The organism is Acinetobacter sp. TG2027 (assembly GCF_000302435.1).
In the GTDB taxonomy this organism is placed as follows: domain Bacteria; phylum Pseudomonadota; class Gammaproteobacteria; order Pseudomonadales; family Moraxellaceae; genus Acinetobacter; species Acinetobacter pittii.
The window spans coordinates 403,700-461,370 of the sequence record NZ_AMJN01000040.1; the positions used below are offsets into that span (position 1 = coordinate 403,700).

At 37.2% G+C, this 57,671-nt stretch carries 58 protein-coding genes (2 of these 58 running past the window's edge); 26 read left to right on the forward strand and 32 right to left on the reverse strand.

Annotated features, from left to right (window positions below; all coding sequences use genetic code 11):
* Window positions 1-182, forward strand: partial view of a glucose/sorbosone family PQQ-dependent dehydrogenase gene (locus tag B806_RS0111535; protein ID WP_017403038.1) — the final stretch only. Its footprint begins 1,258 nt before the window's first position; the window shows 182 of its 1,440 coding nt (coding positions 1,259-1,440); its start codon lies off the left edge, out of view; its stop codon occupies window positions 180-182.
* A 54-nt stretch (window positions 183-236) separates the two neighbouring features.
* Here the strand turns inward: B806_RS0111535 and B806_RS0111540 are convergent, their stop codons facing one another.
* The 8 genes from B806_RS0111540 to B806_RS0111575 all read right to left on the reverse strand — a co-directional run bounded on the left by B806_RS0111540 (window position 237) and on the right by B806_RS0111575 (window position 11,914).
* On the reverse strand, window positions 237-680 hold the full coding sequence (locus B806_RS0111540) for a universal stress protein (protein WP_002120966.1): 444 nt from the start codon (window positions 678-680) through the stop codon (window positions 237-239).
* A 147-nt stretch (window positions 681-827) separates the two neighbouring features.
* Window positions 828-2,918, reverse strand: a complete 2,091-nt coding sequence (locus tag B806_RS0111545; RefSeq protein WP_017386011.1) for an EAL domain-containing protein — start codon at window positions 2,916-2,918, stop codon at window positions 828-830.
* Between the two features lie 579 nt (window positions 2,919-3,497).
* Entirely contained in the window at window positions 3,498-3,713 is a 216-nt protein-coding gene (locus tag B806_RS0111550; RefSeq protein WP_002120955.1) for a hypothetical protein, read from the reverse strand.
* A 194-nt stretch (window positions 3,714-3,907) separates the two neighbouring features.
* On the reverse strand, window positions 3,908-4,372 hold the full coding sequence (locus B806_RS0111555; protein WP_002121027.1) for a MarR family transcriptional regulator: 465 nt from the start codon (window positions 4,370-4,372) through the stop codon (window positions 3,908-3,910).
* Window positions 4,373-5,216: 844 nt separating this feature from the next.
* The gene (locus B806_RS0111560; RefSeq protein WP_017403039.1) at window positions 5,217-6,935 is read right to left on the reverse strand and encodes a fructose-specific PTS transporter subunit EIIC; all 1,719 of its coding nucleotides are present in this window, start codon (window positions 6,933-6,935) and stop codon (window positions 5,217-5,219) included.
* Entirely contained in the window at window positions 6,922-7,869 is a 948-nt protein-coding gene (pfkB, locus tag B806_RS0111565) for a 1-phosphofructokinase (RefSeq protein WP_017386013.1), read from the reverse strand. The genes B806_RS0111560 and pfkB overlap by 14 nt, the downstream gene beginning before the upstream one ends.
* 15 nt (window positions 7,870-7,884) lie before the next feature.
* Window positions 7,885-10,737 (reverse strand): phosphoenolpyruvate--protein phosphotransferase, encoded by a 2,853-nt coding sequence (gene ptsP / locus B806_RS0111570; protein WP_017386014.1) that lies wholly within the window; start codon window positions 10,735-10,737, stop codon window positions 7,885-7,887.
* A gap of 316 nt (window positions 10,738-11,053) precedes the next feature.
* Complete coding sequence (locus B806_RS0111575; protein WP_017386015.1) at window positions 11,054-11,914, reverse strand: alpha/beta fold hydrolase; 861 nt, start codon at window positions 11,912-11,914, stop codon at window positions 11,054-11,056.
* A gap of 141 nt (window positions 11,915-12,055) precedes the next feature.
* Here B806_RS0111575 and B806_RS0111580 point away from each other — a divergent pair, with 141 nt between their 5' ends.
* Complete coding sequence (locus B806_RS0111580) at window positions 12,056-12,511, forward strand: hypothetical protein (RefSeq protein ID WP_017386016.1); 456 nt, start codon at window positions 12,056-12,058, stop codon at window positions 12,509-12,511.
* A 25-nt stretch (window positions 12,512-12,536) separates the two neighbouring features.
* Here the strand turns inward: B806_RS0111580 and B806_RS0111585 are convergent, their stop codons facing one another.
* The 3 genes from B806_RS0111585 to brnQ form a co-directional block, all read right to left on the reverse strand.
* A complete protein-coding gene (locus B806_RS0111585) occupies window positions 12,537-12,791 on the reverse strand; it encodes a hypothetical protein (RefSeq protein ID WP_005073940.1) in 255 nt (84 codons plus the stop codon).
* A gap of 259 nt (window positions 12,792-13,050) precedes the next feature.
* Entirely contained in the window at window positions 13,051-13,470 is a 420-nt protein-coding gene (locus B806_RS0111590) for a heme-binding protein (RefSeq protein ID WP_017386017.1), read from the reverse strand.
* Between the two features lie 189 nt (window positions 13,471-13,659).
* A complete protein-coding gene (gene brnQ / locus B806_RS0111595) occupies window positions 13,660-14,961 on the reverse strand; it encodes a branched-chain amino acid transport system II carrier protein (RefSeq protein WP_017386018.1) in 1,302 nt (433 codons plus the stop codon).
* Window positions 14,962-15,313: 352 nt separating this feature from the next.
* Between brnQ and map the strand changes: the two genes are divergently transcribed.
* Complete coding sequence (gene map, locus B806_RS0111600; RefSeq protein ID WP_017386019.1) at window positions 15,314-16,108, forward strand: type I methionyl aminopeptidase; 795 nt, start codon at window positions 15,314-15,316, stop codon at window positions 16,106-16,108.
* A 45-nt stretch (window positions 16,109-16,153) separates the two neighbouring features.
* Here the strand turns inward: map and B806_RS0111605 are convergent, their stop codons facing one another.
* Complete coding sequence (locus B806_RS0111605; protein ID WP_002120927.1) at window positions 16,154-17,053, reverse strand: LysR family transcriptional regulator; 900 nt, start codon at window positions 17,051-17,053, stop codon at window positions 16,154-16,156.
* 242 nt (window positions 17,054-17,295) lie between these two features.
* On the opposite strand from B806_RS0111605, the gene B806_RS0111610 reads away from it, so the two are divergent.
* On the forward strand, window positions 17,296-17,619 hold the full coding sequence (locus B806_RS0111610) for a hypothetical protein (RefSeq protein ID WP_017386020.1): 324 nt from the start codon (window positions 17,296-17,298) through the stop codon (window positions 17,617-17,619).
* A gap of 48 nt (window positions 17,620-17,667) precedes the next feature.
* On the opposite strand, the gene grxD is transcribed toward B806_RS0111610, so the two are convergent.
* Window positions 17,668-18,009, reverse strand: a complete 342-nt coding sequence (gene grxD, locus B806_RS0111615; RefSeq protein WP_002120913.1) for a Grx4 family monothiol glutaredoxin — start codon at window positions 18,007-18,009, stop codon at window positions 17,668-17,670.
* A 227-nt stretch (window positions 18,010-18,236) separates the two neighbouring features.
* Between grxD and B806_RS0111620 the strand changes: the two genes are divergently transcribed.
* Complete coding sequence (locus B806_RS0111620; RefSeq protein ID WP_017403040.1) at window positions 18,237-19,445, forward strand: aspartate aminotransferase family protein; 1,209 nt, start codon at window positions 18,237-18,239, stop codon at window positions 19,443-19,445.
* 55 nt (window positions 19,446-19,500) lie between these two features.
* Here B806_RS0111620 and B806_RS0111625 read toward each other — a convergent pair whose 3' ends face one another.
* From B806_RS0111625 to B806_RS0111635, 3 genes are all read right to left on the reverse strand, one after another.
* Window positions 19,501-19,932 carry a CBS domain-containing protein gene (locus B806_RS0111625; RefSeq protein WP_002121094.1) on the reverse strand — a complete coding sequence of 144 codons (432 nt, stop codon included), beginning with the start codon at window positions 19,930-19,932 and terminating at the stop codon, window positions 19,501-19,503.
* Window positions 19,933-20,076: 144 nt separating this feature from the next.
* Window positions 20,077-20,451 (reverse strand): DUF2750 domain-containing protein, encoded by a 375-nt coding sequence (locus B806_RS0111630; RefSeq protein ID WP_005802084.1) that lies wholly within the window; start codon window positions 20,449-20,451, stop codon window positions 20,077-20,079.
* A 264-nt stretch (window positions 20,452-20,715) separates the two neighbouring features.
* Window positions 20,716-20,949, reverse strand: a complete 234-nt coding sequence (locus tag B806_RS0111635; RefSeq protein ID WP_002121063.1) for a hypothetical protein — start codon at window positions 20,947-20,949, stop codon at window positions 20,716-20,718.
* A gap of 216 nt (window positions 20,950-21,165) precedes the next feature.
* On the opposite strand from B806_RS0111635, the gene B806_RS0111640 reads away from it, so the two are divergent.
* The 6 genes from B806_RS0111640 to B806_RS0111670 all read left to right on the forward strand — a co-directional run bounded on the left by B806_RS0111640 (window position 21,166) and on the right by B806_RS0111670 (window position 25,464).
* On the forward strand, window positions 21,166-21,525 hold the full coding sequence (locus B806_RS0111640; RefSeq protein ID WP_002120892.1) for a hypothetical protein: 360 nt from the start codon (window positions 21,166-21,168) through the stop codon (window positions 21,523-21,525).
* Between the two features lie 99 nt (window positions 21,526-21,624).
* Complete coding sequence (locus tag B806_RS0111645) at window positions 21,625-21,951, forward strand: hypothetical protein (RefSeq protein ID WP_002120920.1); 327 nt, start codon at window positions 21,625-21,627, stop codon at window positions 21,949-21,951.
* A 120-nt stretch (window positions 21,952-22,071) separates the two neighbouring features.
* A complete protein-coding gene (gene ftsY, locus B806_RS0111650; RefSeq protein WP_005068978.1) occupies window positions 22,072-23,184 on the forward strand; it encodes a signal recognition particle-docking protein FtsY in 1,113 nt (370 codons plus the stop codon).
* Between the two features lie 189 nt (window positions 23,185-23,373).
* Window positions 23,374-23,970 carry a nitroreductase family protein gene (locus tag B806_RS0111655; RefSeq protein ID WP_017386022.1) on the forward strand — a complete coding sequence of 199 codons (597 nt, stop codon included), beginning with the start codon at window positions 23,374-23,376 and terminating at the stop codon, window positions 23,968-23,970.
* A gap of 219 nt (window positions 23,971-24,189) precedes the next feature.
* A complete protein-coding gene (locus B806_RS0111665; protein WP_017386023.1) occupies window positions 24,190-24,861 on the forward strand; it encodes a DUF2057 family protein in 672 nt (223 codons plus the stop codon).
* Window positions 24,862-24,939: 78 nt separating this feature from the next.
* On the forward strand, window positions 24,940-25,464 hold the full coding sequence (locus tag B806_RS0111670; protein ID WP_017386024.1) for a GNAT family N-acetyltransferase: 525 nt from the start codon (window positions 24,940-24,942) through the stop codon (window positions 25,462-25,464).
* Window positions 25,465-25,476: 12 nt separating this feature from the next.
* Here B806_RS0111670 and B806_RS0111675 read toward each other — a convergent pair whose 3' ends face one another.
* From B806_RS0111675 to B806_RS0111710, 8 genes are all read right to left on the reverse strand, one after another.
* Entirely contained in the window at window positions 25,477-25,776 is a 300-nt protein-coding gene (locus B806_RS0111675) for a cyd operon YbgE family protein (protein ID WP_004791954.1), read from the reverse strand.
* Window positions 25,777-25,878 carry a cytochrome bd-I oxidase subunit CydX gene (gene cydX / locus B806_RS0111680; RefSeq protein WP_002120988.1) on the reverse strand — a complete coding sequence of 34 codons (102 nt, stop codon included), beginning with the start codon at window positions 25,876-25,878 and terminating at the stop codon, window positions 25,777-25,779.
* Window positions 25,879-25,888: 10 nt separating this feature from the next.
* Window positions 25,889-27,034, reverse strand: a complete 1,146-nt coding sequence (gene cydB, locus B806_RS0111685; protein ID WP_017403041.1) for a cytochrome d ubiquinol oxidase subunit II — start codon at window positions 27,032-27,034, stop codon at window positions 25,889-25,891.
* Window positions 27,031-28,617 (reverse strand): cytochrome ubiquinol oxidase subunit I, encoded by a 1,587-nt coding sequence (locus B806_RS0111690; RefSeq protein WP_017403042.1) that lies wholly within the window; start codon window positions 28,615-28,617, stop codon window positions 27,031-27,033. Before B806_RS0111690 ends, cydB begins: the two co-directional genes overlap by 4 nt.
* Complete coding sequence (gene cydP / locus B806_RS0111695) at window positions 28,617-28,811, reverse strand: cytochrome oxidase putative small subunit CydP (protein WP_005073962.1); 195 nt, start codon at window positions 28,809-28,811, stop codon at window positions 28,617-28,619. Before cydP ends, B806_RS0111690 begins: the two co-directional genes overlap by 1 nt.
* A 377-nt stretch (window positions 28,812-29,188) precedes the next feature.
* On the reverse strand, window positions 29,189-29,797 hold the full coding sequence (locus B806_RS0111700; protein WP_002121106.1) for an OB-fold-containig protein: 609 nt from the start codon (window positions 29,795-29,797) through the stop codon (window positions 29,189-29,191).
* Between the two features lie 25 nt (window positions 29,798-29,822).
* On the reverse strand, window positions 29,823-30,131 hold the full coding sequence (locus tag B806_RS0111705) for a Rieske (2Fe-2S) protein (protein WP_002121079.1): 309 nt from the start codon (window positions 30,129-30,131) through the stop codon (window positions 29,823-29,825).
* 16 nt (window positions 30,132-30,147) lie between these two features.
* A complete protein-coding gene (locus B806_RS0111710) occupies window positions 30,148-31,152 on the reverse strand; it encodes an adenosine kinase (protein WP_017403043.1) in 1,005 nt (334 codons plus the stop codon).
* Window positions 31,153-31,534: 382 nt separating this feature from the next.
* Here B806_RS0111710 and B806_RS0111715 point away from each other — a divergent pair, with 382 nt between their 5' ends.
* Together B806_RS0111715 and B806_RS0111720 are read left to right on the forward strand one after the other, a co-directional pair.
* Window positions 31,535-34,474, forward strand: a complete 2,940-nt coding sequence (locus B806_RS0111715; RefSeq protein ID WP_002120972.1) for an insulinase family protein — start codon at window positions 31,535-31,537, stop codon at window positions 34,472-34,474.
* 21 nt (window positions 34,475-34,495) lie between these two features.
* A complete protein-coding gene (locus tag B806_RS0111720; RefSeq protein ID WP_002120916.1) occupies window positions 34,496-35,647 on the forward strand; it encodes a phospholipase A in 1,152 nt (383 codons plus the stop codon).
* A 38-nt stretch (window positions 35,648-35,685) separates the two neighbouring features.
* Here B806_RS0111720 and B806_RS0111725 read toward each other — a convergent pair whose 3' ends face one another.
* The 3 genes from B806_RS0111725 to ilvA form a co-directional block, all read right to left on the reverse strand.
* Window positions 35,686-37,023, reverse strand: a complete 1,338-nt coding sequence (locus B806_RS0111725) for a TrkH family potassium uptake protein (RefSeq protein WP_017386029.1) — start codon at window positions 37,021-37,023, stop codon at window positions 35,686-35,688.
* An 18-nt stretch (window positions 37,024-37,041) separates the two neighbouring features.
* A complete protein-coding gene (locus B806_RS0111730; RefSeq protein ID WP_017386030.1) occupies window positions 37,042-37,692 on the reverse strand; it encodes a TrkA family potassium uptake protein in 651 nt (216 codons plus the stop codon).
* A gap of 146 nt (window positions 37,693-37,838) precedes the next feature.
* The gene (gene ilvA, locus B806_RS0111735; RefSeq protein ID WP_014206951.1) at window positions 37,839-39,386 is read right to left on the reverse strand and encodes a threonine ammonia-lyase, biosynthetic; all 1,548 of its coding nucleotides are present in this window, start codon (window positions 39,384-39,386) and stop codon (window positions 37,839-37,841) included.
* A gap of 101 nt (window positions 39,387-39,487) precedes the next feature.
* On the opposite strand from ilvA, the gene rpiA reads away from it, so the two are divergent.
* Both rpiA and B806_RS0111745 read left to right on the forward strand, forming a co-directional pair.
* On the forward strand, window positions 39,488-40,159 hold the full coding sequence (gene rpiA / locus B806_RS0111740) for a ribose-5-phosphate isomerase RpiA (RefSeq protein ID WP_002046900.1): 672 nt from the start codon (window positions 39,488-39,490) through the stop codon (window positions 40,157-40,159).
* Complete coding sequence (locus B806_RS0111745) at window positions 40,159-40,839, forward strand: SprT family zinc-dependent metalloprotease (RefSeq protein ID WP_017386031.1); 681 nt, start codon at window positions 40,159-40,161, stop codon at window positions 40,837-40,839. The genes rpiA and B806_RS0111745 overlap by 1 nt, the downstream gene beginning before the upstream one ends.
* Here the strand turns inward: B806_RS0111745 and B806_RS0111750 are convergent.
* The gene (locus tag B806_RS0111750) at window positions 40,836-42,356 is read right to left on the reverse strand and encodes a hypothetical protein (protein WP_017386032.1); all 1,521 of its coding nucleotides are present in this window, start codon (window positions 42,354-42,356) and stop codon (window positions 40,836-40,838) included. The two genes, B806_RS0111745 and B806_RS0111750, sit on opposite strands and share 4 nt — an antisense overlap.
* A 184-nt stretch (window positions 42,357-42,540) precedes the next feature.
* Here B806_RS0111750 and argC point away from each other — a divergent pair, with 184 nt between their 5' ends.
* The 6 genes from argC to B806_RS0111780 all read left to right on the forward strand — a co-directional run bounded on the left by argC (window position 42,541) and on the right by B806_RS0111780 (window position 48,986).
* A complete protein-coding gene (gene argC / locus B806_RS0111755) occupies window positions 42,541-43,596 on the forward strand; it encodes an N-acetyl-gamma-glutamyl-phosphate reductase (RefSeq protein WP_016805956.1) in 1,056 nt (351 codons plus the stop codon).
* A 75-nt stretch (window positions 43,597-43,671) separates the two neighbouring features.
* Window positions 43,672-44,430 carry a DUF6776 family protein gene (locus B806_RS0111760; protein WP_014206946.1) on the forward strand — a complete coding sequence of 253 codons (759 nt, stop codon included), beginning with the start codon at window positions 43,672-43,674 and terminating at the stop codon, window positions 44,428-44,430.
* A gap of 9 nt (window positions 44,431-44,439) precedes the next feature.
* Complete coding sequence (gene clpS, locus B806_RS0111765) at window positions 44,440-44,853, forward strand: ATP-dependent Clp protease adapter ClpS (protein WP_002121129.1); 414 nt, start codon at window positions 44,440-44,442, stop codon at window positions 44,851-44,853.
* A 9-nt stretch (window positions 44,854-44,862) separates the two neighbouring features.
* Window positions 44,863-47,139 carry an ATP-dependent Clp protease ATP-binding subunit ClpA gene (clpA, locus tag B806_RS0111770; protein WP_017403044.1) on the forward strand — a complete coding sequence of 759 codons (2,277 nt, stop codon included), beginning with the start codon at window positions 44,863-44,865 and terminating at the stop codon, window positions 47,137-47,139.
* A 3-nt stretch (window positions 47,140-47,142) separates the two neighbouring features.
* Complete coding sequence (locus tag B806_RS0111775) at window positions 47,143-47,505, forward strand: YnfA family protein (protein ID WP_005069026.1); 363 nt, start codon at window positions 47,143-47,145, stop codon at window positions 47,503-47,505.
* Between the two features lie 425 nt (window positions 47,506-47,930).
* Window positions 47,931-48,986 carry a 3-deoxy-7-phosphoheptulonate synthase gene (locus B806_RS0111780; RefSeq protein ID WP_005073981.1) on the forward strand — a complete coding sequence of 352 codons (1,056 nt, stop codon included), beginning with the start codon at window positions 47,931-47,933 and terminating at the stop codon, window positions 48,984-48,986.
* A 49-nt stretch (window positions 48,987-49,035) separates the two neighbouring features.
* Here the strand turns inward: B806_RS0111780 and B806_RS0111785 are convergent, their stop codons facing one another.
* Together B806_RS0111785 and B806_RS0111790 are read right to left on the reverse strand one after the other, a co-directional pair.
* On the reverse strand, window positions 49,036-49,953 hold the full coding sequence (locus B806_RS0111785) for an alpha/beta hydrolase (protein ID WP_002120883.1): 918 nt from the start codon (window positions 49,951-49,953) through the stop codon (window positions 49,036-49,038).
* Window positions 49,954-49,955: 2 nt separating this feature from the next.
* On the reverse strand, window positions 49,956-50,516 hold the full coding sequence (locus B806_RS0111790; RefSeq protein WP_005069032.1) for a PadR family transcriptional regulator: 561 nt from the start codon (window positions 50,514-50,516) through the stop codon (window positions 49,956-49,958).
* A 135-nt stretch (window positions 50,517-50,651) separates the two neighbouring features.
* On the opposite strand from B806_RS0111790, the gene B806_RS0111795 reads away from it, so the two are divergent.
* The 4 genes from B806_RS0111795 to B806_RS0111810 all read left to right on the forward strand — a co-directional run bounded on the left by B806_RS0111795 (window position 50,652) and on the right by B806_RS0111810 (window position 55,024).
* Window positions 50,652-52,676: an NADPH-dependent 2,4-dienoyl-CoA reductase gene (locus B806_RS0111795; RefSeq protein ID WP_025465975.1), complete on the forward strand. Its 2,025-nt coding sequence runs from the start codon at window positions 50,652-50,654 to the stop codon at window positions 52,674-52,676.
* A 71-nt stretch (window positions 52,677-52,747) separates the two neighbouring features.
* The gene (locus B806_RS0111800) at window positions 52,748-53,155 is read left to right on the forward strand and encodes a nuclear transport factor 2 family protein (RefSeq protein WP_005069036.1); all 408 of its coding nucleotides are present in this window, start codon (window positions 52,748-52,750) and stop codon (window positions 53,153-53,155) included.
* Between the two features lie 38 nt (window positions 53,156-53,193).
* A complete protein-coding gene (locus tag B806_RS0111805; RefSeq protein WP_017386034.1) occupies window positions 53,194-53,910 on the forward strand; it encodes an SGNH/GDSL hydrolase family protein in 717 nt (238 codons plus the stop codon).
* Between the two features lie 19 nt (window positions 53,911-53,929).
* The gene (locus B806_RS0111810) at window positions 53,930-55,024 is read left to right on the forward strand and encodes an alpha/beta fold hydrolase (protein ID WP_017403045.1); all 1,095 of its coding nucleotides are present in this window, start codon (window positions 53,930-53,932) and stop codon (window positions 55,022-55,024) included.
* 63 nt (window positions 55,025-55,087) lie between these two features.
* Here the strand turns inward: B806_RS0111810 and B806_RS0111815 are convergent, their stop codons facing one another.
* Both B806_RS0111815 and B806_RS0111820 read right to left on the reverse strand, forming a co-directional pair.
* Window positions 55,088-55,933, reverse strand: coding sequence for a metal-dependent hydrolase (locus B806_RS0111815; RefSeq protein WP_002121049.1), 846 nt, complete (start codon window positions 55,931-55,933; stop codon window positions 55,088-55,090).
* 241 nt (window positions 55,934-56,174) lie between these two features.
* Window positions 56,175-56,618 (reverse strand): hypothetical protein, encoded by a 444-nt coding sequence (locus B806_RS0111820; RefSeq protein WP_017386036.1) that lies wholly within the window; start codon window positions 56,616-56,618, stop codon window positions 56,175-56,177.
* Window positions 56,619-56,841: 223 nt separating this feature from the next.
* Here B806_RS0111820 and B806_RS0111825 point away from each other — a divergent pair, with 223 nt between their 5' ends.
* Window positions 56,842-57,671 carry the 5' portion of a CTP synthase gene (locus B806_RS0111825; RefSeq protein WP_002121060.1) on the forward strand. The gene runs 808 nt beyond the window's last position, so the window shows 830 of its 1,638 coding nt (coding positions 1-830); its start codon is at window positions 56,842-56,844; its stop codon lies beyond the right edge, outside the window.

The window sequence follows — 57,671 nt, forward strand, 5'->3', positions numbered from 1 at the left end:
ATGATGCTGTACCGATGTTTAAGAGCAACAACCGTTATCGTGATGTGATTGCAAGTCCAGATGGGAACGTTTTATATGTATTAACTGACACTGCCGGAAATGTTCAAAAGGATGATGGCTCGGTAACAAATACATTAGAAAACCCAGGATCTCTAATTAAGTTTACATATAAGGCTAAGTAATACAGGCTATTTAAAAACCGATCTATTAAAGATCGGTTTTTTAGCTTTAGAAAACTATTCAGTTACGACTAATACCGGTAAATGAATTTCTCCTAAAAGGGCTTGAGTCACACTTCCTAAGAAGAACTTTTTAAACCCTTTTCGCCCATGTGAGCCAATCACTAATAAATCTGCTTTTAGCTCATTAGCTGCTTTAATAATTTCTGTGTGGATTGTTTGGCCCTCAACAATTTTTGTTTCAACAGAAATTCCATGTTGGCTAAATTGTTCTTTAGCTTGGTCTAAAATGCTCTGAATCGATGCTCTAGCTTTATTAAAATAATCCTGTGCTAATTCTGTACTATCAATGAATTCTACAGAAATGAAAGGATCTATAGTAAGCGCATATACTAGAGTCACTTTACTGCCAAAGGCTTTAGCAATTGCTGTTGCATGATTGACGGCAATAAGTGAAGTAGGAGAACCATCGACTGGAACCAAGATATGGTGATAACTCATATATTGCTCCTTATTGTCTTGTGACAATGTATGGTGCGGGAACACCGAAATTATTATCTTTATGCTTATATTATGAACAGTTTTTTAAAAATTATTGTTTATTTTTAGTATGAATAAAAACTAAAAGGTTTATTAAACATCTTATTTTCAAAGATTGTAATGACTTTCTAAGTAAGGCTGATTTTGTTTAAGTATGGAAATAACCTGAGTAGCATCAATAGCAGATTCAAATAAGAACCCTTGGCCTATGCTATAACCAAATTGTCGAAGCAGTTCTTCTTGTTCTTGAGTTTCAATTCCTTCGGCGATAAGCCCAAGTGATAAATTTGGAGCGAGTAAACCAATTGCTTGGACAATTGCATAGATTGATGGGTCATGTTGCATCTTTTGGATAAAGCTACAATCTACTTTTAAACTGTCAATTGGGTAATCGCGAATATGGGTTAGCGATGAGAAACCAGTCCCAAAGTCGTCAAGTGCAATACGTACCCCATGCTGTTTTAATTTATTAAGTGCACGGATCACATATTCCGAGCCTCGGTCGCCTAGCATGTGCTCAGTGACTTCCACTTCAATATAATGCGTTGGTATTTGAAATTGATTAATCTTTTTCAAAAGTCTCTCAGCATAATTATCTCTTAAGAACTCAACTGGTGCAGCATTTAGTGAAACAGGGAGAGGGGTAATACCAAGATTTATCCATTTGGCGATATCACGTAAAACTTGATGTTGCATCGTTTCACCGATCTTACTCGCTAAATTATAATCTTTAAAAGCTTCCGCAATTTGTGCAGGGTAGCCTCTTTGAGCTGAGGTTGTATGCCATCTTAATAAAGCTTCAAATCCCACTACACGATGGGTATTTAGGTCTACTTTAGGTTGATAATAGGGTTGGATGGTATGATGGCGAATCAGCTGACGAGCTAAATTAAGCTGAGAAGCGACTGTTTCGGTCATTTGCATCATGCATGGATCATACATGCGAATACCACCACGACCACGCGCTTTTAGATCATGCAATGCCATATCGGCACAACTGAGCAAACCTGACTGGTCTACGGCATCTTGCGGATAAATTGCGCAGCCAATGCTCATCCCACCATTTAAGACATTACCTAAATAGGTAATCGGCTGATTTAACTGTTGAAGTAAAATGGCTGCTAACTCTCGGACATCATTTTCAGAATTGAGATTATTAATAATAACCGCAAATTCGTCTCCGCCTAACCGCGCGACAAAGCACTTTTCATCATCTACACAATGATTAAAGCGTTTAGAGAGAACTTTTAATAGATGATCGCCTGCGCTATGCCCTAAAGTATCATTAATATGTTTAAAGTGGTCGAGGTCAATTAAAAGTAACCCTACACTTGTTTGAGTATCTTTTGAATATGAGAGAGTACGCTTAAGTTGAAATTTAAATGAACGCCGATTATATAATCCGGTCAGTTCATCTCTCTCACTCATATTCCTAAGCTGGTTTTCTGCCAAATGTTGTTGAGTAACATTACGTGATACACACAGAATTTGTCCAATTTCACCATTTTCCCGATGAATCGGGGTAAGCATATTATCCCAATACTCAGGATCCTGATCTGGCAAACAGCTCATTCCTGCAAATCTAGCAACTTTACCTTGAAGAGCTTTTTTCAAAGCGACTCGACCGCGTTTACGAATGTGCGGTGGTAATAGTTCGAGCCATTTCATTCCAAATTCTGTTTCATCAACAGGTACACCTAAAGCGAGGCACCCTGATTTGTTCATGTGAGAAAGTGTGCCGTCTACATTCAGAACTTTAATGCAATCTACACTGATATCTAACATCTGATTTTGTATTTCAATGTTCTTTTGCAAGTTTTGCTGTTCTTGAATATCGTGATCTATATCTAAAAAGCTAACATACCATTCGCTAGTTTGTGAGGAGCTGCGATACTTAGATGCTTGAATCGATAGTTTGCACCATCTATATTGATTTCCAGCTCGTAAAAGTCGACATTTTAATTCGATTCTTTTTTGTAGGCGAATTGCTTCGAGCCATCTGTTTTTGACTTCATCTAAATCGGCAGGATAAACAAAATCTAGCCATTGCGCTGGCAATGGAGAAAAAGTATCCAACCAATATTCTGTACACTCTATATTGCAATATAATATCAAGCCATTTTCATCACTCACCCAAGTTGGGAGTGGAATTTGCTCAACAATAAAATGCTTTTGGGTGTTGTTCGACATTGAAGTCATAACATGCCTAGAAAGATTGTGTTGATTAATCTATTTATTAGCCATTATTGTAATCTTTCTGTAGTAAGCAAAACAGCAAATAATAAATTTTATGTGTATTTTTTTTGAACTAAAATTGAGTTATTAAAACTAATATATACTAAAGATTTAATTTATGTTTTTGTTATTTATTAATTTTTATTTATCTTTCTTTAAAAAAATATTTATGCTTATTTTTGTAAAAAACTTATTAAAACAGCAGCTTATAATTATGCATATATATTTGTCATATTAAAAATAAAACTAAGAAAGTAGAAGGAGTAAAGATAAAAAATAAAGAATTTGATAAATCAAATTTTATTCATAATATAAACAAAGAAGCTCTCAAAAGAGGTTAATTAAATACAATAATCGCTATTAAGTTTACAAAAGTAATATAAAATAATAGCTTGTATTATCGTAAAATTCTTTTTGTCAAAAAGGATATATATTTCCTTTTTGTGCATTTTATAGCCTACATTTTCCCCAAGATGTAGGTTTTTTTTATGCATAATTTTTATAAATTTTAATTATAAAAATAAAAAAAGCCAAAATGGCTTTTTATACAGTTTCTGGCTTGTTCAACTGTTGTTGTATGTACAGATTCATATAGTACTGTTCGATATAATCATCAGCATAGTTGTTTGCTAAGGTTTTTGTTGCCACTTGCTCATGTTTTAAATAGCAGTTTGATTCAAGATCTTTTTCAAGTACCCACCAGCTACGGTTAATACGACGTACCTGAAATTTGTCACTTTTGTATTTTCTTTTAGCCATTTTCCGAAATTTGCTATTCAGTTATTGAAAGAGAATTTCTACTGGAGTTAAGAGCTCAAGTCAACAGATGGAAGGTTAATTGATTATTTTATGTGGGATGCCATTTCTCTCAATATTAAAGTAGAGACATTAAAATAGTTAAGCTCTCATAATGAGAGCTTAACTATTGGGTATAAATAGATTCTTATTTCATCTTAGCGAGAAAGGTTCTTTAAAAGTAATTTTAAACTTTCCATCATTTTTTCTAGCTGTAAGGGAGTAATACCTTCAAAAGACTGCTCAAGTACTACACTTGTAAGATCATTGATCTTGTTGATCATTTCAGTCCCTTTTTCTGTAAGTACTACACGAGTAATACGACCATCAGTTTGGCAAGAATAAGTTTCAACCAAACCTTCATCTTTTAAACGATAAACAATTTTTGTGGTAGTCGACATTTTTGAAATAATCATATCTGAAAGTTCAGAAACACTCGCATGGGGCTTGCTGCTTAAAGCCAACATGATGCGTCGACGTGAGTTATCTAAACCATATTTTTTTAAAGCATTATCAATGTTTTGTACATATTGAGCATGTACTTGAGTAATCCAATAATATGGAAAATCTTCAAGAGTAAAAGATTCTGTTGTAGGTAAAAAACGCGCATACTTCTTTGTCATTGACTTTTCCCCATACCTTGGTGGATCGCATTCCTGGTGAACTATCTTTAATAGTTGAAAAATATAGTTTCATCAAGCAAGTTATAGCAGGACTTTACTTGATGAGCAAAAGTTATATAGCTTCATTTAACAATGACATGGTTTAATTGTCTTTATCTTTATAAAGCGTTCCTACAACTTTGCGAACTTTAAATACTCTTCAGCTATAATCAAAGACTATTAAAGGTAAAAACTGTTTAACAAAGCCGTACCTGAAACTCTTTGAGTGGATATGTAAGATTGCATTTAAGCTTGCTTGATCGTTAATTGAACGATATTGCTTGCAAGGGCATCGTAGAAAAAAAATTATGATTTGAACGTGGCATTGAACGAGAAAGTTTTTGTCTCTAAAGTCATAACTATGAAAAATTAAGATATTTAAATAAAAAATATTTATATATACCAATGACTTGTATTGTTTTGATGTTGGCGAAATTTACCATACATTTAACATGAAACATCTATTATTTAGTAAAATAAAATTAGATTTCTATATTAAATATCTGATTTTTATTAATAAATTTTAAACATTCTTTTAAATAATAAGCTTTTGAAATAGAGGTATTTTTGTCTATAAATTATAATTTTAATAAATTTTATCCATTAAATCTCAAAAGAGCCAACTCTAACCGTAATGCTTGCAGAAGAAGTGCCAACACAGATTATGGCAAGAGCTATTCAGATTAAATGATTTAAGTCTCAGAGAAAGAAAATTAAATATTAAATAGTTTTCAGTTTAAATTTTTATGAGATCAGGCACATATAATTTATAAAAAAAGGGAGAATTTATATTCTCCCTTTTTAATTATGAAACAGTCACAGCTTTTTCTTCTATTTTTTTCTTAACAATGGCATAGCTTATCCCTGTAACAATACTACCAGCAGCAATTGCACCAAGATATAACCAAGCATGATTAATCGCATTAGGAATTAAAAGAACAAATACACCGCCGTGAGGAGTAACCAACTCACAATGGAATAAGGCAACGAGTGCTCCAGTCACAGCTCCACCTAAAATACAGGTTGGAATAACACGCATTGGGTCTTTAGCTGCAAAAGGAATAGCACCTTCAGAAATAAAACATAAACCTAATACGAAAGCTGCTTTTCCAGCATCTTTCTCTCCTGTACTAAATTTATTTTTAGCAATGAAAGTCGCAATAGCCATACCAATAGCGGGAACCATGCCGCCAGCCATTGTAGCTGCCATAGGCATATACGTGTTTGTTGTCAGCAACCCAACAGTAAAAGCGTAGGCTGCTTTATTGATTGGACCACCCAAATCAATACACATCATGCTTGCTAATATAATTCCCATTAACACAGCATTTGTTGTACCCATATTATTTAGGAAGTCTTTCATTAACTCGAAAATATGTGCTACAGGTTGTCCAACCACATAGAACATAATCAGACCAACAAATAATGTGCCTAATAAAGGAATAATTAATATAGGTTTAAGTGCTTCTAAACTTGTAGGAAGTTTGAGTTTTTTTGCAATAAAAAGCGCGATATAGCCAGCAAGAAAACCTGAGACAATACCTCCTAAAAAACCTGCTTGTAACTGAGAAGCAAGTAAGCCGCCAATTAAACCAGGTGCGAGGCCAGGACGATCAGCAATCGAGTAGGCGATATAACCAGATAACATTGGAACCATAAGCATAAATGCTGCGGCCCCAATTTGTTTTAATATAGCTGGTAAGCTGCCTGCTTGCTCAGCTGCATTAAGGCCAAAGCATAAAGAGAGGGCAATTAAAAGACCTCCCGCCACCACCATAGGTAACATATAAGAAACACCTGTTAAGAGATGTTTATATACGCCAACTTTTTCGGTTTTATCTTTGTTTTCTCCAGAAGTTTGTTGCTTACCTTGTTCTAAAACTTGCGCATTGCTGATTGCCTCAGCAAAAGCTTTATCTGTTTGCTTTAGAGCAAAACCTGTACTACATCTATAAACACGTTTACCTACAAAACGGTCTGTATTAACTTCAATGTCAGTCGCAAGAATGATGATGTCCGCATCAGCAATAGCTTGAGGTGATAAGATATTTTTTGCGCCAACGGAACCTTGAGTTTCTACTTCAATCTCATAACCGAGCTTTTCTGCGCCTTGCTGTAAAGCTTCGGCTGCCATAAAAGTATGCGCGACACCCGTAGGACACGCAGTGATCGCAACAAATTTTTTAGCTGTAGATGCTGATACGTTATTATCATTTTGCCAGTCTTGAGCAGATTTAAAATGATCTAAAGCAGTTTGAAGAGCTGAATCAGTATCACTTTTGATCTCTTCAATGTTAATGAAAGATAAAGGGTGTGTACCAAAAATATTAAGATTTTTCGGGCGTTGTCCAACAACGATAACTTGGTCAAAGCTTTCATTCACCTCGAATTCATCTAGCGAAATAATGCTGTTTTGATAACCCTGTTGAGACGCGACTTGTGCAAGCTTACGAGCTAAAATCAAAGCATTGACTTGCTGTTGCGGACTATTAATAACAAATAATAAACGTTTAGCAGTTGGCATCAGATTCACTCAATGAATTGATTGTTGTTTGGGCTTTTAATTGGTTTAGCTTTTCAGCATTAGGAATACGAAAGCCTATTTGTGTTACAGCGTGGCTTGCAATTGCGGTAGCAGTTTTTAATGTTTCTTCGGCAGAGAAGCCACCCAATAAGCCATGAATCATCCCTGCTAAAAGAGAGTCACCCGCACCAACTGTACTTTTAACTATCACTTTAGGTGCTGTGGCATGAAGTGGGTGAGTGTCATTTAACCAGTTTACACCGTCTTCACCCATCGAAATAACGACATGTTCAATTTTAGCTAAGTTTGCAAAAAGTTTTTTTTGTTCAGCATAGGTTGTAGCAGGAAGCTGATAACTTTCTACTAACTCATCTGTATTTGGTTTAATCATCCAAGGTTGGCATTCAATTGCAGAAACTAACGCTTTACCGCTTGTATCTAGTGCAACTTTTTTCCTTTGCGCTTGAATGAGCTTAATAAGTTGCTGTAATTCATCAACACTAAAACCTTGGGGAAGGCTCCCGGCGATGGCAACCACATCTACCTGAGGCAAAATCATCTCGATTTTTTGAAAGAGGTTTTTCTTATCTAGTTCAGATATGAAAAAACCTTTTCCATTCAAATCAGTCATACGTCCTGAATGTTCAGCAATTTTTATATTTTGGCGAGTTTCACCTTCAATATAAATAAATTCAGGTTGAAATTGAGCTTCTTTAAAATGGTCATCGAAAATCTGTCTGTTTGTTGCTCCTAGAAAACCAGAAACAACAACCTCATGCCCCAAATCTTTTAAAACTTGTGCAATATTTAAACCTTTGCCTGCCGCATGTATTTCTACAGATTCTTGGCGGTTTACTTGACCTATCTGTAACTCTTTGAGTTGTATAGTCACATCAATTGCAGGATTTAAAGTAATTGTTAAAACTTTAGCCATTACCATTCCTAATCTTTACATTTCTTGTTCGGATAACTGACGTACAGCAGTAGCGCTATCACATTCAAGTGCACGCTTAGCAAACACTTGAGCCTGGCTGTAGTTAAGTGTACGAATTTGGGCTTTAACCAAAGGAATACTATTCGGTGACATACTAAGCTCATCTACTCCTAAGCCCATCAGAATAGGCACAGCTTTTGGATCGGCTGCGAGTTCACCACATATACCAACCCATTTGCCATACTTATGTGCAGCTTTTACAGTTTGATCAATCAATTGCAAAATACTTGGGTGGAGGCCATCTGCTTCAGCCGAGAGGATAGGGTGACCACGGTCAATAGCTAAAGTATATTGAGTTAAATCATTTGTTCCGATACTGAAAAAGTCCACTTCTTTCGCGAGAATAGGTGCAAGTAAAGCAGCAGAAGGAACTTCAATCATGATACCAACTTGTAAGTTGGTGCATGGATGTACAGCTTTAACTTCATCAAAAATAGCTTTTGCAGCACGCCATTCTTCCACACGGCCAATCATTGGAAACATGATTCGTAAAGGACGATCATCTGCAGCTTTAAGCAAAGCAATAAGTTGTTGACGCAACAATTCAGGCTGTCTTAGCGTTAAACGGATACCTCTTAGACCTAAAAATGGATTTTCTTCTTCAGCAATTGGAAGGTAAGGAAGCGGTTTGTCACCACCTACATCTAGCGTACGTACTATGAGAGGGCGGCCCGCTAGAGCATCTAAAACAATACGATAATCTGCTTCTTGGGTAGCTTCACTCGGAGCGCTACTATGCGCCATAAAAACAAGCTCAGTCCTGAGTAGGCCAATTGCTTCAGCGCCACATTCTACCGCATGGGCTGTTGCTTGAACTTTTCCTAAATTGGCAGCAATTTCGATTTGATGTTGATCTAAAGTAATTGCAGGTTCTTGGCTATGACGTTCAGCTTCTTCACGAATTTTTTTCTGAAGCTCTCGTTCTTGTTTTGCTTGTTCGATTTGTTGAGCATTGGGATTTAAGATAAAAGCTCCAGTATCTCCATTAATTAAAAGAGAACTTTTTTGCTCAATATCTAGTACTTGATCACCAGCCCCAACAATTGCAGGGATACCTAAAGCACGAGCAACAATAGCACTATGAGCGCTTGCACCACCTACAGCTGTCAAAATACCTGCTACACGATCTTTATTAAGTCGGGCTACATCACTTGGTCCTACGTCATACATGATCAGTATATAAGGTTCTTTAGGTTCTTCGATGATGACCTCACCGCAAAGTTGAGCCAAAACGCGATCACCAATATCACGTAAATCTGTAGCACGCTCAGCCAGTAATCGATCTGGTAAAGCTGCTTGCTCTTTGGCTGCTGCCTCAATATGTTCATGCCATGCAGCAGGGGCAGAAAGATTTAAGTTAATTTTTTGATAAACACCATTAATCAGATCTGGGTCGTCAAGCATTTCCAAATGTGCTTGGAAGATTTGCTTAATCTCAGCCACTTCAGATTTTGCAATAACTTGGTGAATATTGTTTTTAACAGCATGAAGCGCAATATCAAGTTTTTCTTTTTCTATTTTGACACTTAAGCCCATACGTTCATATTGGTAAACCTTTGGCTTAATTACATGTACAGGTCCGAAAGCTAAACCGCTTGAAGCAGCAATTCCTGTATTTGAGCTAAGTGGTTTTGAATGGCTTGGGATTTCACTAGATTGCTCAATTTTAATGTCTGAAGATTGTATAGGTTCAACTTCTTCACCTAAGCCTTGTTGCACTGCCAAAATAACTTTATCTAAAGCTTCAACTGCATCCGTTTCTGGTTCGGCAATGAAACGTAAAGTTTGGCCACGTTTACAACCTAAAGCCAAGAGGCGTGTCAAACTTTTAGCAGAAACAAAATTTCCGTCATCTACTGCGACCTGAATATCACCTTGAAAACTTTTGGTTAAGTTCACTAAATGAGTTGCTGGTCGAGCATGTAATCCATGGGCATTGGCTAATACAACCGAACGGTGAGGCCAATCTGGAATAACATCTGCACCAATGATTTTAGCAATTTCATTTGGTGCTTGTGTTTGGTCTAATTGCGCAACTTGCTCTGGATTAAATAGAATGTCAATCAGTCGATTAAATCTCTGACTATCTAATTGCTCATTGGCAGCTATACACACTAGTGTGTTTAATTTTTTTCCGTTTAGCTCTAGAGCATGGCGAGGTTTTACAATGCTGATCGCTGGTTGTTGAACAAACTTACTACTTGAAATAGACCAGATTTGATCTTGTAGTTGAATAACTTGATCAGGGTCAAGTGAACTTAGAAAACCGCACTTTACGAAATTGTGTTTTTTTAAAATCTGAGATGCAGACCAAAATAAATCTTCAATATCTTGAGACTCAATTTCAGTTTGAATTAAATTCTCATGTAAAGTTAAAGATAATGGTTGAGCTTGTAAGATTTCAATAATTTGTTCAGGTTGTTTAGCATTTTTTACCTGTTCACTTACATCATGCATTAAAGCTCGAGTTAATATTTGTAGAACTTGTAAATGTTCATCAGATTTTGCTGCAATAACAACAGCTAAATAAATTCTGTTTTCACCATCCCATATAATTCCTTCTGGAAAATGAGCTAAACGGATACCTGTTTCTAGAATAAATTCGCGCGATTGGGGTGTGCCGTGGGGAATAGCAATGCCTTGACCTAAATAGGTTGCACTTTGTTGTTCCCGATTGATGAGTCCTGTAATGTAGTCAGGTGTAACTAACCCATCTTTTACCAATATATCTACTAGACACTGTAATGCATGCTTTTTATCAACAGCATGTTGATTCATATGAATATGTCGAGGCTCTAGTGCTAGCATACTTATCCTTGAACAATTTCTTTGGTTTAGCTAAACAGAAAAAAAGAAGCTGTTAGTATTAAAAATAGGTTAGTTTAACCGTTTTTAAACAACAGCTTCGTATAAATAACGATAGCAGAACTTTAAAGCTATATCGACGTATTTACGTAAAAAGTGCTTGTTTTTAATACAAAGGAATAGGTGGTTAATATATTTTGATTTCTTATGATAATTATTAGGTTAATAAACTAACTTTATAAAAGAAGTGGGTATTAATATTAAAAAAAACCTCTATACCGGATTACGGGTATAGAGGCAAAAGTAAAAGATCAATAGATTAGTGTTGGATTTCCTGTTCTAGGAGTGACCATAAGTTTTGATGTGATTTTTTAAACATTAGCATGTGCCCAATTGATTTATGCCCAAGTTTCATGGGATTTAGCTCTAGCATTTTTGTAGGTGCATTAGGATAAAGTTTTAATAAATCTTCAACGTTACGCTCGGTTGCAATTTCATCGTCACTTGCCCAAATTGAAGTAATAGGGCAGATAATTTCACTATGAAAATCATGATGGACTGTTTTACCTATAGCATTTTTCACATAGCCAGGATGGCTGCAAAATTCTCGCCACTGTTGGGCGACTTTTTTAGGTAAGTTTTCTCCCATTCCAATAAATTGAGTAGCACCATAACCTTTAAAAGCACTAGAAATTGGAAAGATGATATTGAACATTACTGGTGCTAAAAACTTTGTTTTACCTTTAAGACCTTTTACATGGCCAGTGGAACCTGCGACCGCAATAACTTTTGCTACTTTATGAAAATTAGGAACAATTCCTAATAACTGACCACCAGCACTGTGGCCCAGAAGGGTAACTTGTTCAGCTTTAGTTTTTTCTAATAACGTATCAATTGCGCAAGGAATATCGAGAACTCCCCAATCATTAATACTTGCTGTACTTTGCTTCAAAGACCCGTGTAAGGAGCCTCCAATTCCACGGAAATCAAAGCTTAATACGTCATATCCTTGTTCGCTTAACCATGTAGCAAAAGAGTGATAGAAGTTTTTAGTAATACCTGTTGCAGGACATATCAACACGGGATTTACTGATTTTGGGGATTGAGCTGGATAAAAATGTGCAGCAAGTTGATAACCATCTTTACAGGTCATCCAAAATGATTCAAAAGTGTTATCCATAATATTTCGTAGTGATTGGTTTATTGATATCTTTAATTTACACGAGTTCTAAAACGAAACTTGGTTAAAATGTGACTATAAAGTCAATATTTATGTTATATAGCTCATTAAATTTGAATAAAACAAATAATTGGAAAAAATATGGATTTACCAAAAGCTGTACAGCTCGCAATTGTGTTTAGTGGCATATTTTTATGGATAGGGATGTTAACTGGGGTATGGAAATATTGGCAAATACGCCGTTCAGAATTAAGTCGTGCTCATTATTATGTGGATATCGCTCATCGAAGTAGTTTGTTATATGCAGTTGCTAGCCTAATTTTAGCTGTATTAAGCTATTTTACTGTTTTAAATGAAAATATTACTTTATGGTGTGTGTTCGCAAATATTCTATTTTTTAGTTTTTCAATTCTGGTTTATATCATACATGGCTATTTACAGGACACAACAAATCAATTCAAACGTCCTCACAAGCTAGGTCGTTTTAGCTTACCTTCATGGATGATTACTTTAATGATGGTGGGATTAATTTTGACTGAATTATTAGCTACAACTATTTTAGTTATCGGAACAATTTTTTTATTTTTGGATGTATAAAAATGGATGATTGCTCATCCATTTTTTAAGTATTCAAGTTTTGTTGACTAAGACGTCTTTTAGCTAGTTTTCGCATCTTATGGTCGACAAAGGCCCACACACAAAATATGAAAGAAACAACCATCGCATACATAAAGTATTCGGGTTTCAGATTTCCTTTAATCATACCTTGAAACAGTAAAGTCAGCATAAGAGCAAGCGGTGTTACTCCATAAACAACTGAATCTTTGCTGTTCAGAGTGTTAATGAAGACTTGTTTGTTGAAATGTAATGATAACATCTCCATCCCTCCTTGTGGTTGCGCTAAAACCGAATGTTTTAGTCAAGAATAAGTTTAATGTTGTACTTCTATTTTTAATTCAATTCAATAGTGAATAGAAAATTTTTTGAACAGTTTTATAAAAAACTCTATGTTTATAAATGGTTAAGGTATTAAAAAAGTAAATATTAAATATTTTTGTATAAAATACTTAATATTTTAGAAAAGAGAAAATATTTTAATGAAAAGTGTAATAATTTCTCTTTTCTATCATTTCAGGTTAGCTATTTTGTTTTTTTAAAAATGTATCAATCGCATGTTGAGCAATTTCTGCATCTTCAAAAGATTGGACACCAGAAACGCCAATGGCCCCTAAAATTTGTCCGTCATAAATAATTGGTTTTCCACCTTCTAACATTCCTTGAGCACTAGGCATACTTAAAAAACCTAAGCGTCCACTTTGCAGAAGTTCTTCATAAAATTTTGAAGGTCTACCTGATATTGAAGAGCATTTTGCTTTTTCTAAACATAAATGTGAGGATAAAGGTGAAGCACCATCTAAACGCTTCATCAACAGTAGAGAACTTGTTTCATCAACAACAGCGATACTGACTTTAAAGTTGTGTTCAATTGCATATTTTTGAGCTTCTTCCATTAAAAACTCTGCATCTGCTTGTGTTAGGTAATATTTAATTTTCATTGTTGCTCTTCTTTCCTAGTAAGCTAAAAATTATTTTAGTGTAATTTTACAGTAAAAACTGATTATATCTATAGTTGATTTGTCATTGAAAGTAGTGTGGAAATAAAATGCCGGTTGGGTAAACTCAGCATTTTATTCAATATATAAAATCATGTTTGGGTAAAACTCGATTTCAAAATAGACACTAGATTAAATGTTTTTAAATTTAACTTTGTCGATAATTACGGTAATTGCGAGAACAACTAAAGATGGGATCAACCAAGCTAAGTTTTGTTCATTTAAAGGTAAATGTTGAAGAAATGCAGGTAAATAATCACCAAAACCAGCAACTTTAATACCGTCAATAATACCGAAAATTAAAGCAATACTTGTTACTGAACCGACAATAAAAGAAGGTTTGTGCCAAAATTTCCAAAAGAAGCTCAGCATAATCACAACAATTGCTGGTGGATAAATTGCACTTAAAACAGGTACTGATACAGCAATAAGTTTGGTTAATCCAAGATTAGAAATAATGAAAGAGAAACCAACTAAAATGAATACTAAAAGTTTGTAAGGCAACTTAGTTAACTGAGCAAAATACTCACCGCAAGCACAAGTTAAGCCAATCGCTGTCACCATACATGCTAGAAAAATTAGGCCAGTTAAGAATAATGAACCCATATTGCCAAAAGCATGTTGAACATATGCATGTAAAATTACAGCACCATTTGCTGCATTTGGTGCTACTTCATGACTACCTACACCTAATTTGAATAGGCTTAAATAGACTAGAGTAAGACCTGCACCAGAAATAAGACTGGCAATAATCGCATACTTAGTGACTAATTTTTTATCGGTAACACCACGCGAATAAATCGCTTGAATAATTACGATACCGAATACTAGTGCGCCTAAAGTATCCATAGTGAGATAACCATTTACGAAACCTTCCGAAACTGGAGATTCAACGTAATGGTTGATTGGAGCAGGGACGTAACCCGCTGGGATAATAACTGCTGCAATACCTAAAATTGCTAAAGCAATAATTTTTAGGGGAGCAAGCACATGGCCAACAGTATCTAATAACTTGTTTGGATAAAGTGAAACTACAGTTACAAATGAAAAATAAATTGCGCTGTAAATTAAAAGGCTACTACTTGATGTTCCAAAATAAGATGAAAAACCAATTTCATAAGAAACAGTAGCTGTACGTGGAGTAGCAAATAAAGGGCCTACTGATAAATAACAAACAACGGTTAAAATCAGACTTGCTACTCGACCGAGAGGAGAGCTAATAATTTCAATGGAACCCTGCATACGAGAGAGTGCCATGATGGTAATTACGGGTAGACCAACTGCAGTAATCAAAAAGCCTATAGCGGCTAGCCATACATGATCACCGGCTTGTTGAGCGACAATGGGAGGAAAGATAATATTGCCAGCCCCAATAAAAAGAGCAAAGGTCATAAAACCTAGGGCAATAATATCTCCAGTACGAAGATGTTGCATAAATTAAAATTAATAAAAAAGAAGGAATTTTAGAGCAAAAGAGATCATGATCAAGCGGTATTTTATGTGAAAAAGATTTTTTTCAGAGCATAAAAACCTTTAATAGATATTAAAAATATCAATTGGTTAAGGTATGTATTTGAAAAACCATTGAAAGAAATTAGGAAATCATTTTTTGCCTCTGACTTTTTAAAGAAATTATGCAAAAATAAAAGTATGAATTTCTATTATGAATGTTGAATATTTGGGCATTTAATGCTTCCAGCCTATCCTATATCCGTTCTAGAATATTCTAAATTAACTTACATTTTTGTAGGCGTGGTAAAAGCAGTGTCTACGAGGGTAAAACTGAATGAGAGCTTCTACTGTTACAATAAAAACTGAACAAGATCTGGAAAAGTTAAGAGTTTCTGGACGCTTGGCTGCACAAGTTTTAGAAATGATAGGGGCATATATTAAACCGGGTGTATCTACGGAATATTTAGATAACCTGTGTAATGACTATATTGTAAATACTTTAAAAGTTATTCCTGCGAATGTAGGATATCATGGTTTTACTAAAACAATATGTACATCAGTAAATGAAGTAGTTTGCCATGGAATTCCTTCACCGAATAAGATTTTAAAAGATGGCGACATTATTAATATTGATGTCGCAATTATTAAAGATGGCTATTTTGGTGATACGAGCCGCATGTATTTTGTGGGTGATGTAAACCCGCAAGCAAAAAAACTGGTTGATACAACTTATGAAGCGATGGTTGCTGGGATTCATGCTGTTAAGCCAGGAGCTACACTAGGCGATATTGGTTATGCTATTCAGTCAGTTGCTCATCGAGAAGGGTATAGTATTGTTCGAGAATATTGTGGTCATGGGATTGGTAAGGTTTATCATGAACAACCTAATGTTTTACATTATGGGCAGCGCGGCCAAGGCTTAGTATTAAAAAAAGGTATGGTTTTTACAATTGAACCGATGATTAATGCGGGTAGACCACAGGTTAAAGAATTAAATGACGGATGGACAGTTATTACTCAAGATCTTTCGTTATCTGCGCAATGGGAACATATGGTTGCTGTAACTGACACTGGCTTTGAACTCTTAACACCTTGGCCTGAAGGTGTAGGAAACTATCCTGTAATTTAAAAATAAAAAAAGTTCGATAATTATCGAACTTTTTTTAAATTCATTTTAATGCTCAGAAAGATGTTCTACCAAATAATCAATAAACACGCGTACAGCAGGTAGTAACCCTCGGCGTGATGGATATACGGCATGTAATATACCGTGAGGAGCTTTCCATTCCGGTAAAATTTGTACAAGCTGTCCAGATTTTAGAAAATCTTCTGCTGCGCTCTCTGGTAGTAAAGCGATTCCACAGTTTTGACTCGCTAATTGCGCCAACATATGGATATTTGTACCCATTACGATAGGGCTGACTTTGATTTTCTTTTGCTGATTGTCTGGACCATGCAAAAGGAATTGTTGATCAAGATGCTCTTCAGACAAACTTAAAATACGATGCTCACTAAGTTGTTCTGGATTTTTTATATCTCCAAATTCATTTAGATATGCTTGACTTGCAAATAGACTCTGTTCAATAAGTGCAAACTGTCTAAGAACTAAACTTGGATCATCATCTAGTTTTGAGCGAACACGTAAAGCAATATCAATTCCTTCATTAATGACATCTACTCGACGATTGCTGACCATAAGTTGCAAACGAATTTCTGGATATTTTTTTAAGAAAGCAGGCAAAATTTTAGGCAGTTGATTTTGAGCAATATCAACAGGAACACTAACCTTTACAACACCTCTAGGTTGAATGCTTAGATGATCAACCAAATCATGAGCAGCTTGTGCAGCATTCATCATGACTTGAGCATGTCTATAAATATCCATCCCAATATCTGTAACAGCAAAATGACGAGAGCTGCGTTGAATCAGGCGAACGCCTAAGTTTTCTTCTAGGCTATATACGCGTCGACTTAGTTTTGATTTTGGTATATCCGTTACACGCTCAGCGGCACTAAAACCACCATGCTCAACGACGAGAGCAAAACAATAAAAATCATCAAGATCAGTGAGCATTAAAATATCCTATTTCTGCAACAACCATGATTTTACATTATTATTTTTGCAACGATAATTCTTAAACTAAATTTTTTGTAATTAAAACATATATTAAGATATTTCCTTTAACCGAAAATTTAAAATTATATTGTCATTACAATGTAATTTTATTGTGTGTTTTTTGATGGGTGGTTCTAGCCTTTTCTAGAACTTTCAATTAATTTCTTTTACACTACAATTTTCTATTCTTTTCAAATCTAATGCACTATCAATTAATTGAACTTAACGATGCTTCTGCGAATATTGAATGTCCATTTTGCAAACAAGCAATAATTGACTGGGCGCAAGAACAATATATTCAGCCATGTGAACATACTTTATTTATTGCTATGGATTTGGGGTTTGAATTTATTGCTGATCGATTTGAAGAGTGTATGGATCAAAATGTGGATGAGTTGCACGAAGATCCGAATATGAATATTTTTGAAGCTCTTACGACAACAACTTATGAAAATCTAATTATTTTAAAATCTGATTTAGGTGTGGAAAGTTTATTTCGCTATGTCGGGGTAAGTGATCGTTAAAAATTGAGAATATAAAAAAGCCAATCTATTGATTGGCTTTTTTATTATTTACGCTTCTGGCGCTGCGCTATATTGTTCAACTAATGGTTTTAATTCGCCATTTTGGAACATTTCGAGCATGATATCGCTACCGCCAATAAGTTCGCCATTTACCCAAAGTTGCGGGAATGTTGGCCAGTTCGCAATTTTTGGTAAGGTTGCACGAATATCAGGGTTTTCCAAAATATTTACATATGCAAATGGACGACCAATTTGACTGAGCGCCTCTACAGCACGTGCAGAGAAACCACATTGTGGAAACTGTGGAGTGCCTTTCATGTAAAGTAAAACGGGATGCTTCGCAATTTGATCGCGGATTAACGCTTCAGTATCACGTGCTTGTTCAGTCATAAAGAGATCCTCAACTAATCTAGCAGCATTATAGGGGGTGTTTACATCGCTTTGCAAACCACCTGATTACTTAAAGTTGCATTGAATATTCAATATTTTATTGTATAAACCGAAGCGATAGTAAAAAGCGGACGAAATTTTAGATAAATGAGTGATGAGACTTTTCATCAGAGCCAGTTTTTGCTTATATAAACCCTTCTTAAAACCTCATACAGACAGAGTTCGTTATGAATGATATTACCCTAGCTCCAATACAACCTGATCAACCATCACATTTAATGGCTACTTATGGTCGCCAAGCGATCAGTTTTGTACGAGGCCGAGGGGCATATCTATATACCGAAGATGGCACAGAGTATTTAGATGCTTTAACCGGTATTGCTGTATGTGGTTTAGGTCATGCGCATCCAGTCATTGCAGAAGCAATTGCTGAACAAGCTGCAACACTTGTGCATACGAGTAACTTATTTGAGATTCCTTGGCAAACGGCAGCTGCTCAGAAGCTTGCTGAAGTTTCAGGGATGGAAGAGATCTTCTTTTCAAACAGTGGTGCAGAGTCAAATGAAGGCGCCATTAAAATTGCTCGTAAATTTGGTACTCAACAAGGTGTAAGCTCCCCAAAGATAATTGTGGCAGAGCAATCATTTCATGGTCGTACTTTAGCAACACTTTCAGCTACTGGTAATAAGAAAGTACAAGATGGTTTTGCTCCTTTAACCAATGATTTTATTCGTGTGCCATTTGGTGATGTAGAAGCAATTCAAGAAGCTGCTTTGCAGCACCCAGATATTGTTGCGATTTTAATTGAACCTATTCAAGGTGAGGGTGGTATTAATACAGCACCTCAAGGCTTTAGCTATCTTGAAGAAGTCCGCACCATATGTAATCAACATAACTGGCTAATGATGCTAGATGAAATCCAAACAGGTAACGGCCGTACCGGTAAGTATTTTGCTTATCAACATACAAACATTGTGCCTGATGTTTTGACGACTGCGAAAGGACTTGGTAATGGCTTTCCAGTAGGAGCGGTAATGACCCAAGGTAAAGCTGTTGGCTTATTAGGACCTGGTAGCCATGGGTCTACTTATGGTGGCACAGTGCTAGGTTCTCGTGTGGTTTATACAGTAATTGATACAATCCAAAAAGAGAATGCTGTAGAAAACGCGGCAGTTGTTGGTGGTTATATTGTTGATCAATTACGTGCGCAATTGGCACATAAAGATGTGCAAGTACGTGGCTTTGGTATGATGATTGGTATTCAATTGCCTAAAGACTGTGCTGAGCTCGTTGCAATTGCTCGTGATCAACATAAGCTTATTATTAATGTTACAGCTGGTTCAGTAGTGCGTTTATTGCCACCAATTAACATGACTCAAGCACAGGCTGATGACTTGCTAGAGCGTTTAGTTGCTTTAATTAATAACTATCTTTAAGTTTTTACATCAATAAAAAATGGGCATATAAATGCCCATTTTTTATATGAAATAATTAACCAGAGATGTACTGTTTTAATTGTTCAATGAGGTTTTTTTGATCTTCCATCGCAGCTTTTACTAAGTCGCCAATAGAAATAAATCCAACTAGTTTTTCATTGTCTAATACAGGTAGGTGGCGTAAGTGACGATCTGTCATAAGCTGTAAGCACTCTTCAACTGTATTGTTTAGGCTTACCGTAAGTACTTTGGATGTCATAATTTCAGCGACTGTAGTGCTATATGATGAACGTTCCATAAGCGTTACTTTTCGCGTGTAGTCACGTTCAGACAAAATTCCGACAACTTTTTCACCCTCAGCTACGACGAGCGCACCAATTCCTTTATCCGCCATAATCTTAATTGCTTCAAGGACAGTGGCTTCTGGAGAAATTGTAAAAATATCTTGCTCTGCTTTGTTCTTGATTACTTGTGCAACGATTGTCATTTCTTCTGTCCTGTGTTTTATCATTTTGTTTTAAATTAGCTTGATTTTATAAAAATGCAAAGACTGGATAGTCATTCAAATACAAGTTTTACATTCAAACGTTCAAAAAGCATTCTAATAGAGATTAAGAATCTAAAGAAAAGTTTACGCTCCTTGCCAATTCGGATGTTTGAAAAAGAAATGTTGCATTTGCTGAGTAGATAACTTTAATTTTCTATGAGATGAATTAAACAAAGCAGGAGTGACGTTGAGTCGAGTTAAAGTTGGTAATAAAGACTCATGGAAATCTTTAGGTGTAATTCTTCTTGGTTTGTAATGTGGCCAATGCTCTTTTGCGTAGCGATGTGCCTGTAAGCCATTAAGCCAAAAAGGAAAAATAAAGTCTTCTTGATCTGATTTAATTGCCCATCCTTGATGAAATAAACCCCAAAGAACCCCGCAATACATCATGGTTCTTAAAATATAAATCTTAATCATCAAGTCTCTTGAAACCGGTTGTAGATTACTTAAACTTTTCATTGTGAATTTTAAAGGTTCTAACTTGTCTTGCTTATTATAAAAAAATCAGATGACATTTCAGTTTAAACTGGTATCAAATCGTAAACAAATATTCCAGCTGTGAAATTCATGTCCTTTACTTTGTGAATTATATTTACAGAAAATTTTTACAGCGTAAAAACGCTACCTGAGCCACGACTGAAGTGGCGAAGCAAGGCTGTAAATAAATAGATAACTTTGGTTTTTTACAGGGATAAAAAAAAACGCCACCTAGGTGACGTTTCTTTATGCTTGCATTGTGGCTAACTTTTGCCAATATTGTGCTTTAAGTGAGTCACGTTCAACACGGAAACCTTGATAATACAATTCTGCTAAAAACAGAGCAGCTTTACCGTGCCCAGCGCGAGCAACTTCTTCTAACTGTGCAACTGCATCCTGAAAATTCATTTGAGAGTGAATTGTGTTTACTGCAGTTGCGTACACATGTTCTAAATCATGATGAGAGATACGTTGAATCATAGAAAACTCCTTATTGTAATTATGATTACTTTTTCTAAAGGCCACTGCCTTTAAATTAATTTAACTTAGAATTATTAAACTAATATTACAAATTAATGGATTTGTCAACTATTGGTGCATACCAGTTAATTCACTATTAGGATACATGATTAAACATTATTCACAAATAATTTTGAGTAAAATCAATATGAGAATAAAAGACAAGGAGAATAAAATATGACAAATACTATCGATGGCTTTGTTTTTGATACTCCACCTAGAGAGGAACAAATCATAGAACTAGCCCATTATCATCGTAAACTATTAGATGAAGCGATCTTTCATCAAGAGATCCATTTAGGGGATTATTGTCTTGCTCAGCGCAAAAGAGTATTTGACTTTGCACGGCATTTGGAACCTGCACAAAAAAACTGGTTTTATCAAGTTTATGATGGTGAACTGAGAAAAATTGCCGACGAAGACGAATTGCATCCAGCCGATGCTGAAGAAGGGTTAAGTATTTTTGCGATGTTTTTAGTCTTGGTGATTATTGCAGCAATTTTATACTTTTCCGTCATTCGTTCACTAATAAGCTAAGTATTATTATCCAGTAAGGTACGATTCTTGGCCTTACTGGATGTTTGATCTTGTGCTTATGAGTATTGAACCCTACACTACACTAATTCGAGGTAGGTCATGCTCATATTCAAACAAAATTTTCTTAAATTAAAATCTGAGTTAAAAGTTGATCAATGTTTTAACCTATTTGTGGTTATTGTCATTGGCTGTATTTTTGTGCTGTCATATTTAGCATTACTTCGGCCTATTAGTCCGGAACAATATCAACGAATTATACAACTCTCTCATCAAGCTACTTATCCTAAAACTCAGGATATGGCTGAGCTGTTAATAGCTCAATCAGAAATTCATAGAGCAGAGTATTTAAAGTTAATGCATGCATATCAATTTGAAGGTGCTCATATTAGACAATATCCAGCACTTGCTCAGGAAGATACTCAGTAAATAGGGTAATCAGGCTAAATCTTGGTTTCCAAAGCTTTTTGAGCACTATTGTGGCAGGCAAAATTTTGAATTTATGCTAAACTTTATCTTTTTAAACGCGCTGCTTTTCAAGGAATCCGCATGGAGCAACAATCGAATATGCAAAATAAATTCTTGATAGATGCTGAGATCGGTGATGACGATGTCACATTACCTAATTTACCTGCTATCGATGTTCCCATCGTTGAATCTCCTGCTAAATCACAAGAAAATATTGAAGTAGCCAAAGACGAAGTAGCTTCTACAGGAACAGCGGCTGAACAACCAAAAACTGGTTTTTTTGGCCGGATGAAAGAAGGCTTAACCAAAACTCGTCGTAATTTCGCTGATGGTATGGTCAATATCTTGATTGGCGGAAAGGAAATTGACGATGAGTTACTTGAAGAAGTCGAAGAGCAATTATTGGTTGCAGACATTGGTGTTGAAGCAACTAAAACCATCATTACCAATTTAACAGAGCGTACAGCTCGTGGTGATTTGATCTATTCCCACTCTTTATATAAAGCGTTACAAGAAGAGTTAGTTGCTTTGTTGGCTCCACGTGTTAAGCCATTACATATTGACCCTAATAAATCACCTTATGTGATTTTGATGGTTGGGGTAAATGGAGTGGGTAAAACTACAACAATTGGTAAGTTGGCGAAACGTTTACAAGGTGAAGGTAAAAAAGTGATGTTGGCTGCTGGTGATACATTCCGCGCCGCAGCAACTGAGCAATTACAGATCTGGGGTGAACGTAACGATATCTCTGTAGTAGCGCAAGGTCATGGAGCTGATAGTGCTTCTGTTATTTTTGATGCCTTTGAAAGTGCTCGTGCTAAAGGAATTGACGTATTAATTGCGGATACGGCAGGTCGTTTACATAATAAGAGTAACTTGATGGAAGAACTCAAAAAAGTTAAACGTGTTATGCAGAAAATTGATGCAACTGCACCTCATGAAATTATGTTGGTGGTAGATGCAGGAACAGGTCAAAACGCGATTAACCAAGTACAAGAGTTTGATCAAGCTGTAGGTTTAACGGGTATTACCATTACCAAGTTGGATGGAACAGCTAAAGGTGGTGTACTCTTTAATATTGCAAGCCGTACCCATGTGCCAATTCGTTTTATTGGTGTAGGTGAAAAAATTGATGATTTAAGACCATTCTCGGCTAAATCTTTTGTTGCTGCGCTGTTTGAAACTGATAAGTAAATTGCTTAGTAACCCTAAAAAGCTTCACTAAATCGTGAAGCTTTTTTTATATGTATATCTTTTATTATTGTTGCGAAAATAAAACGAACTGTCATATTTTTAATGCTGATTATGAAAAATGACTTTAATACACTGTACTCATTCCCAAACAACGACCCTTGGTCAAATCAATAGGTAGGAAATAACAAAATGTCTACTTTCTTAGATAAAATTAAAAACCGTCGTACAATTTATGCAATTGGTAAAAACGTTGCATTAGATCGCACTAAAATTGAAGAAACTATCCGTGAAGCAGTTAAACATAGTCCTTCAGCTTTTAACTCACAATCTTCACGTGTAGTGACACTATACGGTGAATCTCATACTAAATTCTGGAATTTAGTTCGTGAAGCATTGCGTAAAATTGTTCCTGCAGAAGCTTTTGCTGGTACAAATGCAAAAATTGATAGCTTTGTAGCGGGTGTTGGCACGGTTTTATTTTATGAAGACCAAGCTGTTGTTAAAAGCTTACAAGAGCAATTCGAACTATATGCGGACAACTTCCCAGTATGGTCTGAACACTCAAGTGCAATTGCTCAATTTGCAACTTGGACTGCGCTTTCAGAGCTTGGTTTAGGTGCATCTTTACAGCACTATAACCCAATTGTCGATTCAGACGCAGCTGAAGCATTTGATGTTCCTGCAACTTGGAAATTACGTGCTCAATTAGTATTTGGTTCGGTTGAAGCACCAGCAGGTGAAAAAGCATTTATTAATGATGCTGATCGTTTTAAAACTTTCAATTAATTTAATTGAAATTAAAAAAGCACCTATTTTAGGTGCTTTTTTTATGTTTTTAGAATGAATAGGAGGAATACATAAAATGAAAATTTATGAAATTCAAGTGCATATTTCAAAATAATAAATCAAGAAATTAGTCGATAAATGCTTTGTCATAAAATAGTCACAATCATATTGCATATTGCTCATGATTTAATAGCTTATCAAACACAGAGAAAGAGACAGATGACTTTAAGATTAGGTGTTGCTGCAATTGGTTTATTACTCAGCGGTTCGGTATTTTCAGCAGTTACAATTACAGCACCAGAGGAAATTGTAATCCTTGCGGTGAATGGTCAGGAAGTCAACTCTGGGTTATTTCGTTCATCTAAAAATAATTATAAAGTCGATGCTGGTGAAACAAGCTTAAGTGTGCGCTATCAAGAATACTTTGAACATTTAAGCGGGGAGCATGACATTGTTAAATCTGGAGTAGTCACAATTCAAACTCCAGTGCTCAAAGATGGGCAAACTTATAAGCTCAGAATGGTAGATGCACCAAAGCAATTTGAACAAGCAAAGAAATATGCTGAGCAACCAACTGTGGCTTTGTACAGCGCAAATAATGAATTAATCGTACAACAAACTGGTGCAAACAATGAGGCAAAACCATGGTTTGCAACGGGCTTATTAGGAAAAGTCACTGACTTTACGACTAAATCATCTAAATCGCAGCCTGAGGCAGTGTATGCCTCTGCTAAACCTACTTCTGTTCAGGTGGTTGTACCAGCTCCAATATCTATGCCTGTAACAGGCGTAGCCCAAACGAATGATCAACGTTTAGTAGAAACTTGGCAAAAAGCTTCTAAAGCTGAGCGTCAAAAATTTATGGCGTGGTTAGCTGAACAATCAAATTAATTTATTGCTATTTAAAATAAAGCCGATTTAATATCGGCTTTATTTTTAGAATTTTTATAAATAGCCTAAGTATATTTTATGAATAATTTAAATTTCCGCTCAGCTCAATTTCCTGATATTCCACAACTCGTAGTTTTAATTAATAAGTCCTATCGAGAACAACAAGATAGAAGTTGGACAACAGAACTTGATTGGGTAGAAGGACAGCGTATTACAGAGTTTCAATTAGAAGCACAACTACAACTTAGGAATTCAACATTATTGATAGCAGAAACTTCTGCTTCCAAGCTTATTGCTTGTATTGGGCTTACATTTGAAAATAATCAGGTTGAGATTGGAACATTTTGTACTGATCCTCAAGTTCAAAATATGAGAGTGGGTCGATCTGTTTTAGAATATGCAGAGCAATATGCATTGAAAGAAGATCCCCATCTGACCAGCGCCTTAATGTATGTGCTAGATGTCCGTTCTGAATTGATCGCTTATTATGAAAGACGTGGATATATGAAAACGGGTAATAAGCAGTCATATCCGGTTGAAGCAAATGTAGGGGTGCCAAGGGTCCCTATTAATTTAATCGAAATGAAAAAAGACCTCAGATGAGGTCTTTTTAATTTAGGTTAGAAACCAGATGTAATAGCCTAAAAGCATGAGAGGCCAAGCTACCCATGGGCTAAATAGCCATTTCCATAACCAGAAGTTAGGTACGAAACCTACTCCGTAAATAAATCCACCAGAAATACCAATCATCACCAGCATAAGTTGGCTATGATTGTAGTGCCCGTTAGCATCTAGCATGAGTGAAGGATAAACCAACAAAATTGCAGCAAGAGGCAATGCCAACAGAAAAGAAAGGGCCATTGCAAATGCTTGAGCTTTTCGATGATTTGATGCTGTCATTGCTTTTGCCATCATTTATTCCTCATCTAAATCTTGATGATGTTCGATATAAAGCGCGCTGAGTACACCCGCAAAACATGCCATCAAAATGCCTAGGATCCATGCGAAATACCACATAGTTTTCTCCTTAATACAAGCTATGCGAGTTTGACTCGATATGTTTGTTAGTGATGACTCCCCACATTTTGTAATAAGACCAACTGGTATAGATCAAAATAAGAGGAACAAAAATGCAGGCAGCAACTGTCATAACGCCTAAAGTAAGGTGACTTGATACAGCATCCCACATCGTCAAGCTAGAGTTAGGATTGATACTAGATGGAAGTAGGAATGGGAATAGGGCAAAACCAGCAGTTAAAATTGCTCCTACAATCATTAAACTTGTACCAGTAAAACTTAAGCCTGCTTTTGCTTTTGAAGATGCAAAAATTGCAATGATTGCGCCTAAGATGGCAAGAACAGGGGCAATTTTAGTCACTGGATAGGTGCTGTAATTGTTCATCCAACCTGGATTGCTATTGGTAATCACTTCTTTAGCTAAAGGGTTAAGCGCAGTATTTGGGTCTATAGCAACAGCATAGCTATAACCTGGAACTTGCCCGAAATACAGCCATGCTCCAATTACAAGGAAACAAATTAAAAAGATAATTGCCATAATTTGAGTGGCTTTGGCAGAGCGCTGTTTTAAAGCTTCATCAGTACGTAGCATGAGCCATGCACCGCCATGTGCACAAAGCATAGACAGACTTACCACACCGCAAACTAGAGCAAAGGGGTTAAGAAGGGCAAAAAAGCTGCCTGTATATTCAGAGCGTAATGTGCTATCTAAACTAAAAGGAATACTTAAAAACAAATTACCGAAGGCCACACCAAACACAAGCGCTGGAACAGTACCACCGATGCACAGACCCCAGTCCCAAGAGTTACGCCATTTGGTATTTTCAAGTTTAGAGCGATAATCGAAACCTACTGGTCTTAGGAAAAGTGCAAATAAAACTAACAAGAGTGCCCAGTACATGCCTGAGAAAGCGACTGAGTAAACCATTGGCCATGCAGCAAATAGTGCCCCACCTGCCGTAATAAACCAGACCTGATTACCATCCCAGTGTGGGGCAATTGTATTGATTGCAGCACGGCGTTCGCTATCGGTTTTTCCAACGAAAGGCATGAGAGCCATAGACCCCATATCAAAGCCATCGGTAAGAGCAAAGCCGATCAGAAGTACGCCAACTAACACCCACCAAATGATTTTCAATAATTCATATTCAATCATGATAAGGCCTCCCCATTAACCGCTGCTTTCGGTTCTTGCTTTTCAAAATGATATTTGCCAGTGTGTAGAGAGCTTGGTCCTAAGCGAGCAAATTTGATCATTAAATACATTTCAATAATCAAAAGAGCCGTGTAGAACGCTGCTAGCGCAATAATCGAACCCCATACGTCACCAGTACTTAAACTAGAAGTAGAGAGGTGGGTTGGTAGAATTTCACCAATAGACCATGGTTGACGACCACCTTCAGCTACATACCAGCCAGTTTGTGCAGCAATCCAAGGAAGCGGTAGAGCCAACAATGCATATTTCAGTAGCCAAGGTTTATTTTCAGCATTTCTTTTTGCTACAGCCCAAGTCGCTAAAACGAAGAGTAATAGCATTAAGAAACCAGAGGCAACCATTGCGCGGAAAGAGAAAAATAGCGCTGTAACATTTGGAACAGTATCTTTTACAGCAGCTTTAATATTTTGCTCGCTTGCATCAACTACATTGGGTGCATATTTCTTAAGAAGTAGGCCATAACCTAAATCTTTTTGATTTTTTTCAAAAGAGGCTAATAACTCTGGTGAACGATCACCTGCACGTAATTTTTCAAGTTCGGCATAGGCAAGCATACCGTTGCGAATACGAACTTCATGCTGTTGCATGAGATCTTTAAGACCAGTAACTTCTTTGGTTGTTGAACGAGTTGCAATTAAACCTAATGCATATGGAATTTTAACTGCGTAATCTGTCCGCATCTCTTCATGGTTTGGTACACCAAACAAAGTAAATGGAGCAGGAGCAGGATGAGTATCCCATTCGGCTTCGATCGCAGCGAGTTTAGTTTTTTGAACATCACCGAGCTCATAGCCAGATTCATCACCTAACAAAATCACTGAAAGTGTAGATGCAAGACCGAAAATGGCAGCAATTGCAAAAGAGCGGCGTGCGAAAGGAAGATCACGTTTTTTAAGTAAGTAATAGCTTGAGATGGCAAGTACAAAAATTGCACCAGTTACATAGCCCGCAGAAACGGTATGTACGAATTTCACCTGAGCTACAGGGTTAAAGATAAGCGCGCCGAAATCAACTAATTCCATACGCATTGTTTCAAAGTTAAATGCAGCACCTACGGGGTTCTGCATCCATCCATTCGCCACTAAAATCCAAAGCGCTGACATATTGGATCCGAGAGCGACTAACCATGTTACGCCTAGATGCTGAAACTTACTTAAACGGTCCCATCCGAAGAAGAATAAACCAATAAATGTAGACTCGAGGAAGAATGCCATAAGGCCTTCAATTGCTAATGGAGCACCAAAAATATCACCTACATAGTGTGAGTAATAAGCCCAGTTTGTTCCAAATTGGAACTCCATGGTTAAGCCAGTTGTTACCCCTAAAGCAAAGTTAATACCAAATAATTTTCCCCAAAATTTAGTCATATCTTTGTAAATTTCTTTACCGGAAATGACATAAGTGGTTTCCATGATGGCAAGGATAAATGCCAAACCTAGAGTTAAAGGGACGAAAAGAAAGTGATACATTGCGGTCATCGCAAATTGAAACCGCGAAAGATCAACCACGCTTTCAGAAATCATCAACGTGTCTCCTTAATGTGGGAAATGTTATCGCCAGCAATATGCTCGGCGACCTGATTGTCAAAATTTTTGGGGATGGTGGGAGCATCAAACCAAATATGTTTGATCGTTAAGAGAAGCACTATTTTTATTATTAGAATAATAGTGATTTCTTTAACTAAACGACCATTAAGATTTTTAAAATTAAGGCTCATAAATTAAACCTCATTTGATATTAATTTTATTATTAATCAAAATATAATAAAAATAAACATTAAATATATTTTAAATGAATATTTAAATAATTAATTTATATAAAACAATCACTTAATATTTTAAAATAAATACTATACTAAAATAGTTTGAGTTGATTATTAAATCCTACTAAAACACTTGTAAATAAAAATATTAAGTTGATTAAAATAGTTTGTTTTAATTTAATACCAACTAAAATGGTTGTATATTATATTTATAAATTATATTCCAAACTAAAAGGGTTGGAATAATAAATAATTAATTAAAAAGAAAATAATAAATATAGACGTAATAAAACCTGCAAAAAGCAGCAAGTAAATAGAGTAGTAGTGAGAATTTAATCGGGGGCGAAAAGATCGTTTGATACAGAAATTTTCTTGGCTACATAATGGCTTTTATGTACTCTGACAAGGATAACTTGAGAGTATAATTCGAGTTCGCCGTATTCTGGTTCGACTTGAACATAATGGAGCTGGCCGAATTCATCACGCACTCGCGCTTGGGCAGAAAACCCAGGTCTAGCATTACCACTAGAAACTGTCGCTAAGCGTCCTAGAAGATTATAGTTTGTATGAGTAAGCTTTGGTTTAATTACTTGGTCAAGGCAGTGAATCATGAACACAGTAAAAAAGATTGCGATGACAAGAGCTGGGACGATTAAATAAAATGGTGAAATAAAATAATGCTGGATTGCAAAGAAAGAGAGCTGTAAAAAATAGCCTGCAAAACTAAAATTGATAAGTAAAAAAACGAAAATTAAAGCTTTAGAAAATTTAACGTTAAGTAGTGGTGAATTAGAAAGCCAAACAGGCGCAATTTTTTTGAGTAATTGACTTGGACGAAGACCAATATACATACCAATGGTTTCTACCACGCTGAGTAATATCAAAGCCACTACACTTAAGTGAAATGGCATAAGATAATAATTGAAAAAGAAATCAGCCATGGCAGAAACTCTAATGTTGATCGCTTCAGTCTACGATATAGATACCGCCATCTGAATGTACTTTAATCTCAACTTTATTTAAAAAATCACCTAAACATGGTCCTGAGATACATTCGCCTGTTTCCACAGTGAATAAAGCACCATGGGTAGAACATTGAATATATTCTTGGTCTTGATCAAGAAATTGATTTTCTAAATATTCAAGCTCTGTTTGCAAGTGAGGGCATAAGTTTTGATAAGCATAGAATGCGCCATCACGTTGTGTAATGAAAATAGTAGTTCCTTGTAAAGTGTCAAAAGCTCTAGCTTCACGCTCAGGAACTTCTTCCGTCATACAGATCCTTTCCATTTCAAGCACATTCCTTCTGAAAATTTTCAAGAAGTTTAGCATAATCATTAATCGCTAAACGTGGGCCAAATTGAGAAACAACTTCACTAGAAATTAAGACAGCTAACTGTGCAGCAGCATTCAAATCTTGATGATGGTTTAGGGCGTATAGGAATGCGCCTGCAAATGCATCACCCGCACCATTGGTATCAACGGCTTCTACATGACGGCCTGCCACATGGAAATGTTGAGTAGAGTTAGAAACTAAAGCACCTTTAGCACTTTGTGTAATGACTACTGTATGATTTTTAAAACGTAATTGAGCAAGAGCATCTTCAACAGTTGTTGTATTTGTATACATTAAGGCTTCTTGTTCATTACAAAATAGTAAATCTACGCCATCATCCATGAGCTCTTCTAAGCCTTCGCGAGCGTATTGCACCATGGCAGGATCTGAAAGAGATAAAGCAATCTTAACGCCATTTGCTTTTGCAATTTCTCTGGCTTGTTTTACAGCTTTGCGCGCTGTTTCACTTGTAGAAAGATAACCTTCAATATAAAGCCATTTTGCTGTTTTTAACGGTTCAAAGTCGATTTGATCTTGAGAAAGTTCAGCAGTGATGCCTAAATAAGTATGCATTGTACGTTCAGAGTCAGGACTAATGAGTACCATGCAGGTACCTGTCACGCCTTCACTGATTGATTTTGGAGTGGTTTGGATGCCAGCTTCATTTAAACCTTGCAGATAAATTGAACCCAAATCATCGTTACCAACGCGGCAACCATAAAAAGCACTTCCACCTAATGCACTAAAGGCTACAGTAGTATTCGCAGCAGAACCACCACTTGCTTGACCTTTATAATCTTGATGCTGTTTTAACTCCGCATAAAGAGCAGATTGAGTGTCGCCATCGGACAACTGCATGGTGCCTTTTTGCAAATCTTGTTGACTAAGAAAATCATCAGACACTTTAAATTCTTGGTCGATTAATGCATTACCAATTGCAAAAAGATCTACAGTTGCCATATGTGTTGTCACAAAATAAAAAAATCAGGTTGCTAAGTTTACACCATTGCTTGGATTTGCTGTAGTTTGTTGAATAAAATTCAGTTAAATCAAAAATTAGTGGAAAAATATTATTGTGTGAAAATTCTTTAGACTCACAAATAGCTCGTTGAGATAAAATTGATCAGCTTTTTTATTCAATGTCTATCATATACATAGAATTAAAAGCTTTTGTTCTGTTAGGATAAAACATTCATGGCTATATGCTTGATATCAAAGCAGTGCCAATGAAAACTAATACTCAACAAAAACATAGTATTTTACTTGGCTTTTGTTCGCCAATCTCAAGCTGACTCAGGCTATAATGAGACTTATTCACTTATCCGATATGTTAGGAGATCACATGACTGTAGATGTCACTGAAACCATTTCTCAAACTGTTCACCCTGCGTTTCAGTTGCTACGTCAGCACCATGTAGAAGCATTAGATATTTTAGTGTCTGAATATAAGCATAAAGTCACAGGTGCGGTGCATTATCACTTGGCAACTGATTATGATGAAAATGTATTTCTTGTTGCTTTTAGAACCCAGCCTATGGACTCTAAAGGCACGGCACATATTTTAGAACATACGGCTTTGTGTGGCTCTGAAAAGTTTCCGGTACGTGATCCATTCTTTTTAATGATTCGTCGTTCTTTAAATACTTTTATGAACGCATTTACAGCAGCAGATTGGACAGCATATCCATTCGCTACTCAAAACAAAAAAGATTTCCAAAACTTACTTTCTGTTTATCTTGATGCGGCATTTGCTGCCAATTTGAATCCACTTGATTTTGCTCAAGAAGGTATTCGTATTGAACTTGAAAATGGTCAACCTGTATATAAAGGTGTTGTTTTTAATGAAATGAAAGGTGCAATGAGTGCGCCGTCTGATCAACTTTATCATCAGTTGGCTCATCATTTATTTCCTGAAACGACCTATCATTACAACTCAGGTGGTGATCCGAAAGATATTCCTGATTTAACGTATGAGCAGTTAGTCGATTTTTATAAAGTACATTACCACCCAAGCAATGCTGTATTCATGACCTTTGGTAATCAGACAGCATATGAACTACAAGAGCAGTTTGAAAAACTAGCTCTACACAAGTTTTCTGCGGGAACAACTTTATACTCTAAGCCTGAAAAACGTTTAGCTGCACCAATTGAAGTAACAGAGAACTACGGTGTTGATAGTGATGATTTAAAAGATAAAACTTATCATGTTCTATCTTGGTTATTACCAGAAGCAAATGACATTAAATTGCGTTTAGGAATGCGTTTAGTCGAAGGGATTTTATTAGAAAATTCGGCTTCGCCACTTCGTCATTACTTAGAAACTTGTGGTTATGCTCAATCTACAGGTCCATTAATGGGCGTAGACGATAGTAATTTTGAAATGACTTTCTACTGTGGTGTTCAAGGTTCAAATCCTGAACATGCGCAAAGCTTTAGAGATGGTGTTTTAAATATTCTGCGTGATGTTGCTGCTAAACCAATTGACAGTAATTTAGTCGATGCAATTTTGCATCAAATCGAGTTACATCAACGTGAAATTAATGGTGACGGCACACCTTATGGTTTAAGTCTAATTTTAAATGGCTTAAGTGGTGCGATTCACCATAATGATCCAATCCAAATTTGGGATGTTGACAGCGCAATTGCACAAGTTAAAGAAGAGTTGAAAGACCCAATGTGGTTATCAAATCTGATTCAAACACATTTGCTCGACAACCCTCATCGCGTACAAATGACTTTAGTTCCAGACCCGACCAAGTCTGTAAAAGAGCAGGAAGCGGAAAAAGCTCGTTTAGCGGCTATTGGTGAAAAGCTAACAGATGCTGATAAGGCTGAAATCATTGCTAAGACTAAGGCTTTAGAGGAACGTCAGGACACTCCTGATAATCTTGAGTTATTGCCAAAAGTAGGTTTGGAAGATGTACCTGCTGACTTGCATATTGTGCAAGGTCAGTTACGTGAAATTATTTGTAATCGTATGGATACGCCGTTGAACTTGTACCATGCTGGTACTAACGGTATTTACTATCAACAAGTACTCATTCAGATTCCTGAAGATATTGTGAAGTCGCCTTATTTCAATTTGCTTTCTATTTTGATGGGTGAAGTAGGTGCAGGCGAATATGGCTATCTTGAACTACAAAACTTACAAACCGCTGTAAGTGGTGGTTTAGGAATGGGCGCTTCTTTACGTAGCAAAGTTGATGATAAAGATAAAATTAGTGCTTGGTTAACTTTAACGACTAAATCGTTGACTCAGAAATTTGATGCAATTCATTTATTAAAATTAGCATTTGAACAGCTCCGATTTGATGAGAAAGAACGAATTATCGAGTTATTGCAACAACGTAAAACACGTTGGCAATCTCGTTTATCTGGATCAGGTCATAGCTATGCGATGCAGATTGCTTCTCGTAACATGAGTGCCTTGGCTCAACGTGACTATCAAAACACAGGTTTAGGTGCATTGAACTGGTTGGGTGAGCTTGTTACTAAAATTACCCAAGATGATGCCGCTTACGATGAGCTGATTGCAGAATTAAAACGTATTCATAGTAAGTTATTGCAAGCACCTAAACAGTTCTTACTAGTGTGTGAAGAACATCAATCTGAACGTTTGGTTGAAGAAATCCAGAATGTTTGGGATAAGTTGAATGTTGATACAGCTACAACTGAGTTAACTCAAGTAGAACAAGCTAATGATAATAATCATGAAGCATGGTTAATTCAGGCAAACGTTCAATTCTGTGCGTCTGCATATCAAGCCGTAGAAGTATCACATCCAGATGCGGCTCCATTAATGGTATTGGCAGCTTATTTACGTAACGGATTCTTGCACAGTGCTATCCGTGAAAAAGGTGGTGCTTATGGCGGCGGTGCTAGTTATGATGGAAATGCATGCTCATTCCGTTTCTTCAGTTACCGTGACCCACGTTTAGCAGAGACGTTTAAAGACTTTGAGGCGAGTGTGCAATGGTTGTTAAATACAGAGCAACAACCTCACCAGCTTGAAGAAGCAATTCTTGGTTTAGTGGCAAGTATGGATAAACCAGGCTCTCCAGCAGGTGAAGCGATTACAGCATGTTATGCATTGTTGCATGCGAGAACACCAGCTTTCCGCCGTACTTTGCGTGAAAGATTGTTGCATGTAACATTGGATGATTTAAAACGTGTTGCTCGTCAATATTTAGTAGAGCAAACTCCTGTAAAAGCTGTAGTTGCGCCATTTGCTAAACGTGATGAATTGCAGCAATTAGGTTTTACCATTCAACAAGTTAATTAAAATAAAAATTGGAGATTGAACATGGCGTTCAAACAATTTGAACGCACATCTTTACAGCTAAGCATGGGAATTGTGCTTAGCTGTTTATGTGCGTCTGTAACATATGCTGATACCTTAGCTCCAGCAAACCCTGCCACAGTTGATGCATGTGTTGCTCTTGCTTCGAATGCCGATCGTCTGGCTTGTTACGACTCTGTATTTAAGCCAGCAGCTCTACCTGTAGTGCAAGCTGCGGTAGTACCTGAGCCTGTTAAAAAAATTGATCAGCCTGCTGTTCAACCGGAAACATTTAAAGAAAAGGTTGTAGATACAGTCAGTAATATTAAAGTGATTGGTAAAGCGCCTACACTTGAGCCTACTACTTCTTTGCTAGATCAACGTTGGGAATTATCTGAAAAAAGTAAGCTAGGTGTTTGGAATATTCGTGCTTATCAGCCAGTCTATTTACTACCCGTATTTTGGACCAGTGACAAGAATGAATTCCCGAGTAGTCCAAATCCAAATAATACTGTAACGGATGCTCAGAATCTGAAATCAACAGAAAGTAAGTTTCAGATTTCTTTGAAAACCAAAGCTTGGGAAAATATTTTTGGAAATAATGGTGATTTGTGGGTAGGGTATACACAATCTTCACGTTGGCAGACGTTCAATGCTGAAGAATCTCGCCCATTCCGTGAAACGAACTATGAGCCAGAAGCAAGTTTAATGTTTAGAACGAACTACGAGTTGCTTGGTTTAGATGGGCGTTTGCTCGGAGTTACGTTAAACCATCAGTCAAATGGTCGTTCAGATCCATTATCTCGTAGCTGGAACCGTGTAATCTTTAATGTTGGATTGGAGCGTGGTAATTTTGCTTTAATGCTTCGTCCATGGATTCGTCTTGAAGAAGATAGTAAAGATGATAATAACCCGGATATGGAAGATTACATCGGTCGTGGTGATTTAACAGCGTTTTATAAGTGGAAGCAGAATGACTTCTCTTTAATGCTGCGTCATTCATTGAAAGGTGGTGATGACTCTCATGGTGCTGTGCAATTTGATTGGGCTTTTCCAATCAGTGGCAAGTTACGCGGACATTTCCAGTTGTTTAATGGTTATGGTGAAAGCTTGATTGATTATAACCATCGAGCAACTTATGCTGGTTTGGGTGTATCGCTCTTGAATTGGTACTAAGACGCTTAAGAAAAGCCGCTTTTAAAGCGGCTTTTTTATTATCCAATTTGGATGTTGGCTTGAGGATGTTTAAGTCGACTCTTTTTAGGAGTGGCAATTAAGTAGGCAAGTGTTAATGGTCCAAGTCGTCCAGCAAACATGAGTAGGCTTAAAATGAATAAACTACCATTATGTAAATCTGGTGTGATTCCACGAGAGAGGCCTACTGTACATGCGGCCGAAACAACCTCAAAAAGCAAATTCATAAAATCTGCTTTAGGCTCTAAAAGCAAAAGAATAAAGAAGCCAATGAAAATCAGTATGCTCGTAATAGCAGTCACTGCTAATGCTTTATAGGTGGTTTCGTGAGATACAGAGTGATTAAATATTCTAATTTCATCTGTACGGCGTAAAAATGAAATTACACTAAGCACTAAAATGACAAAGGTTCCAACTTTGATTCCACCGGCTGTACTCAGTGAACCACCACCAATAAACATCAGTAACATCATCAGTAGTGAGCTACTGTTGGTCATTGCACCTGTATCAATGGTATTAAAACCTGAGGAACGAGGGACTGTTGCCTGAAACCAAGCGTTTAATGCTTGTTCACCTGAGTTTAACATCCCTAAAGTCGCGGGATTTTGAGCTTCTAAAGCCCATATTAAAATAAAGGCAACTAGGTTAATAATTGCAATGGTTGTCAGAATAAGCTTGCTATTTGGCGTTAGTTTTTTCCATCTTTTGTTTTGCTTAATATCCATGAGTACTAAAAAACCAAGACCACCTAAAGTGTAAAGGATGCTAATGGTTATACAAATAATATAGTTACTCTGAAAGTTCATTAAGCTGTTGGAAAATAATGAAAAACCAGCATTGTTGAATGAGGAAATGCTGTAAAAAGCCGCATAATATAAACCACGTGCAAACCCATATGTTGGTGCAAAAGCGGCGGTAAGAATAACTGTACCAATCAGCTCAAAAATAAGAGTGTAAGTGACAACTCCTTTAGCAACAAAAGTAACTTTTGATAGGCTTGTTTGCCCGAGACTATCTTGAGCCATCATTTGCTGTTTAAGACCAACTTTTGGTGACAAACTTAATGCGGCCAATATCGCAAAAGTCATAAAACCCAAACCGCCAGACTGGATCAGTAATAAAATAATAGTTTGCCCAAAGAGGGTAAAAGATTCATGAATATTTAAAACAGATAGACCGGTAATTGTAACTGCTGAGGTGGCTGTAAAAAGCGCATCCATCCAACTGACATTGCCTGTATTCGCAAATGGCAATTTAAGCAATAAAGTGCCAAAAGTAATAAAGCCTAAAAACCCTAGCGCTAAAAGTGAAGGAGGGCTTAAATTTAACGTTTTATGAGGCTTGGGATATATAGACATATTCTAGAGTTCGTTTTCTTATAAGAAGCAATTAGAAAGTTTCTTTAACTGTGATAAATGACCTTCTAAAATAAGAATATCATGTGTTTGCAAAGTGAAATTTTCTTCGGTCTCAAACAAAATTTGCTGCTGTCTTTTCACAAGCAATGTTTTGACCTGAGGCGCTTGCTGCATAATGCCATATAAATTGATGCCGTTAAGCTTATCTGGGATTTCAATTTTGATAATGTAATGGTCATCTTCTAAAGACATATAGCGGCTTACCATAGGGTAGTTCAGAGCTTGAGCAACTCTTACCCCCATATCTTCTTCAGGATGAATAATCTTATTGATATTAAGGTGTGACAAAATGGTGTGATGAGCTTTGGTTTTTGCTTTTACCCAAATTTTATCAATGCCGAGATTTTTTAAGTTCAGCACACACAAAATACTGGCTTCAATATCTTCACCAATTGCAACAACGACCGCATCACAGTTCTGAATGTTTAATTCATCAAGCACATGTTCGTCAGTAGCATCAGCAATGACGGCATGAGTTAAAATGTCGGCAAGATTTTCGACATTCTTTTTTACCGTATCGATGCCAATAACATCATGATTTAATTTTGTGAGTTCCTGAGCAACTGTGGCTCCAAAACTACCTAAGCCAATGACTGCAAACTGTGCCATGTTGTTCCTTTTTTCCGAGTTAGATCATTATTTTTAAGGATATTTTCTTTAAGATAAAGAGAAGCAATGTAAAGATTCTAGAAATATAAAAAGAATTGTATAAAAAAAGCCGACAACTATGTCGGCTTCCTCATCAAAACTAAAGATTATTTCAAGAAACGTTTATAGCCAACATTATCAGTAATTTCTGCATACGGATAATTAATCTGCTCGAGTGTCTCAATCAATCCATCAGGGTTTTGTTTAGCATCGGTTGCTTGTAAGCCAACTAAAACACGACCTTCTGCTGCACCATGGTTACGGTAATGGAAGAGGGTAATGTTGTGAGTTGGACCTAAACGAGTTAAGAATGTTAAGAGGGCGCCTGGACGTTCAGGGAACTCAACACGGAACAATCTTTCATCATCTAGATTTGCATGACCACCAATTAAATAACGAATATGTAATTTGGCAACTTCATCGTCAGAAAGGTCATCTACAATATAATCTTGCTGTTTTAATTGTTCCAAAATTTCATGGCGCTCTGCATCTCCACCTTTTAAACTAATACCGACGAATACTTGTGCTTCCTCTGTATTGTTTGCTCGGTAGTTAAACTCAGTAATATTGCGGCCTTGTAAAGCACGGCAGAAGCCTAAGAATGCGCCTTTTTCTTCAGATAAGGTAACTGCATAAATCGCTTCGCGTTGCTCACCTAACTCGGTACGCTCAGCAATATAACGGAGGCGGTCAAAATTCATATTGGCGCCGCACACAATCGACACCATATTTTTATTACTGATTTTATGTTCGTGAATATATTTTTTGATACCCGCTAATGCCATTGCTCCAGAAGGTTCAACAATGCTGCGGTTTTCATCAAATGTGTCTTTAATTGCTGCACAGATTTCATCTGTATTCACAGTCACAATATCAGGATCAACAATCGGGCCTGAGTTATCAGATTTGCGCAAACGAATAATATCAAATGGTAAAGCACCAATTTGGGCAACAGCTGTACCATCTGCAAATAGGCCTACATGTGGCAAAATTACACGTTCATTTGCTTCTAAAGCTGCCTTTAAACAAGCAGACTCTTCATATTCAACGCCAATAACTTTTACATGCGGTGCAACTTCTCCAAGGTAAGCTGCTACGCCTGAAATAAGGCCACCGCCACCTACGGCAACAAACACGTACTCTACATCACGCCATTGACGTAAAATTTCATTGGCAATTGTGCCTTGACCTGCAATGACAAGTTCATCGTCATAAGGTGGAATAAATACAAGACCTTCAACTTCTGCACGTTGTTGAGCATATTTATTTGCGATATCAAAGCTATCGCCATGTAATACGACTTGACCACCTAAGCGTTTAACAGCCTGAACTTTAATGTCAGGTGTTGTGCTCGGCATAACAATAATAGCGGGAATTCCTAATCTTTGTCCTGACAAAGCTACGCCTTGAGCATGGTTACCAGCAGAGGCGCAAATTACTCCGCGTTCAAGTTGTTCTTTCGGTAATTGACTAATACGGTTATAGGCACCGCGTAATTTAAAAGAAAAAACGGGTTGTAAATCTTCACGCTTAAAACGAATTGTATTGTTTAATTTTTGACTAATTCGTGGAGCTGCTTCGAGAGGTGTTTCAATTGCAACATCATAAACCGTTGCTTGTAAAATTTGTCGTACCACACGAGACAGCATGTTCATCTTCCCTATAACAGTTTAAAATAGGAAATTATTGTAGCAAACCCTTGTGCATTTGCGCCGTTTATTGGCGCATAAATGTCAAAAAATAGTTGAGTGATGTAATGAGCCTATATGCAACCCAAGATGAAAAGAAACAAGCTGCTGCTAAAGCTGCTTTAAAACACTTACCCAAAGGTGGCATTTTGGGTGTTGGGACTGGAAGTACCGTAAATTTTCTAATTGATTTACTCCCAGAATTACAATTAGAAGCAGCTGTGGCAAGTTCTCAAGCAACTGCTGATCGTCTTAAAAAACTTGGTATTGAAGTGGTTGATATGAACCATGTAGGTAGCCTAGATGCTTATGTTGATGGTGCAGATGAGATCGACCGTCATATGCATATGATTAAAGGTGGCGGTGCTGCATTAACACGTGAGAAAATTGTTGCATCAATTGCTAAGAAGTTTGTGTGTATTGTTGATGATTCAAAATGGGTTGATCAACTTGGACGTGATTTTCCACTTCCAGTAGAAGTTATTCCAATGGCGCGTTCGGCTGTAGCTCGTAAATTGGTAAGTTTAGGTGGTGACCCGGTTTATCGTGAGGGTGTAGTTACAGATAACGGGAATGTTATTTTGGATGTTTTCAATCTTAATATTTTAAATGCTATTGAACTGGAAAAAACAATTAACAATATTCCTGGTGTGGTAACTAACGGTATCTTCGCCTTAAATCCTGCAACGATTGCAATTGTTGCAACGAATAATGGTATTGAAGAGCGTACAGCACAGTAATGTCTGCAAAAATGCCAGAGATTAAAATCGTTCGACACGTAAGAGCACGAAAATTGCGCTTACGTGTTGAGCCTGCTTCAATCCGTCTTACGGTTCCTTTATTTTGTAGTAAAAAACAAATTCAGCATTTTTTAGCACAATCTGAACAATGGTTAACCGAGACATGGAATAAGCAACAAAACGTCCAATCGGCATCTATTGATATTCCTTCAGAAATTTATTTCTTTAATAAAGAACAGCCATTTCAAGTCGTTGTTCAAAAGCAGCATCGTGTTTTTCAATTCGACTGGGAAAACAATTCTTTATTTATTAAAGACACACAGCCATATTTGGCATTGCAAAACGCAGTTATTGCTTATGCGAAACAAGAATTACCAGAGCTTTTGAAAGAATTAAGTGAGCACACTCAATTGGCTTATAGGGAATGCACAATTCGCCGCCCGAAAACTCGGTGGGGAAGTTGTAGTAGTCAGCATAATATTATGCTACATGCAGGGCTGGTGCTTATGTCACATGAAATTGCTCGCTATGTGGCTATTCATGAGTTGGCGCATACTAAACATTTTGACCATAGTCCTGCATTTTGGGCAGAAGTTGAAAAATACGATCCATATTTTCAAAAACACCGCAGACAACTTAAATCAAATCCATTGCCTGCATGGTGGTATGTCTCAAACTAACTAAAACTACATTCTAGTTGTGGTGTTTGTAAGCTATCGGGTGCTTTCCGGCTATCTAAACCTGCTTTAGCACTAATAATCTTATTTGCTTTAATAGATAATTGGATAAAGTTGTATTGTTGCGTCGAGTTATTTGGTTCGGCTGAACTTGAATTGAGTAAATAACTTGAGCTGGCAGCATCTGTTTGCAATAAATTATCGGTACTATCAGCACTTAAAGCAGCACGATAAATTTGTGAGCCTTTACTCAAGTCGATTTGACCGTTCGCACGAAAATTAAGCTGACATCCAGTTGATGTGTCTTCATAGTGACCCACTAAATAGTCTGTAGCTGGTAGGTTTGGATCTGATAGATTGATGCTGGTTAAGCCTTGTTTGCATGGGTAGGTTGATCCATTACACGTCGCTGTGGTGGTAAACCCAACAGCTCTACGGTAATCTCCAGCACCGTCAATGCGAATGAATGTTGTTGAATTTACAGTAGGAACAATTCCTGTATATTGTTTTTTTTGTAGAAGTTCATAACCCGTCTGATCTAAAGACTGTTGTGAATTAGCCTGAGCCAATTGCAAAGTAGATGCTTTTAGGTTGGTTCCAAAGTAATCGCGCGTTACTTTTTGATTAGCTGCAATATCTAACAGCGTATTTTTTAGTGGATCAATATTATCTGGAGCAGGTGTGAAAATAGGAGTGAAGGATGTTTGATCCCCATGAAGTTTTTTCCCATCCAAAAAGCCATCTTTTAAATCAGTTGCTAAACTTTTAACAAGTTCTTGGTAGGTGTTTGCTCCGCCATGAATCGTTGACCAATATTGTAAGTAACCAAAGCTAAGATAACTATCTACATATGTACTAGGTTTAGTAGTTGAGTATCGCAACAAAGTTAAATTCAGAAGGGAATTAGCTGGACTTAAACTTGGAATGTCAGCATCTTTAAACGCATTCATTAACGATTTGTAGACATCTTGAGAGGCTAAATCTACATGTAATTGCTCAATACGGGTTGGGTCAAACGTTTCTTGAGGGAGTTGTCCTGAACGTATGACAGCTCGTTGATAAACTGCTTCACTGCTTGGGCTAATGAATTGGATTCTGCCACTTACACTGTTTGGTGTAATAAATGCATGATAAATACCTGACAAATTTTGGTATTGTGGAGTAATTGGGTCAAACACTTGAGATGAGCTTTGAGTTGTAATTTCTACGCGATATAAACGATTCAATTTTGCAGTAGGAATTTTGACATTAAAGCTATTTAAACTCGCAATTGAAGTATCCACTAGAACAGCGTTGTTGGTATTGTCATATACTTTAAGCTGGATATTACGCATTTCTACAGGGGTTTTTAAAGTAACATCAGTTGTTGCTTCAGGTGTAGGGTCAACTGGCGTTGGTGTAGTGGGTGAACTGCCTCCACTACTACCTCCACCTCCGCAACCAGTAAGGGCTACACTTAAAATGAATGTGCTCAAGCCAAGGTACGTGCGTAATTTTGTTTCTTTTGATTGATGAAGCATCCTAGCTCTCCAAAAATTAATCTGGTATTTATTTGCTGATATTTATGTGGTTATGACAGTCCAGTAAGTGCTATCTGATTGTCGCTAAAATTAAAAAAATTAAAATTACCAAGCATGAAATGGTTTTGTAAGCTTGGACATCCTGTCATACTACTGCCCAAGTATAGATTCAAAAATTGAGGTAATGCACGTGATTTCTGTCGGAATTGTTGGTGGAACGGGTTATACAGGCGTTGAACTTTTACGTATTCTATTACGACATCCTAAAGCGCAGGTTCGAGTTCTTACTTCACGTACAGAAGCGGGCAAACCAGTTGCAGATATGTTCCCTAATTTACGTGGACATACCGATCTTCAATTTTCAGATTTAAACATTGATGCATTAAAAGAGTGTGATGTTGTATTTTTTGCAACGCCACATGGTGTTGCCATGCAACATGCCAAAGATTTAATTGCAGCTGGAACTAAAGTTATTGATTTAGCAGCAGACTTTCGCTTACAAGATCTTGAACAATTTGAAAAATGGTATGGCATGGAACATGCTTGTCCAGATGTACTAAAAGATTCTGTATATGGTCTAACTGAGTTAAACCGCGAAAAAATTAAACAAGCTCAAGTTATCGGTAACCCTGGTTGCTATCCGACGACTGTTCAATTAGGTTTAGCGCCACTATTAAAATCAGCACAAGCCCTGATTGAAACAAAAAATATTATTATTGATGCCAAATCCGGTGTTTCTGGTGCTGGTCGTAAAGCAAGTTTGGGCATGATTTATAGTGAAAACGCTGATAACTTTAAAGCATATGGTGTTGCAGGTCATCGTCACCATCCAGAAATTGTAGAAGCCTTAGAGAATATTGCAGGACAAAAGGGCGGGTTTGATGGACTCTTATTTGTTCCTCATCTAGTACCTATGATTCGCGGTATGCTGAGTACAATTTATGTAGATTTGACAGAAGCTGGTAAGCAGACAGACTTACAAGCTTTGTATGAAAACTTCTATGCTAATGAAAAATTCGTAGATGTTATGCCTGCAAATAGTTCACCTGAAACACGTAGTGTACGCGGTGCGAATGAACTTCGTATTGCATTATATAAACCACAACCAAATAAACTGATTATTTTGGCGGCTCAAGATAACCTTGTAAAAGGTGCATCTGGTCAGGCTGTACAAAATATGAACCTTATGTTTGGCTTTAATGAAGATGAAGGCTTACAAGGGATTGGTTTATTACCATAAAAAACTCTTTTTTGCTTCACACATATTTAAATTTCGATTTAAATGTGTGTCTTGACTCTGATCTTGAACACTGAGATGACGATGCAAAACTCTGGACAGACGACTTCAGCAGAAAGTTCGTTGCAAAAGAAAAAATTTTTAAACACCAATAAGCCTTTGTTTATTGGTGCTGCTATTTTAATGAGTGGTTGTTTTGCGCTCGGCTATACAATTGGGCACCGTCAAGGTTTAACTGTTGTTGGTTACGATGCAGATGCGGAGCAATTGGTTGAAGTGGTGCAAAAGCAAAAAACAGCCTTAGATGCAGTTAACAAAAGCCTTAATGCAGCGGTGCAAGAGCGTGATGTGGCTGTGACGAATGCAAATGATCTATTTGAAGCGCTTAATCAAGCGAACGCCGATAAGACTCAGCAAGAAGGTATGAGTAATATCTACCGTGAGATTTTGAGACAGCGCGGTGGTTTGAGCTTAACAATCCAAAATCTGGCAATTAAGCCTTTACCTGAAAATGCTTATGAATATCAACTAGATTTAGTTCAAGTAAGTCCAAGTAAGCGCCGTGCTTTAGGATCGGTTGAAATCAGATTGATCAAAGATACTGAGGTTTTAGTCGTACCACTTGAAGCGAAGAACTTTAACTTTACTGATTTTGAGCGCTTAACAGGTCGTTGGACAATGCCTAAAGGTTTCACGCCTCAATTTATTGAAGTGCGTTTAACTGGTGGCTCTGATACACCGATTATTAAACGTTTTAGTTGGCAGCGTGGTAAACCTGTCGAAACATCTTCTGCTTTCGTGGCAGAAATTCCTCAAGCTGAAGCAAATTCACAATAGTAACATCCTATGCGAACAAATAAGCGTCAAACAAACTTAAAAGATATCAAGGCTTCTTTTCAGCAGTCTGGCTATGTCGATTGGCACTTCCACCCACGCTTAAGTGATTCGCAAAACGAAGATCATGATGGAGAGGTTGTTGTACAAACAGCCCCTCCTGAACTCAAGCGTCCCCCATTATATGCAGTCGTATTAATGAATGACGATTACACTCCAATGGACTTTGTAATTGAAATTTTACAACAATACTTTGCAATGAATCTTGACCAAGCAACTCAAGTAATGCTAACAGTACACTATGAAGGTAAAGGTATTGCCGGAGTCTATCCAAGAGACATCGCGGAAACTAAGGCAAACCTTGTTAATAATTACGCTCGATCGCAAGGTCATCCATTACTTTGCCAGATTGAGCCTAAAGCATAAGGGGGTTACATGCTCAGTCGTCAATTAGAAGTATCATTACGTTTGGCTGTTAGCATGGCTCGTCAAAAGAGACATGAGTTTCTTACAGTTGAACATTTATTATTAGCACTACTCGACAACGATTCAGCCGTGAATGCATTAAAAGCATGTGGGGCTGATATAGTTTCTTTGCGTAAAGAATTAGAAGAATATGTAGAACAGCATACTCCTAAGCTTGGCGAAAATAGCGAGCAAGCGCCTCATCCAACAGAAAGTTTCGACCGCATTTTGCAACGTGCTATTTTTCACGTGCAATCAAGTGGCGGCGATCGTACTGTTGAAGGTGCAGATGTTTTGGTCGCAATGTATTCAGAGCGTGATTCTTTTGCTGTGTATTTACTTAAACGTCATCAAATCAATCGTTTGACATTGACTCAATACTTGTCTCATGGGACACGTAAAGACGAAGTACAAGTTGAAGAAGAAGTTGAAGATATTGAAGGTGAAACTAGCGCAAGCAATGCAGGGCCACTTGAGCTTTATACGCTGAATCTAAATGTTGAAGCGCAAAAAGGCAAAACTGACCCATTGATTGGTCGTGAAAAAGAAATTGAGCGTACAGCTCAAATTCTGTGTCGCCGTCGCAAAAACAATCCATTGCTTGTGGGTGATCCAGGTGTGGGTAAAACCTCGATTGCTGAAGGTTTGGCATGGTTAATTGTGAATGGTAAAGCACCTAAACCTTTAAGTCAGGCTGAAATTTATAGTCTGGACATTGGTGCATTAGTTGCTGGAACTAAATATCGTGGTGACTTTGAAAAACGTTTAAAACAGTTGCTTAATGCATTGAAGAAAAATCCAAATGCGATTTTATTCATTGATGAGATTCATATGATCATTGGTGCAGGCTCAAGTATGGGCAGCACAATGGATGCTTCAAATCTTATTAAGCCAGCTTTAGCTAATGGTACTTTACGTTGTATTGGTTCAACGACTTTCCAAGAATATCGTCAGGTTTTTGAAAAAGACCATGCGTTATCACGTCGTTTCCAAAAAATTGATGTTAATGAGCCAAGTATTTCGGAAACGATTGATATTTTACGTGGATTGAAAACTAAGTTTGAAGATTTTCACCACGTACAATATGACGATAAGGCTTTGGTATCAGCTGTAGAGCTTTCTGCTAAGTTCATTAATGATCGTTTCTTGCCAGATAAGGCAATTGATGTCATTGATGAAGCAGGTGCTCAACGCCGTTTGAAAGCTGAAAGTGATGATAGCTTGATTACTGTAGAGAATATCGAAGATATCGTTTCTAAGATTGCTCGTATTCCACCAAAAACTGTGTCTAAAGATGATAAGTCAGTGCTTGAAAATCTTGAGCGTGATTTGAAACGTGTGGTGTTTGGTCAAGATGAAGCAATTACTGCATTAGGCTCAGCGATTAAGTTATCTCGTGCTGGATTGAAGTCACCAGATAAACCAGTGGGTAGTTTTGTTTTTGCTGGTCCAACAGGTGTAGGTAAAACTGAGGTTACTAAGCAACTCGCTAAATTATTGGGTGTAGAGCTTGTACGTTTCGATATGTCTGAATATATGGAACGTCATGCAGTTTCACGCTTAATTGGTGCACCTCCAGGGTATGTGGGTTATGACCAAGGTGGTTTGCTTACTGATGCGATTCACAAAAATCCACATTGTGTCTTGTTGCTTGATGAAATTGAAAAAGCACATCCAGATGTGTTTAATCTATTGCTACAAATCATGGATCATGGTGCTTTAACGGATAACAATGGACGTAAGTCAGATTTTAGAAATGTGATTATTGTTCTGACTACGAATATTGGAGCAGAAAGTATTTCTCGCGCGAGCATTGGTTTCACGGATCAAGATCATAGTTCTGATAACCAAGAAGCGATGAAACGTGCTTTCTCTCCAGAGTTCCGTAACCGTCTAGATGGTGTTATTCAATTCAAAGCATTGCCAACAACTGTGATTGAGTCTGTAGTCGACAAATTCTTGACAGAATTACAAGCGCAATTGGATGAAAAACAAGTTGTTCTTGATGTTGATCAAAGTGCACGAGATTGGTTAGCTACAAATGGTTATGACCGTTTGATGGGTGCTCGTCCAATGCAACGTCTCATTCAAGAACACTTGAAGAAACCACTCGCTGAAATGATTCTGTTTGGTGAACTTGCAGATCATGGTGGTAACGTGGCTGTATCGGTGAAAAAAGAAGATGGCAAAGCTGTCGGCTTAAAACTTGAAGTGTTTGAAGATCATCATACGGCAGAACCAGCATAAATTATGTTAATTGATAGTCTTGCTATAACCCGAATACTCAGTGTATTCGGGTTATTTATTATCACGGCAATTGCTGAAATTCTTGGTTGTTATTTTCCTTATCTGATTTTAAAAGAGGGTAAGTCGGCTTGGCTGTGGCTACCTACGGTCTTAAGTCTGGCTATCTTTGTATGGTTGTTGACTTTACATCCGGCAGCTTCTGGGCGCATTTATGCGGCCTATGGCGGTATCTATATTTTTACTGCGCTTATGTGGCTACGCTTTGTTGATCAGGTGGGATTAACAAGATGGGATATATTAGGTGGTCTAATTGTGCTTTGTGGAGCTGGTTTAATTATTTTGCAACCTCAAGGGTTGATTCGTTAATGCATCATTGAATCAAATCTTAAGCGAGAAAATAAGAAGTTTTTTTCAAAAAAAAGACTTGTCAAACTCATCAACAATGCGTATTTTAGATTTAAGGAACATTTTTTAATATTTGAGATAAAGATGTTAAATCAATCTGTGAACACTAACGCTTATTATTACTTTTGGCAATTTAGATAGTTGCCTGAGCGTATTCGGGCATGAGAAAGTTGCCCATCACAGTTAATACCTGATCGGCAACCCCGATCAGGTTTTTTTATGCTTTATCTTTTTAGAATCGAGGAACTTAAAATGAACAACATGACTTATTCGTACTTTAGCAACTTTTATTGGTTTTACTTTTGCTTACCTTTACCAACGAATAGATCCAAAACGCTCAAATAAATGATCGGACTGAGTAGATTGCAGTCCCAAGGAAAAAACCAATGAATGCCCTAAATACTTTACTGACTCAAACCAATACAAAAGAAACACCAGTTAGTTTACCTATCCAGTTAAAAGCGAAATACCCGCTTGCACACTCTTTCGCACGTCAAATTGCCGAACACCGCCAAATTATTCAAAATATTCTTAACGGCAAAGATCATCGTCTAATGGTAATTACAGGGCCTTGTTCAATTCATGATCCAGTTGCAGTACTTGAATACGCTGAAAAACTGCAAAAATTACAAGAAAAAGTTAAAGATCAGATTTTTATCGTGATGCGTACATACATTGAAAAACCACGTACCACAGTTGGTTGGAAAGGGTTCATGTATGATCCAAATTTAGATGGTTCATCAAATTTACAACTTGGTTTAGAAAAGTCTCGTGAACTCTACCTACAGATTATTGAAAAGGGTTTGCCAATTGCGAGTGAAATTTTAAGTCCAATGGCAACTGGCTATTTTGATGATTTATTGGCTTGGGGTGCAATTGGTGCTCGCACAAGCGAATCTCAGATTCACCGTGAAATCTCAAGTCATATGCCATACAGTATTGGTTTCAAGAATGGTACTGATGGTTCTATTCAGATTGCACTAGATGCGATTCAGTCCGCGCAAAATGAACATCAATTTTTAGGTATGAATCAACAAGGCTTGCCTTCAGTGATTCAGAGTGCTGGAAATCCATTACCTCACTTGATCTTGCGGGGTGCAAATCATGGGCCAAATTACGATTTAGCTTCAATTCAGGCGATACGCGAAAAGTACAAACAAAATCTACCTGCACTGGTGATTGATTGTAGTCATGGTAATAGTGGGAAAGATCCGTTGCGTCAGCCAGAAGTTTTACAGCAAATCGTTGCTGAACGTTTAAAAACACAAGTTCGAGGTGTCATGATTGAAAGTCATTTGGTTGATGGTAACCAAAAGATTTCTTGTGATATGACTTATGGCCAGTCAGTAACTGATGGTTGTTTAGGGTGGGAAAAAACAGAGCAGCTTTTATTAAATGTCTCGAAGCAATTAAAGACAAAAGAATTAGCTCATTCCGCTTAATTATTTATGGGCTTTAAAAAGGGATCTGTAAATAGATCCCTTTATTTTTTTAAGAAGCATGCTTGAGTTCGGATAAGAATGTAGTGATTTCATGCCCAAACTTTTTAGGCTCGGTTAATAAAGGTGTATGGCCTGAACGTTCAAAATATATTGCTTTTGCATGCTCAACGCTATGTGCAATCAGTGTCTGACCAGTTTCTGGATAAAGTGTCGAATTACGACCAATAAAGAAAGTGGTAGGACATGCTAACTGCTGAATTGCTTCTCGATAATCTTCATTATGATAAAGATAGTTTTCAACATACCAAAACAAGTAATCTAAACGTTGAATAGGTAATAAGTATTTTTGTAGAAAAGGCTGTTTTAAAGCAGTTTTAAAAACTAGTGGACTAAATGGATTGCTACTTTGTAACTCAATAAAATCTACCCATAGACGGACTAGTTCTTGTCGATCTGGAAGTGATAGCTCATAAAGATATTTGGCGTTTTTATGCTTTAGCAATAATTGATAAATATCATTTAATAGTTGTTTGAACTGGGTGTGAAGAGGGCCGAATAAACCATATTCCCAAGTTGAATCTACTGATATTTTTGGTGTCTGATCAATATGTAAATAGGCTTTTAACTGCTGTGCTAGTTGAGCGTGTTTCATGCCATGCATGGCAGTTGTCGCGCCCATTGAATAACCCATCAAGATAAAGTTATCGAGTTTTAATTGATCTATCAAATGAGCAACATCTTGCCAATGACTAGAAATGGCATCTTGCTCGGGAATTGCACAATTCTTTGACCCACCGAAACCACGCCAGTCTGGAATAATAAACTCATATTCTTTACGGTTTGCATAAATAAACGGTAGCCACTGCCAACTTTGCATGCCAAGGCCAGATAAAACCAAAACAGGCTCACCACGACCAACACGGCGTACAAATAAATTTTCCCGATCGGGCATGGTGTAATACGGCATGGCTATTCTCCAGATGGGTTATCTTGGGCAAAGCGTTTTAATTGAGGGATGACTTGTTCCAACCATTTGATCCATTCACTTTCCATCGTAATTCCAAGTTCTAAGATCATTTTGTGGATGTATAACACACGGTCATTTAGATCATCGCTGTCTTTAAAATCTTTATCATAAATACTTTGATAAAGTTTGAGCTTCTCTTGATGTAAACCAAGATGCCTTAACAGTTCAGGTAATATCTGATTATTGCTCAATTGTGCTTCAGCACGCAATCTAACCATTAAATCATCACGAAGCTGCGCAGGTTCACTTTGTTGCGTCATCCATGAGGCCAGTTCTATACGACCCAGTTGTTCGACCTGATAGGTTTTTTTTCGGCCATTATCCATTTCATTTTCTAAAGTGGAAACCCAGCCTTTTTTAAGCATGTTATTGAGTTCACGATAAATTTGCTGGTGAGTGGCATTCCAGAAAAAGCCCATTGAGCGGTCAAAGCGGCGGGCAAGTTCAAACCCTGTACTTGGACGTTCAAGCAAGCTGGTCAATAAAACATGAGGAAGTGACATGGCAATCCAGTTTGTAAGCAAAAGTAAAGTGTGACTCATGAGATTATGCAACATGTTGCATAAAAGTCAAAATTTGATTATAAATTTATGCAACAAGTTGCATTAGCAAGCTTATTGCTAGCCATAGGAGAAAATATGTCAGCTTATCCACATTTATTAAAGCCACTTGATTTAGGCTTTACTACTTTAAAAAACCGTGTGCTTATGGGGTCGATGCACATTGGATTAGAAGAAGCACCGCAAGGATATGAGCGGATGGCTGCGTTTTATGCTGAGCGTGCAAAAGGTGATGTGGGTTTAATTGTAACTGGCGGTGTTTCTCCAAATGATGATGGTGTTGTATTTAGCCATGGGACCAAACTAGATACAGTTGAAGAAGCTGAAAAACATAAAGTGATTACCCAAGCTGTTCATGAAGCTGGGGGTAAAATTGCTATGCAGATTTTACATACGGGTCGTTATTCTTATCAGGCAAATAACGTTGCACCTTCAGCAATTCAAGCCCCTATTAACCCGATTAAGCCTAAAGCTTTAAGTTCTGCCGAAGTACAACAAACCATTGATGACTTTGCTAACTGCGCCAAACTTGCTCAGTATGCGGGCTATGATGGTGTAGAAATCATGGGGTCTGAAGGTTATTTAATTAATGAATTTATTGCAGCTCGAACGAATCATCGTGATGATGAATGGGGCGGTAGTTACGAAAATCGTATCCGCTTTCCAATTGAAATTGTAAAGCGCACGCGTGCTTTAGTTGGTGAAAATTTTATCATCATTTATCGCCTATCTATGCTTGATTTAGTTGAAGGTGGTTCAAGTTTTGATGAAGTGATTCAGCTTGCAAAAGAAATTGAAAAAGCAGGCGCAACAATTATCAATACAGGTATTGGCTGGCATGAGGCACGTATTCCTACAATTGCAACCAAAGTTCCTCGTGCTGCATTTACTTGGGTAACTGAAAAACTTAAAGGTGAAGTCTCTATCCCTTTAATTACTTCTAACCGAATCAATACGCCTGAAATGGCTGAACATGTATTGGCATCTGGTCATGCTGATATGGTGTCTATGGCACGACCAATGTTAGCGGATGCTGAATTTGTCTTGAAAGCAAGTGAAGGCCGTAGTGATGAAATTAATACGTGTATTGGGTGCAACCAAGCTTGTTTAGATCATATTTTCTCAATGAAAATTGCAACTTGTTTAGTAAACCCGCGTGCATGTTATGAAACTGAGCTGATCTTTAAAGAAGCTCAGGTTAAAAAGAATATTGCTGTTATTGGCGCGGGTCCGGCAGGTTTAAGTTTTGCGGTATATGCAGCTGATCGCGGGCATCAAGTTAAAATTTTTGAAGCAAGTCATCAAATTGGTGGTCAGTTTAATATTGCAAAAAAAGTTCCTGGAAAAGAGGAGTTCTACGAAACTTTACGCTACTTTAGTCGTCAAATTGAATTGCGACCAAACATTGAACTTGTGTTAAACCATCAAGCAACTTACGAAGAATTAAGCCAAGCAAACTTTGATGAAATTGTGGTTGCAACAGGTGTAACACCTCGTCAATTACAGTTTGAGGGAATTGATCATCCTAAAGTGCTGAGCTATTTACAAGTTCTAAAAGAGCGTGTGCCAGTAGGCCAACGTGTTGCCATTATTGGAGCGGGTGGTATTGGTTTCGACACAGCTGAATATCTTACTCATGAAGGTGAAAGTGGCAGTTTAAATCCAGAAAAATTCTATGAAGAATGGGGAATCGATACTCAATATGAGCATGTTGGTGGTTTAAAACAGCCAAAAGTTGAGGCATCTGAACGAGAAATTTATTTACTACAACGTAAAACTGCTGCTGTAGGCGCTGGTTTAGGTAAAACAACAGGCTGGATTCATCGTACAGGACTAAAAAATCGTCAGGTCAAAATGTTTGCTGGTGTGCAATACGACAAGGTAGACGATCAAGGCTTACATATAACTATAGATGGAAAACCAAGTGTACTTGAGGTTGACCATGTGGTGATTTGTGCAGGCCAAGAGTCATTTACTGCAATGTATGATCAATTAAAAACAGATGGAAAAAATGTTCATTTAATTGGTGGTGCTAAAGAGGCGGGTGAACTGGATGCAAAACGTGCAATACGCCAAGGCGCTGAATTAGCAGCGACACTATAAAGTTTTATGGGCATTTCTTTTAAAGAGAAATGCCCGTTACTTCTTTGGTTAAATTATAGGATATAAAAACAATGACACTCGAAACAACAAAACAGTCTTTAGAAAAATGGCATGAAATGGTTCAGGCTGGTAACTTATCCGATCTAAATGACTTGCTGGCGGATGAAGTGGTTTTTCGCTCACCAGTTGCTTACAAACCTTATGAAGGAAAGCAGGTTGTTTTCTTCATTCTTACCAATGTGATTCAGGTGTTCGAAGACTTTACTTATCATCGTGAGTTCTACACAGAAGACGGTGAAAATGTAGTGCTTGAGTTCAGTGCCAATGTCAGTGGTAAATCATTAAAAGGTATTGATATGATTCGTTTTAATGAACAAGGCAAAATTATTGATTTTGAAGTAATGATTCGTCCAATGAGTGGTCTAGCAGCATTGGCTGAACAAATGGGTATAAGAATTGCTAAATTTCAACCTCAATAATTTTAGTAAATAGCCTAAGTAAGATAGGGATCAATAAAATGTGGTTAAAGCTTTCAACTCTAGCATTGCTTCCTGTACTGTTTGTACAGGGAACGAAGGTTCGTAAGAATACGCCACGCTTGCTAGAAGCCAGTGGTGAGAGACAAGGCATCGTTGGTAATGGAAGACCTCTATCATTACTTATTTTAGGAGACTCTGCCGCAGCTGGTGTTGGGGTAGAAACCCAAAAAGATGCTTTATCTGGTGCGATTATTTCTGAGTTGCAAGATCAATATTCGATACGCTGGAAACTGCATGCAAAAACAGGTGATACAACTCAGCAGGTTTTTCAAGCAGTACAGCATTTAGAGCAACAAAATTACGATGTGGTGGTTACGTCGATTGGTGTTAATGATGTCACGAAACTTACCTCAGCAAGTTCATGGATAAAACAACAAAAACAATTATTTCAATATATACAGGCACGTTTTCAGCCTAAACTCATTATTGTTTCTGGTGTACCATCTATGCAGCATTTCCCAGCGTTACCAAATCCATTGGCTTGGTTGTTTGGAAAATATGCGGAACAAATGAATCAGGTACTAGATAAATGGTTAGAATCAAAAAACCAATTTAAGTTCATTCAATATGATATTGAGCATTTTCAAGCGATGAATCTGCCTATGGCAAGTGATGGTTTTCATCCGAGTAAGGAAATTTATGCAATTTGGGGACAACAGGTTGCAGCCTTAGTGCGGCAATCATTTAACTCATAATCAGAGGTAGTGATTGGAAATGGGCATATCTACTTTAAATAAAATTAAAGCTTTCGGTTCAGAATTGTTCGATTCGGTATTAGGTGCTGAACATCCAAAAATCTATTATGACCCAAATGGGAAAATAAAAGATATTCTGGAGAAATTGCCCCAACTCAAGCAAAAATATCGGCCCACACCTTGGTTGAGCAACAATCACGTTCATCTTTTATATTTTGATATTATTAGAAAAAAAACGATTAAGCTTGAATATGATCGTATTGATCAGCTCACCATGAAAGATGGTGGCGTAACTGCGATCGCGTGGTATGGCTATGATCTTCCTCCGGATACTCCAACAGTTGTCATTATGCATACCATTACAGGGACCCCTGAAAGTATGCGTGAACTTGTGAAAGATATACATCACTATACAGGATGGAGAATAGCACTATGCTTACGCCGTGGGCATGCTGGATTACCTATGCCTGTGCCACAGATTTCTCTTTTTGGGTCAACAAGCGATCTTAAAGAGCAACTTGAACATATTCAAAATTTGTTTCCTAAATCGGATTTATACGCTGTAGGTTCCTCTGCTGGAACAGGACTACTGGTTCGCTACTTAGGAGAGCAAGGTACTGACACGCCATTTAAAGCTGCCTTTGCAATGTGTCCAGGCTACAATACAGAGATAGGCTTTAAAAATGTTCATCCGTTTTATAGCAAAATGATGACCAAAAAGTTATTCAAGTATTTTATTCATCCTTATCAAAATACATGGAACCAACTTTCTTCTATTGAAAAAGTTCTGGCGACCACAAGTCTGGAAGAGTTTGAGAAAGAATATTTTGAAATGGCTGGCTTTGAAAATTATCAAAGCTATTGCCAAGCCATTAATCCAATTTATGTATTTGAGAATGTAAAAATACCATTAATGATTCTTAATGCTGAAGATGATCCTGTCTGTTCCATTAAAAATTTGGAGCCTTACAAAGAAACGATTCAACAAATGAGTAATATTGCGGTAATCACCACAAAAAAAGGAAGTCATTGTGGCTTTTACGAAGGCTGGAAAAGTACCTCATGGGCGGCCAAATTAATATCAAATTATTTTTTGGTTGAACATAAACAATAACGGCAACTTCGCAATAAGTTAAATAAAGCCCATTCAACAGATGGGCTTTATAATTTTATTAGATCAAGATAAAAGCAATTTAGGATCTTTTAGTCCAATTTTGATTTTTGTACTAGCCACGAGGTCTTTTTCATCTGTTTGGTTGGGATGAAAGTCAAAGCGATAATAATCAAAAAATTGAGGGATCAATGTTCTATATTGTTTATTCGCAAAACTAAAGAACTTACGCCAAGATTTGAAATTTAAGAGTTGATGATCCCGTTTCATAAGAACAAATTGATAAATTGTTGAAAAACCAGTAATCAAAAATAGACTTAAAGTAAAGACTGTAATGCGAGGAAGGTATGCGCTTAAGCCACTTCCATATAAATGTTGGTAGAGATCAAAAGCCACAGCTTTATGTTCAGTTTCTTCAATACTATGCCATAGCCACAAATTGCGAATAGTTGAGTCTGTCATCAATTCATTAACGGATTGCATCATACTAACCACCAGTACTGCTGTGTAATGTTCTAGACCTACTGTTACAAGCAAATTCCATTTTTTACTAAAAACTTTTTCAATGGCTTTTAAAACGATGCCAGTTACTTTTTCTAAAGATTGAGGATCTAAACCATATTGCTGTGCACTTACATGAAAAGCATGATGTTCTTTTGAGTGCATTGCTTCTTGGCCAATAAACGCACTGATTTCCCGATCTAAAATTTCATTCGACTTTGCTTTGGCGCGTAAAGCTCGAACAGAGCGAACAAAATATGATTCACCTTCAGGGAACAATGTAGATAAACCAGTAAAATAATGTGTAAAAGTAGGCTCGTTATTACACCAGTAGCGAGGTACATTTTCAAAATTATAGTCCATACGACGGACTGGAAATGAGGCGGGGACACGATTTGATACTGTATTCATTCTAGGCTCCAATCTTCTTTTAATTAAAGTTCCAAAAAGGAACTTGTTGAAAAACTACATCGCCCTATATCTAGCGTCAATACTTTTTTAGGCAGAAAAAGTAGATTGTCCCTAATTGATAACTAGGAAAACTTTAAAGATAAATAGAAAGAAAAGTAAAACTTATTATTGTGTTGATAACTTAAATAATATTTAAAAAGCCCAAACTGATGGTTCAATTTGGGCATATTCGCATACGAACTTAGTTCTTAAGCGCTGGAGTAGCAGCCGCAATTGCAGCAGCAACAGCATCATCTTCACTTTGAGCTGGTTCAGCTGGCTTAGATGCTTTTGGCTCAGGCTTAGGTTCAGGTTTTGGCTTTGGTTCTGCTTTAGGTTGCTCAGAAACATTTGTTTGTGAATTTTGCTCAGCTTGGGCAGGGCGAGTTTCACGGCGAATTTCAGTTGTCGTATTTGCTGTTTCTTCGTGATGCACCTCAACTTGCGTTGGTTCCTGAGTTTGAGCTTCTTCAGTTTGAACACTTTCTAGAGACTCAAATTTTGCAGGTTCAGCAGGTGTAGGTTCTGAAACAGCAGTTTCAACCTTTTCTTGCTCTTCTTCTTTAGGTGTTTCTTTTTTGACACATGCGGTTAACAATAGTCCAGCAGCAATTGCAGCACAGATTAAAAGTTTTTTATTTGCCATTGTCCTAAACAACATTTAATTGAGGAGCTGGCATTATAACAGCAAAAGAGAATGAAAAAATCATGTGAGATTGACCTAAATTTTTATTAAAAATGCTGATAGAATAGCCAGTTGTTTAATGATCTTTGAATTGATGCGGTTTGACTTTGCTTTATAGGGGCAGAGTACAGTAAAATTGCCAAACATTGTAGGCCGATTTCGGCTTGATTGTACGAGAAACTTAATGACCCATTTTATTTTTGTCACTGGTGGTGTAGTTTCATCGCTAGGTAAAGGTATTTCTGCTGCTTCAGTTGCTGCACTTTTGGAAGCCCGTGGCTTAAAAGTCACAATGGTTAAAATGGATCCCTACATTAATGTCGATCCAGGGACAATGAGCCCTTTCCAACATGGTGAAGTTTTTGTCACAGAGGATGGTGCCGAAACTGATCTAGACTTGGGTTATTACGAACGTTTCTTACGTCGTGCGAAAATGACCAAACTTAATAACTTTACCAGTGGTCGTGTATATCAGGACGTTTTAAATAAAGAACGTCGTGGTGACTACCTTGGTGGTACAGTTCAAGTTATTCCTCATATTACTGACAACATTAAAGAACGTGTACTTCGCGCAGGTGAAGGCTACGATGTTGCTATCGTAGAAATTGGCGGCACAGTAGGTGATATCGAATCACTTCCATTTATGGAGTCAGTTCGTCAATTAATGGTTGAGCTTGGTCATAAAAGAACCATGCTTATGCATTTAACTTTGTTGCCATATATCAAATCTGCAGCAGAGCTTAAGACAAAACCAACTCAACACTCTGTAAAAGAGTTGCTTTCGATTGGTATTCAACCAGATATTCTTATCTGTCGTACTGAATATGATGTGGATGTTGATACTAAACGCAAAATTGCATTGTTCACTAACGTAGAAGCGCGTGCTGTAGTGGTATGTAAAGATGCGAAAACGATTTATCAAATTCCACGTACATTCTATGAACAAAACGTTGATGATTTGATCTGTGAGCGTTTTGGATTTAATGATCTTCCAGAAGCAAACCTAGAAGATTG

Bases quoted from the DNA above. Each gene is read 5' to 3' on its own strand.
- B806_RS0111635 (WP_002121063.1), bottom strand. From the start codon at position 20,949: ATGATTCAACGTATCTCTCATCATGATTTAGAACATGTGTACGCAACT.
- pfkB (WP_017386013.1), bottom strand. From the start codon at position 7,869: ATGGCTAAAGTTTTAACAATTACTTTAAATCCTGCAATTGATGTGACT.
- B806_RS0111620 (WP_017403040.1), top strand. From the start codon at position 18,237: ATGAATGATATTACCCTAGCTCCAATACAACCTGATCAACCATCACAT.
- B806_RS0111590 (WP_017386017.1), bottom strand. From the start codon at position 13,470: ATGAAAATTAAATATTACCTAACACAAGCAGATGCAGAGTTTTTAATG.
- ptsP (WP_017386014.1), bottom strand. From the start codon at position 10,737: ATGCTAGCACTAGAGCCTCGACATATTCATATGAATCAACATGCTGTT.
- B806_RS0111545 (WP_017386011.1), bottom strand. From the start codon at position 2,918: ATGACTTCAATGTCGAACAACACCCAAAAGCATTTTATTGTTGAGCAA.
- B806_RS0111710 (WP_017403043.1), bottom strand. From the start codon at position 31,152: ATGGCAACTGTAGATCTTTTTGCAATTGGTAATGCATTAATCGACCAA.
- B806_RS0111800 (WP_005069036.1), top strand. From the start codon at position 52,748: ATGACACTCGAAACAACAAAACAGTCTTTAGAAAAATGGCATGAAATG.
- rpiA (WP_002046900.1), top strand. From the start codon at position 39,488: ATGAGCCTATATGCAACCCAAGATGAAAAGAAACAAGCTGCTGCTAAA.
- B806_RS0111675 (WP_004791954.1), bottom strand. From the start codon at position 25,776: ATGATGGCAAAAGCAATGACAGCATCAAATCATCGAAAAGCTCAAGCA.
- B806_RS0111555 (WP_002121027.1), bottom strand. From the start codon at position 4,372: ATGACAAAGAAGTATGCGCGTTTTTTACCTACAACAGAATCTTTTACT.
- B806_RS0111805 (WP_017386034.1), top strand. From the start codon at position 53,194: ATGTGGTTAAAGCTTTCAACTCTAGCATTGCTTCCTGTACTGTTTGTA.
- B806_RS0111690 (WP_017403042.1), bottom strand. From the start codon at position 28,617: ATGATTTCTGAAAGCGTGGTTGATCTTTCGCGGTTTCAATTTGCGATG.
- B806_RS0111725 (WP_017386029.1), bottom strand. From the start codon at position 37,023: ATGTCTATATATCCCAAGCCTCATAAAACGTTAAATTTAAGCCCTCCT.
- B806_RS0111550 (WP_002120955.1), bottom strand. From the start codon at position 3,713: ATGGCTAAAAGAAAATACAAAAGTGACAAATTTCAGGTACGTCGTATT.
- cydX (WP_002120988.1), bottom strand. From the start codon at position 25,878: ATGTGGTATTTCGCATGGATCCTAGGCATTTTGATGGCATGTTTTGCG.
- B806_RS0111560 (WP_017403039.1), bottom strand. From the start codon at position 6,935: ATGCCAACTGCTAAACGTTTATTATTTGTTATTAATAGTCCGCAACAG.
- B806_RS0111745 (WP_017386031.1), top strand. From the start codon at position 40,159: ATGTCTGCAAAAATGCCAGAGATTAAAATCGTTCGACACGTAAGAGCA.
- B806_RS0111750 (WP_017386032.1), bottom strand. From the start codon at position 42,356: ATGCTTCATCAATCAAAAGAAACAAAATTACGCACGTACCTTGGCTTG.
- B806_RS0111575 (WP_017386015.1), bottom strand. From the start codon at position 11,914: ATGGATAACACTTTTGAATCATTTTGGATGACCTGTAAAGATGGTTAT.
- B806_RS0111645 (WP_002120920.1), top strand. From the start codon at position 21,625: ATGCTCATATTCAAACAAAATTTTCTTAAATTAAAATCTGAGTTAAAA.
- B806_RS0111715 (WP_002120972.1), top strand. From the start codon at position 31,535: ATGACTGTAGATGTCACTGAAACCATTTCTCAAACTGTTCACCCTGCG.
- B806_RS0111775 (WP_005069026.1), top strand. From the start codon at position 47,143: ATGTTAATTGATAGTCTTGCTATAACCCGAATACTCAGTGTATTCGGG.
- B806_RS0111540 (WP_002120966.1), bottom strand. From the start codon at position 680: ATGAGTTATCACCATATCTTGGTTCCAGTCGATGGTTCTCCTACTTCA.
- B806_RS0111700 (WP_002121106.1), bottom strand. From the start codon at position 29,797: ATGGCTGATTTCTTTTTCAATTATTATCTTATGCCATTTCACTTAAGT.
- cydP (WP_005073962.1), bottom strand. From the start codon at position 28,811: ATGAGCCTTAATTTTAAAAATCTTAATGGTCGTTTAGTTAAAGAAATC.
- map (WP_017386019.1), top strand. From the start codon at position 15,314: ATGAGAGCTTCTACTGTTACAATAAAAACTGAACAAGATCTGGAAAAG.
- B806_RS0111640 (WP_002120892.1), top strand. From the start codon at position 21,166: ATGACAAATACTATCGATGGCTTTGTTTTTGATACTCCACCTAGAGAG.
- B806_RS0111720 (WP_002120916.1), top strand. From the start codon at position 34,496: ATGGCGTTCAAACAATTTGAACGCACATCTTTACAGCTAAGCATGGGA.
- B806_RS0111730 (WP_017386030.1), bottom strand. From the start codon at position 37,692: ATGGCACAGTTTGCAGTCATTGGCTTAGGTAGTTTTGGAGCCACAGTT.
- ftsY (WP_005068978.1), top strand. From the start codon at position 22,072: ATGGAGCAACAATCGAATATGCAAAATAAATTCTTGATAGATGCTGAG.
- B806_RS0111760 (WP_014206946.1), top strand. From the start codon at position 43,672: ATGACGATGCAAAACTCTGGACAGACGACTTCAGCAGAAAGTTCGTTG.
- B806_RS0111820 (WP_017386036.1), bottom strand. From the start codon at position 56,618: ATGGCAAATAAAAAACTTTTAATCTGTGCTGCAATTGCTGCTGGACTA.
- B806_RS0111810 (WP_017403045.1), top strand. From the start codon at position 53,930: ATGGGCATATCTACTTTAAATAAAATTAAAGCTTTCGGTTCAGAATTG.
- B806_RS0111795 (WP_025465975.1), top strand. From the start codon at position 50,652: ATGTCAGCTTATCCACATTTATTAAAGCCACTTGATTTAGGCTTTACT.
- B806_RS0111655 (WP_017386022.1), top strand. From the start codon at position 23,374: ATGTCTACTTTCTTAGATAAAATTAAAAACCGTCGTACAATTTATGCA.
- B806_RS0111785 (WP_002120883.1), bottom strand. From the start codon at position 49,953: ATGCCGTATTACACCATGCCCGATCGGGAAAATTTATTTGTACGCCGT.
- B806_RS0111585 (WP_005073940.1), bottom strand. From the start codon at position 12,791: ATGTTATCATTACATTTCAACAAACAAGTCTTCATTAACACTCTGAAC.
- B806_RS0111625 (WP_002121094.1), bottom strand. From the start codon at position 19,932: ATGACAATCGTTGCACAAGTAATCAAGAACAAAGCAGAGCAAGATATT.
- brnQ (WP_017386018.1), bottom strand. From the start codon at position 14,961: ATGCAACATCTTCGTACTGGAGATATTATTGCCCTAGGTTTTATGACC.
- B806_RS0111670 (WP_017386024.1), top strand. From the start codon at position 24,940: ATGAATAATTTAAATTTCCGCTCAGCTCAATTTCCTGATATTCCACAA.
- argC (WP_016805956.1), top strand. From the start codon at position 42,541: ATGCACGTGATTTCTGTCGGAATTGTTGGTGGAACGGGTTATACAGGC.
- grxD (WP_002120913.1), bottom strand. From the start codon at position 18,009: ATGACTGAACAAGCACGTGATACTGAAGCGTTAATCCGCGATCAAATT.
- B806_RS0111705 (WP_002121079.1), bottom strand. From the start codon at position 30,131: ATGACGGAAGAAGTTCCTGAGCGTGAAGCTAGAGCTTTTGACACTTTA.
- clpS (WP_002121129.1), top strand. From the start codon at position 44,440: ATGCGAACAAATAAGCGTCAAACAAACTTAAAAGATATCAAGGCTTCT.
- B806_RS0111580 (WP_017386016.1), top strand. From the start codon at position 12,056: ATGGATTTACCAAAAGCTGTACAGCTCGCAATTGTGTTTAGTGGCATA.
- clpA (WP_017403044.1), top strand. From the start codon at position 44,863: ATGCTCAGTCGTCAATTAGAAGTATCATTACGTTTGGCTGTTAGCATG.
- B806_RS0111665 (WP_017386023.1), top strand. From the start codon at position 24,190: ATGACTTTAAGATTAGGTGTTGCTGCAATTGGTTTATTACTCAGCGGT.
- B806_RS0111610 (WP_017386020.1), top strand. From the start codon at position 17,296: ATGCACTATCAATTAATTGAACTTAACGATGCTTCTGCGAATATTGAA.
- B806_RS0111780 (WP_005073981.1), top strand. From the start codon at position 47,931: ATGAATGCCCTAAATACTTTACTGACTCAAACCAATACAAAAGAAACA.
- B806_RS0111790 (WP_005069032.1), bottom strand. From the start codon at position 50,516: ATGTCACTTCCTCATGTTTTATTGACCAGCTTGCTTGAACGTCCAAGT.
- B806_RS0111815 (WP_002121049.1), bottom strand. From the start codon at position 55,933: ATGAATACAGTATCAAATCGTGTCCCCGCCTCATTTCCAGTCCGTCGT.
- ilvA (WP_014206951.1), bottom strand. From the start codon at position 39,386: ATGAACATGCTGTCTCGTGTGGTACGACAAATTTTACAAGCAACGGTT.
- cydB (WP_017403041.1), bottom strand. From the start codon at position 27,034: ATGATTGAATATGAATTATTGAAAATCATTTGGTGGGTGTTAGTTGGC.
- B806_RS0111630 (WP_005802084.1), bottom strand. From the start codon at position 20,451: ATGAAAAGTTTAAGTAATCTACAACCGGTTTCAAGAGACTTGATGATT.
- B806_RS0111605 (WP_002120927.1), bottom strand. From the start codon at position 17,053: ATGCTCACTGATCTTGATGATTTTTATTGTTTTGCTCTCGTCGTTGAG.